Source organism: Pseudomonas sp. LF020 (assembly GCF_053456425.1).
This window is the reverse complement of sequence record NZ_JBRFIX010000014.1, coordinates 57,672-99,123: the sequence shown is the minus strand read 5'-3', so window position 1 is coordinate 99,123 and position 41,452 is coordinate 57,672. Positions and strand designations below refer to the sequence as shown.

The window sequence follows — 41,452 nt, the reverse complement described above, 5'->3', positions numbered from 1 at the left end:
AAAACACAGGCATTGGTAGCTCTTGCTCGCAAGCTCTGCCGAGTGGCATTCACCCTGATGAAGAATCAGGGCGAATACCGATCAGTTTGAGATTCTAGGGTTGCTGAGCAACATAGAATCTCCCACATTTGAAATGCATTCCAAATGTGGGAGCGAGCTTGCTCGCGAAGAGGGCCTGAAGAGCACCCGTTTTCTCAGATCCCTTTGAAGATTCCAGGGCGCCGCTCAACCAGCGACCTCACCCCCTCCTTGGCATCCTCACTCCCCAGCAACTTCTTCACCAGCACCGGCAACCCCTGTGCCGCCGCCGTCTCACCTTCATACCGCGCCTGCCGCGCCGACATCAGCGTCGCCTGCACACCCAGCGGTGCCTGTCGGGCAATTCGCTCGGCCAACTCAATCGCGCGGGGCAACAGATCCTCGCTGGCCATCACTTCCTGTACCAGGCCCAGGTGCAGCGCATCGTGTGCATCGAACTCGTCTCCGGTCAGCAACCAGCGCATCGCGTTGCCCCATCCCGCCACTTGATGAAAACGTAAAGTCGCGCCACCAAAAGGAAAAATCCCACGCTGCACTTCCATTTGCGCGAAGCGGGTGTTGCTCGCACACAGGTTGATATCGGCGGCCAGCATCAACTCGATGCCGATGGTCAGGCAGTAGCCCTGCGCGGCAACAATCACCGGTTTGCTCACTCGCGGTCCGACGAAAACACCCCATGGGTCGCAACCACCGGTCGGAACCTGCCAGCCTTCGGCAAGCGCAGAGCTCGCATTCAGTAAATCCAGACCGGCGGTAAAGTGCTCGCCATGCCCGAACACCACGGCTACTCGTGCCTCGCTGTCGGCCTCGAACTCACCGTAGGCCAGGCTCAGCGCGTTGAGCAGATCGAGGTCGAACGCGTTGCGTTTGGCCGCTCGGTCCAGGCCGATCAGGTGGACATGACCACGACGTTCACGGCTGACGCGGCCGGGGCAGGGCTGATTCATGGGTAAATCCTCGGGCGGGAAGGGCGGGTGCAGCGACGGTATGCCGCACATCGGTGAATCGTTTAAGCGTCATCGCCCGCAAGGCCGGGCCTTTGCAAAATAGACCTTCGCGCGATTATCCGCAAAACCCCGTTACACAGCGGTGACACAGCGATTCAGCTGATAAAAAAAGCTCCCTTTTCGGGCAAATTCCGGTATAGTGCGCGCCGGCCTTTAACCGGGCCGCGTTTAGGTAGCGCAATTCCCCGAAGTCAGCTTCGGCTGCACGTCCGCACTGCGGGCTCTTCCTTGACGATTCTTTTTCATTCATACGTTTTCGCAAATCCCCGCCGACAAAGCTGCCAGGGCGACTCTTGAGTCTCAACACGGCATGTGCAGCTTTGGAGCATGGGTCTTTGCGGATGCACTTAGAGGCAGACCCATGACCCAGGAAATCGGCGGCTTCGCCGCTCTTGAACTTCATCCCAATATTGTCGCTGCAGTAGTCGCTACCGGCTATGAAGAGCCTTCGGCCATTCAGCAGCAGTCGATCCCGATCATCCTCGCCGGTCACGATATGATTGGTCAGGCGCAAACCGGTACCGGTAAAACCGCTGCCTTTGCCCTGCCTATCCTGCACCGCATTGATCCGTCCAAGCGCGAGCCGCAAGCTCTGATCCTGGCCCCAACTCGTGAGTTGGCGCTACAAGTTGCAACCGCTTTCGAAACCTACGCCAAGCAAATGCCGGGCGTAACTGTTGTGGCTGTCTACGGCGGCGCGCCGATGGGCCCACAATTGAAAGCAATCCGTAATGGCGCACAGATCGTTGTCGCCACTCCGGGCCGTCTGTGCGACCACCTGCGTCGCGACGAAAAAGTCCTCGCTACCGTGAACCATCTGGTTCTGGACGAAGCAGACGAAATGCTCAAACTGGGCTTCATGGACGACCTGGAAGTCATCTTCAAGGCCATGCCGGAAACCCGTCAGACCGTATTGTTCTCGGCGACCCTGCCGCAGTCGATCCGTGCCATCGCCGAGCGCCATCTGCGCGATCCGAAGCACGTGAAGATCCAGAGCAAGACCCAGACCGTTACCGCGATCGAGCAGGCTCACCTGCTGGTTCACGCTGACCAGAAGACCTCTGCCGTTCTCAGCTTGCTGGAAGTGGAAGACTTCGACGCTCTGATCATGTTCGTGCGCACCAAGCAAGCGACCCTGGATCTGGCCAGCGCCCTCGACGCCAAAGGCTACAAAGCCGCTGCGCTGAACGGTGACATCGCCCAGAACCAGCGTGAGCGCGTGATCGACTCGCTGAAAGATGGCCGTCTGGACATCGTTGTCGCGACCGACGTGGCTGCCCGTGGTCTGGACGTTCCGCGCATCACCCACGTGTTCAACGTGGACATGCCGTACGATCCGGAATCCTACGTGCACCGTATCGGCCGTACCGGCCGTGCCGGTCGCGAAGGTCGTGCGCTGCTGCTGGTGACTCCACGTGAGCGCCGCATGCTGCAAGTGATCGAGCGTGTCACCGGTCAGAAGGTTGCCGAAGTGCGTCTGCCGGACGCTCAGGCTGTTCTCGATGCACGCATCAAGAAACTGACCAACAGCCTGTCGCCGCTGGTCGCTGATGCCGAGTCGACTCACGGCGAACTGCTGGATCGTCTGACTGCCGACATCGGTTGCACTCCGCGTGCACTGGCCGCTGCTCTGCTGCGCAAGGCCACTAATGGTCAGGCGCTGAACCTGGCAGCGATCGAGAAGGAACGTCCACTGGTGCCGAACAACGCACCGCGTGGCGACCGTCCTGAGCGTTCCGGTGATCGTCCTGATCGTGGTGACCGCGAGCGTCGCGCGCCAATGCCTCTGGGCGAAGGCCGTGCCCGTTGCCGTACCGCGCTGGGTGCGCGTGACGGTATCGCCGCCAAGAACCTGCTGGGCGCGATCCTCAACGAAGGTGGTCTGGCCCGCGAAGCGATCGGTCGCATCCAGGTGCGTGACAGCTTCAGCCTCGTCGAGCTGCCGGAAGATGGTCTGGACAAACTCCTGACCAAGCTGAAGGACACTCGCGTCGCTGGCAAGCAGCTGAAACTGCGTCGCTACCGCGAAGATTGATCCGCCCTTGGGCTGATTGATCGCACATAAAAAATCCCCGACTGGTTCGGGGATTTTTTATGCCTGTCTTTCAAGATCAAAAGATCGCAGCCTGCGGCAGCTCCTACAGGAGAAATGCATTCCAAATGTAGGAGCTGCCGCAGGCTGCGATCTTTTGATCTGCCTTTAACCGAAGCGATAGATGTCCATGCCCAATGCACCCATGGTGAACCCCTGGTGCGCCACGTTGAACTCACCCCCGGCACCCCGTGCGAAATACAGCGGCAACAAATGCTCATCACTCGGGTGGCTGCGCACGGCATTGGGTGCCTGCTGACGGTAGTTGTGCAGAGCCGCTTCGTCGTTGGCTGCAAGCTTGTCGATGACCCAGTCGCGAAAATCCCTGGCCCATGGCTCGACACTGTCCGGGCCGGCGTGCCAGTCCAGTTCGCGCAAGTTGTGGGTGATGCTGCCGGAGCCGATCAGCAGAATGCCTTGCTCGCGCAGCGTCGCCAGCGCTCGTCCGACACGGGTTTGCAACACCGGGCCGCCGCGACTCGGCAGCGACACCTGCACCACCGGAATATCCGCTTGCGGGTACATCAGCGACAGTGGCACCCACACGCCGTGATCGAACGGGCGTTGCGGGTCGAGGCGTGCCGGCAGATGCGCGGTGTCAAGCAATTCAGCCACTTCGGCCGCCAGTTGCGGATCCCCCGGTGCCGGGTACTGCACTTCGAAAAGGGCGCGCGGGAAGCCGCCGAAGTCGTGCCAGGTTTCTGGACGAGGGTTGCTGCTGACCAGCAACTCCTGGCTTTCCCAATGCGCGGAGACAATCACGATGGCTTTCGGCCGCGGCAGTTCGGCAGCCAGGCGCGCAAGAGCCGGGCCACTGGCACCGGGTTCCAGGGCCAGCATCGGTGAGCCGTGGGAGATAAACAGGCTGGGAAACATGGAAAGGTTCCTGAGCGGTAAGATGGCCTCATCTTCAGTCAGATCATTGATCTAAATCTAATATAAGTTTTAACGCCTTTTGATCGAATTTTTTGGGGTGATGCATGCAGCCTGAGTTTTGGCACAAGAAGTGGGAATCCAATCAGATCGGCTTTCATCTGCCTGAGGTGAACCCGTATCTGCAGCGGCACTGGGCGGTACCGGCAACGGCGCGAGTGCTCGTGCCGTTATGTGGGAAAAGTCTGGATTTGGCGTGGCTGGCCGGGCGCGGTCATCAGGTGCTCGGGATCGAACTGTCGGAAAAGGCTATTGAGGACTTTTTCAGGGAGCATCAGGTGCAGCCGCAGATCAGCCAGAAGGGTGCGTTCAAGGTATATAGCGGTGACGCCATCGAGTTGTGGTGCGGTGACTTTTTTGCGCTGACAGCAAGCGATGTAGCCGATTGCACCGCGTTATACGACCGCGCCGCGCTGATCGCCTTGCCAGCGCCGATGCGTGAACGTTATGCGGCGCATCTGCAGCAAATCCTGCCGCGAAGTGTGCAAGGGCTGTTGATTTCCCTGGATTACGATCAGGCGCAGATGCCAGGGCCACCGTTTGCGGTGGGGGATGATGAAGTGCAGCGGTTGCTGGGTGATGTCTGGCAGGTGCGGACGCTGGAAGAGCAGGATGTGCTGGGGGAGAGCTGGAAGTTTCTGCAGGCGGGAGTGACGCGGTTGGAGGAGCGGGTTTATCGGGTTTCTGGCCGATAGGTTTTTATTGGCAGGGCCGGCCTCATCGCTGGCAAGCCAGCTCCCACAGTGATCCCCGTTGTATCAGAAATCCAGAGAACACCACAAAACCCTGTGGGAGCTGGCTTGCCAGCGATGAGGCCAGAACAGGCAGCGCATAACCCCCGAGTACAAAAAAGGCCCGCATCACTGCGGGCCTTTTCGTTACTGTGCCAAACCGATCAACCGCGACGACGCAGCGCGTCGATACGCTCTTCCAGCGGCGGGTGGCTCATGAACATGCGGGCAAAGCCCTGTTTGATGCCACCGTTGATGCCGAAGGCGTTGAGGGTGTCCGGCATGTGCACAGGCAGGCCCTGTTCGGCGCGCAGGCGTTGCAGCGCACCGATCATCGCGTTGGTGCCCGCCAGACGTGCGCCGGCTTCGTCGGCGCGGAATTCGCGTTTGCGCGAGAACCACATGACGATGGCGCTGGCGAGAATGCCCAGTACCAGTTCGGCGAAGATCGTCGCCACGTAGTAGGCGATGCCCTGGCCTTCTTCGTTCTTGAAAATCACCTTGTCGACGAAGTTGCCGATGATCCGGGCGAAGAACATCACGAAGGTGTTCACCACGCCCTGGATCAGCGCGAGGGTGACCATGTCACCGTTGGCCACGTGACCGATTTCGTGGGCCAGAACGGCTTTCACTTCATCCGGCGAAAAGCGTTCGAGCAGGCCCTGGCTGACCGCGACCAGCGCGTCGTTCTTGTTCCAGCCGGTGGCGAAGGCGTTTGCTTCGTAGGCCGGGAAAATACCGACTTCGGGCATCTTGATCCCGGCTTCGCGGGACAGTTGCTCGACGGTTTGCAGCAGCCATTGCTCATGCCGGGTACGTGGCTGGCTGATGATCTGGGTGCTGGTGCTCATTTTCGCCATCCACTTGGAGATGAACAGCGAGAACAGTGAACCGGCGAAACCAAAGACCGCACAGAAAACCAGCAGCTGACTGAGGTTGAGATCAACCCCGTTGGCCGCCATGAACCCGTTGAAGCCGAACAGGCTCAGGGTGATGCTGGCTATCAGCACGACCGCCAGGTTAGTGGCCAAAAACAGCAGGATGCGCATCATGGTTGTAGAAATCTCCTCAAGCTAAAGATGTAGCGTACTGCGGGGTATATAAGGTGCGGCACGGGGTGATTCAACTGAGTGACTATTTCAAACTGTGTCCTACAGCGGATTCCGGGGAGGCAGGCCATTGCCCACGACCGAAACCGAAAGGGCTGACAGCCAGCCGCCACCCGCCACCACTGCGCCATAGGCGTGTGGACTATACGAATCGCAAGTGTAGAAGGCCCTGCGAGGCGGGGAGGGCAGAAGTGTTGCTGAATCAGACAGTGCGCAACGTTCGGGCCGTTGCGCACTGTCGACCGGTTACTGGCGGTAGGACTTGAGGAAGTTGCCGATGCGGCCGATGGCCATCTCGAGATCGTCGACACGGGGCAGGGTCACTACGCGGAAGTGATCCGGCCACGGCCAGTTGAAGGCCGTACCTTGCACCACCAGCAGCTTCTCGGAGAGCAGCAGGTCGAGGACGAACTTCTCGTCGTTGTGGATCGGGCAAACCTTCGGGTCGATTCGCGGGAACGCGTACAGGGCGCCCATTGGCTTGACGCAGCTGACGCCCGGAATGTCATTGAGCAACTCCCAGGTACGGTTGCGCTGCTCTAGCAGGCGACCTTGCGGCAGCACCAGGTCATTGATGCTCTGATAACCGCCAAGGGCAGTCTGGATCGCGTGCTGACTCGGCACGTTGGCACACAGGCGCATGTTGGCCAGCATGTCGATGCCTTCGATGTAGCTCTGGGCATTGTGTTTCGGCCCGGAGATGGCGATCCAGCCGGAGCGGAAACCGGCCACGCGGTAGGATTTCGACAGGCCGTTGAAGGTCAGGCACAGCAGGTCCGGGGCCAGCGAAGCGGTGCAGATGTGCACGGCGTCGTCGTAGAGGATCTTGTCGTAGATCTCGTCGGAGAACACCACCAGGTTGTGCGCGCGGGCGATTTCCAGCATGCCCAGCAACACTTCCTTCGAATACACCGCGCCAGTCGGGTTGTTCGGGTTGATGATCACCATGGCCTTGGTGTTCGGGGTGATCTTGGCCTTGATGTCGGCCAGATCAGGGAACCAGTCGGCACCCTCGTCACACAGGTAGTGCACGGCGTTGCCGCCGGCCAGGCTGACGGCAGCGGTCCACAGCGGATAGTCCGGGGCCGGTACCAGCACTTCGTCGCCGTTGTTGAGCAGTGCCTGCAGCGACATCACGATCAGCTCGGACACGCCGTTGCCCAAGTAGATGTCTTCGATGCCGACACCTTCGACATTTTTTTGCTGGTAGTACTGCATCACCGCTTTACGGGCGCTGAACAGGCCTTTGGAATCGCTGTAGCCCTGGGCCGTCGGCAGGTTGCGGATCACATCCTGGAGAATTTCGTCCGGCGCTTCGAAACCAAACGGCGCCGGGTTGCCGATGTTCAGCTTGAGGATGCGCTGGCCTTCCTCTTCCAGACGTTTGGCGTGCTTGAGCACCGGGCCGCGAATGTCGTAGCAGACGTTGGCGAGCTTGTTCGATTTGCTGAACTGCATGGCGATGTGATCCCGAAAATGAACGATCCAGACGGCGGATGGCCAACCGTACTGGGATTCCTGCGTCTTCGCACAGGCGGAGTCTTGCGCCGTGGCGCCGAGAATCCGTTTGAATGCGCCCGGTCTGGCTGCCAGACTGGCGTGTGACGAGGCGCAATCATACGTGCCACCCGATCCGTGGAAAAGGTACAGATCGGGCTTTTTCAGCCGCTGAGGTGTGACGATGGAAAAGTTGCAAAAAACCCTGGAAGAATGGCGGGCGATGCTCGACCCCGAGCAGTACAACGTATGTCGCCTGAGCGCCACTGAGCGACCGTTCTCTGGCAAATACAACGCCACCAAGACTGACGGCGTCTATCACTGCGTCTGCTGCAATGAGCCGCTGTTCGACTCCGCGACCAAATTCGATTCCGGCTGCGGCTGGCCGAGCTTCTACGCGCCGATCGGCGAAAGCGCCATGACCGAAATCCGCGATACCAGCCACGGCATGATCCGCACCGAGGTCAAATGCGCCCGCTGCGACGCGCATCTGGGCCACGTGTTCCCCGATGGCCCGCCACCGACTGGCTTGCGTTATTGCATCAACTCGGTGTGCCTGAATCTCGAGCCGCGCGAATGAATTGCCCGCTCGACCGGTGCGCTTGATCCACCCTGTAGGAGCTGCCGAAGGCTGCGATCTTTTGATTTTCAAGATCAAAAGATCGTCCGAACGCGGCCCGAACCTTCGGCAGCTCCTACAGGGTTATGTGCAGTTAATTAAATTGCACGCAATTTAATTGCTCGCTATGTTTACGCCTTCTTCCAGAATTCAGAGTGCGGATCATGAGCGACAACCTGCTGAATATTCCTGTCATCACCATCAAGGGTGAGCAAAAGACCCTGGCCGATTTCGCCGGCAAGGCGGTTCTGGTGGTCAACACCGCCAGCAAGTGCGGCTTCACCCCGCAGTACAAAGGCCTGGAAGAGTTGTGGCAGACCTACAAGGATCAGGGCCTGGTGGTGCTGGGGTTTCCATGCAATCAGTTCGGCAAGCAGGAGCCGGGCAACGAAGGCGCGATCAGCGAGTTCTGTGAGCTGAACTACGGCGTGAGTTTCCCGCTGTTCAAGAAGATCGACGTCAACGGTTCTGACGCGCATCCATTGTTCGTGCAGTTGAAAAAACGCGCTCCGGGTCTGCTCGGCTCCGAGGGCATCAAGTGGAACTTCACCAAGTTCCTGATCGGCAAGGATGGGCAACTGGTCAAGCGTTTCGCCCCGACCACCAAGCCGCAGGACATCAGCGGCGAGATCGAAGCCCTGCTCAAATGAACAGCCTGCCCGACGATTCGCTGAGGCTCGACAGTCAGTTGTGCTTCAAGTTGTATGCCGCATCCCGGGCGGTGATTCGTGCTTACAAGCCGATGCTCGATCAGCTCGGCCTGACCTATCCGCAGTACCTGGCGATGCTGGTGCTGTGGGAATGGCAGGACAGTGCGCCGGCGCAACCGACGGTCAAGGCCTTGGGCGAGCGTCTGGCGCTGGATTCCGGCACCCTGACGCCGTTGCTCAAGCGCCTTGAACAATTGCAGTGGGTGCAGCGCCAGCGCTCGGCGCGCGACGAGCGTGAAGTGCACCTGAGCCTGACCGCGCAAGGCCAGGCGTTGCGCGAGCAGGTCGGGCCGCTCAAGGCGCGGTTGTTGTGCGACAGCGGGGTGGACCTTGATCGGCTCAACGATTTGCGTAACGGCCTCGATCAGCTGCTGGGGCAGATCAAAGCGCTGACGTAGCCGGAATCCACTGGTCGAGCAGGGCCGCCAGCTCTTCGCGGCGGAACGGCTTGGCCAGATAATCGCTCATGCCGGCCGCACGGCAGCGCTCGCGTTCTTCGGACATGGCGTTGGCAGTCAGCGCGACGATCGGCAGGTGCGGCCAGCGCCCGCTCTGGCGAATCTGCCGGCTCGCTTCGTAGCCGTCCATCACCGGCATGTTGCAATCCATAAGTACCAGATCGAATTCATCGTGCTCCAGTTGATCCAGCGCTTCGGCGCCGTGGGCAGCGACCACCACATCGCAACCGAGCTTGCCGAGCATGCCTTTGGCCACCAGTTGGTTGACCGGGTTGTCTTCCACCAGCAGCACCTTTGCGCGCCGCCGAACCGGCAGGCTCTCGAGCTGCGTATCGTTGATCATGGTGACGTCCGCCAGCAGGATGCGCCGCAGGATCTGATACAGCGCGTTGCGCGCCAGTGGTCGGGCCTGTTGCTGCAATGGCGCCAGCGCGGCGGCCTCTTCGCTGGGCATGAAACTGCCATAAGCGGTGACAACGAGAATTGGCGCGCTGAGGGTCGGGCGCAGACTGAACAGGCATTCCGGGCAATCGGTGATCAGCAGATCGGGTGACAGGCCCAGCAACGGGTCGTCCATCGTGCGCTGTTCATAAGTCACGCCCCACACCGGCAACAATGTCTTCAGCAGTTCCGCCAAGCCGCTGCTGGCAGCGGTGATCGCCAGTACCTTGCCGTGCAGCGGCGGGGGCATGACCGCCCGGGTGTGACACGGCAATGGCAGATCGGCACAGAACTGGCTGCCGAAACCGGCCTCGGAACTGATGGTCAGCCGGCCTTGCATGGCCTCGCACAGGTTGTAGGTCAGTGCCAGGCCGAGGCCGGTGCCGCCGTACTGCCGCGTGATGCCGGCACCGGCCTGGGTGAACGGCTGGAAGATTTTCACCTGGGCTTCCTGGGCGATGCCGATGCCGGTGTCACAGACCTCGATGCGCACCCCGTCGTTATGCGCTGACAAACGCACATCGACCCGACCGAAGCGGGTGAACTTCAGGGCATTGGACAGCAGGTTGCTGACAATCTGCCGTACCCGGGTCGGATCCCCCAGCACCAGCGCCGGAAAGTGTGGATCGATCAGGCAGGTCAATTCGACGCTGGGCGCGGCGTTTTGCGACAGCAGGTTGGCGGTGTCCTCGATCAGCGAGCCGAGGTCGAACGGGATGTGTTCCAGCTCCAGTTGCCCCGCATCGAACTTGGACAGGTCGAGAATATCGTTGAGCAGCTCGACCAACACCTTGCCCGAGTCATGGGCAATCGACAGTTGTTGCTGTTGCTCGGCATTCAGCGGCCCATCGAGGGACAGGGCGATCATCCCCAGCAGACCATTGAGCGGGGTGCGAATCTCGTGGCTCATGTTGGCGAGGAATGCCGAGCGCGCTTCGGCCATGTCCAGTGCGGTGCTGCGGGCCACCTCCAGTTCCTCGTTGGATTGGCTGAGCCGGGTATTGATGGCCTTGAGCTCGGCGGTGCGGGCCGAGACGATGTGTTCCAGTTGCCCGAGGTAGTCGGTCAGGCGGTTTTCCGCGTTGCGCCGTTGCTGGATTTCCGTGGCGATGTTGTCGAACTGCTGGTTGGCGACTTTGACCAGTACGCCGATCTCGTCATTGGCGTGGCCGGCCGGACATTCCAGGGTCGTCGGTTCCGCACTGCGTGCGTCACGCGCGCTAAGTTCCCGGATCAGGCGCACCAGTGGCTTGGTCAGCATCACGTAGAACAGCGCCAGCAGGATCCCGGTGAGAATCAGGCTGCGGGCAAAGCCGTTGAGCAGGGTGACTTCGGCGCGGCGCAGGAAGCGGCTGCCGAACGCGTAGGTGTCGACTTCAAGACTCAGCGTGCCCAGTGATTCTTCGGGCAGGTGATCGAGGTACAGGCGGTCTTCGAACTGGCGCTTGGCGCCGAACAGGAAGTCGCTGATCACCCGATAACCGCTTTGCAGCTCCGGGCGTTTGACGTTGGCCAGGACATTACCGTTGTTGTCGGTCAATTGCGCCGAGATGATCGCCGGCGAACGTAACAGGCCCAGGGTCAGTTCCTGCGCCAGTTCCGCGTCGATGTTGTAGGCGATACGCGACGCCGGATTGTGGCTGATTTCCAGCAAAGACAGGATTTCACGGTTGATGGAGGCGTCTTCGCTGGCATAATCGATGCCGATCTGCAGCAGGCTGAGCAGCGTGCCCAGAATGAACCCGACCAGCACAGTGAATCTGGCTTGCTTGTAAGACAGCCGGTGGGTGAATTTGATATCCATGGGGTGTTGAACCACTTCCGTTTCCCTTCGCTGCTCAAGCATAGTCGATCATGTATGGATACCGAGGTTCCCGAATCGCCTTGTAACAAGGCCTGAGCGGGGTTTGTTGATCTGATTGTCGTCGCTGAAGCACCATCATCACTTTGAACGTGCCCGAGGAGAAGACGTGGATTCCCGATTGAATGCTTTTCTTGAACGTGCCGAGTCGGTTCTCGCGCGGATCGAACCCTTGCTGCCGGCACCGCGTCCGCTGATCGACTGGGAAACCTGCCTGGCCGCGCGCTGGCAGCGTGACGGGCGCAGTGGCTATTTGTTGCCGCTGGAAGTCAGCCTCGACATGCGCCTGTCCGACTTGATCGGTGTCGACCGTCAGTTGGAACAACTGGGCCGCAACACTCAACAGTTTCTCGACGGCATGCCGGCCAACCATGCGCTGCTCTGGGGCTCGCGCGGCACCGGAAAATCCTCGCTGGTGCGGGCGCTGCTGGCCGAACACGCCAAGGCCGGCCTGCGTTTGATCGAAATCGAGCGCGACCATCTGGCCGACCTGCCGCGCGTGGTCGAGCAGATCGGCAAACTGCCGCAGCGCTTCGTGCTGTTCTGCGATGACCTGTCGTTCGAGTCCGGCGAAGGCGATTACCGCGTGCTGAAAAGCGTGCTCGACGGCTCGCTCGAACAGGCTCCGGAAAACGTTCTGCTGTACGCCACTTCCAACCGCCGCCACTTGGTGCCGGAAAAGGAAAGCGACAACGAAAACTGGAAGCGCGTCGACGGCGAACTGCATCCGAGTGAGGCGGTGGAAGACAAGATCGCCTTGTCGGACCGTTTCGGCCTGTGGCTGTCGTTTTATCCGTTTACCCAGGAACATTTCCTCAACGTCGTCGAACACTGGATCGGCCAGTTGGCGGCCAAGGCCGGCTTGAGCTGGCAGCGCGACGAAGCACTGGACATCCTCGCCGTGCGCTGGGCCACCGGGCGCGGCAATCGCAACGGACGTTGCGCGTACCAATTCGCCCGTTACTGGGTGGGACTGAAATTGCTGGAGCACAAGGCATGATTGATTTGCAACAAAGCGGGCAAGGCCTCGAAGGCTATGGCATGTTGGCCGCACAACTGGAATCGCTGTTGGCGGACGAGCGCGACTTCATCGCCAACGCCGCGCAGTTTTCGGCGTTTCTGTTCAACCAGCTCGATGACTTGAACTGGGCCGGTTTCTACCTCAATCGTAACGAGGAACTGGTGCTTGGCCCGTTTCAGGGGCAGATCGCCTGTGTGCGCATTCCGTTCGGTCGCGGTGTATGTGGCGCGGCAGCGGCCAGTCGGCAGACCCAGCGCGTTGAAGACGTGCATGCCTTTCCCGGTCATATCGCTTGCGACAGCGCCTCCAACAGCGAGCTGGTCGTGCCACTGGTCAAGGACGGTCGGTTGATCGGCGTACTCGATCTCGACAGCCCGAAACTCGCACGTTTCGGCACCGCCGATCAGGCCGGTATCGAGCAACTGGCGGCGATCTTCCTGCGTCTGACCGACTGCTGATCAGGCGCTTAAGCCAGCCTTGCGCAACAGGCTGGCCAGATCCACCGCATCGATCTGGCGCGGATCGAGAAACCGTGCGGCGTACTGCATGTACACTTCGTCGTTGATGAACAGTGCAAACAGCTCGGGGTCGATGTGCGCCTCGCGGGACATGGTGGCCATGATCCCCAGGGCTTCACTCAAGGATTTGGCCTTCTTGTACGGCCGATCCGCCGCTGTCAGTGCCTCGAAAATATCGGCAATCGCCATCATCCTCGCCGGCAGACTCATGTCCTCGCGCTTCAGGCGTTTGGGATAACCGCTGCCGTCCATTTTTTCGTGATGACCGCCGGCGATTTCCGCAACGCTGTCCAGGTGCCCGGGGAAGGGCAGGTGGCTGAGCATCAGGATCGTCTGCACCATGTGGTGATTGATGATGTAGCGCTCCTCGCGAGTCAGCGTGCCTCGGGTAATGCTCAGGTTATACAGCTCGCCGCGATTGTATTTATAACGCGGCACATCCAGTTTGAACCCCCACGGATTGTCTTCCGGAATCAGCTCGCTGTCGGCACGCTGGATCAGATGTTCTGGCTTGTCCGCCAGCAGTGGCTCGCTGACCGGCAGATTCGGCGCCGGCGTTTGCGCCTGACGGCGGTGTTCCTCCCATGACACGCCCAGACGATCATCGAGGGTGCGCGTCCAGCGGCGCTCGGCGATGCGCTCAAGGCGCTGCAGATCAGCGGGTGCCATGGCTTCACCACCCAGATTGCAGCGGGCAACGAAGGCAAAGTCATCGTCCAGTTGCGTCAGCGTGGCGTCACGCAGTTCGCTCAGTTGCACCTCGTTGCCGCCCAGCGCCAGCGCCTGCCAGTAACTGATCCAGGCATCGCGCTTGAGCACTTCGAAACGGGTGCGGATTTCGTGGATGCGATCGTTGAGGGTTTCCAGTTTGGTCGCTTTGTCGACGACATATTCCGGGGTCGTGACTTTGCCGCAATCGTGCAGCCAGGCCGCGATGTGCAGGGCCTCCCATTCGTCTTCGCTCGGTTGGTAGCTCTGGAACGCCGGCGCCTGACTGGCGGCAGCGGCCTGCGCGAGCATCAGGGTCAGCTCCGGCACGCGCTGGCAGTGGCCGCCGGTGTAGGGGCTCTTGGCGTCGATGGCGCCGGCCAGCAACTGAATGAACGCGTCGAGCAACTGCTTCTGCTTCGCCTGCAGGCGCTGACTTTCGATACTCACCGCCGCCGCACCAGACACGGCTTGCAGGAAGGCGATGCGGTCCGGGCGCAGTTTTTCCAGGTCCTGAGCGCTGCCGCTGTCGTTGATCAGCAGAAGCAACAGGCCGATGGTTTCGTTGTGCCGATTACGCAGGCGGATGCCGATCAGGTGGATGCGCGGCGACTGCATGGCCAACAAGACTTTCTGCAAGTCCCCGGCCTGTTCGAAGCCAAGGCTGCTGACCACGTTGTCAGCGTTGATCAGTTGCTGGAACCACGCCGGCCCTTGATCGGCCAAGAGATCCCGGCCCAGCACAGCGAACTCGCCCGGCTCGTGCGAGGCGCCATCAATGATCAGTCCGTAAGGCGCCATCCGGTTGCCATCGCTTTCGCGCAGGTAGATCAACCCAGCCTGCGCCTGGGCAATCTGAACGGTCTCGAACAGCACCCGTTGCAGCAGCGGGGCGAAGCGGGTTTCGGCGCACAGACTGTCGGTGATGCGGAAGAAACTGGCGAGTGTTTCCTTCATGCGGGCCATCGACAGGCTCAGCTGGTCGACCTCCAGCACCGGCGAGCGGCGGGTGACCGGAAAGTTGAAATCGAAGCTGCGGATCGCGTCGGCTTCCTTGACCAGCGCATGCAGCGGCTTGACCAGAATCCGTGAGGTCAGCCAACCCAGTGGCAGGCACAGCAGCAAGGTCGCCAGGGTGATCAGTGCACCCTGCCAGCGCATGCGGTAGGCGTCGGCCAGCAACTCGTCCTCTGGCACCACCAGGGCCATTTGCAGACCTCTCGGCCCACCCTCCTGCAAATGGCTGCGGGCGACGATCCAGTGGCGGCCATCGACGTTCAGCCGTTTGCCCTGATGCGTGGTGGACAGTAACGCGTGCAGAGTCGGGCTCAGGTCGGCGGCCTTGGCCAGGCGTGCGCTGCTGTCGTCGACAATCAGCCGGCGGCTGTCCGGGTAGGCCACGGCGTTGCCATCGGCATCGAACAACACGATTTCGGTGGAGGGGGTGACCACGTGTTTGAGCAAGGTGGCCGAGAGAGCTTCCAGCGTCAGGTCGGCACCGATCACGCTGGTTGCGCTGCTGCGTCGGGCCAAAGTAGTGCCCACGTTGTGCGTGGAGAAGAACACATAGGGCTCGGTAGTGATCTGATCACCCTGCTGCAGGGCGTTGGTGTACCAGTTGCGAGTGCGCGGATCGTAGCGGTCGTCGGGATTGTCCTGGCGCCCGACGGGTGTCAGCGCCTGGTCGAAGAATAGCGACTGCGACGACGCAGCGCCGCTGGCATCGTGCTCGATGCTCCAGACCTGATAGGCCGCCGTCGGCGGCGCCTTGAGCAGGGTTTTCAGAGCGCTGGTGCGCAACGGCCGGACCATGAAGAAGTCGCCGTTGCCGTAGCCCAGATACAGCGAAGCGAGATCGGTGTTGTCCTTGAGTGACTGACTGAACGGCTTGAGCAACGCCAGACGCTGCTGCAGGTTCGAGGCCCCGGCGGCCTGATTGTCGGCCAGCAGGCTCAGCAGATGACGGATCGGTTCGTAGGTTGAATGCAGGTCCAGGCGCACGTCCTGTTCGATGCGATTGAACAGGTTTTCACTGCTCGACAGGATGATCCGGGTGGTCTGGCGATAATTGAACAGCCCCAGCACCACGCCTGTCAGCAACAGCAGAAAGGTGAACATGACGCTGATGTGCACGTGCAACGGGAACCGGCGTTGATCCGGGCGCAGTGGGCTGGGCATTGCTGACTCTCCATTGAAGTAAACACACTGCTCAGCGTTCAAGCATAGTTAAGGCTCGGTCATTGTGCTTTCAGCGAACGGTTCCAATTGTTGCTGCAACGCCTGCTCCAGTTCGACCATCGCCGCGTCGGTGGCCTCGATGCAGCGCACGATGGCCGGCACCGACGTGGTCTGCTGGCAGGCGTGTTCCAGCGCATCGCAGCAGACGATCAGACGCGAAGCCTGGGCGATCCGGGCGGCGCCCTTGATCTTGTGCGCCACCACCGCCAGTGCCTCGCGATCATTGTGCGGCGCCAGGGCCAGCAGCTCCTCGCGATCGAGGCGACTGCTCTTGAGTAATTGCGTGAGCAGGCGCCGGGCTTGAAGCGGATTACCGCCGGTCAGTTGATGCAAGCCCTCGAGATTGAACGCGGGTTGCGGTGTCGCCGGTTGCAGCCCGTTGACCCACTGGCTCAGCGCGCTGAGGCTCAGGGGTTTGAACAGGCAGTCATTCATGCCCGCCTGTTTGCAGCGTTGCACTTCCTCGGGCTGCGCGTTGGCCGTGAAGCCAAGGACCTTGCAAGGAGGACGGCCTGTGCGCTGTTCTTCCTGGCGGATGGCCGCCGCCAATTCGTAGCCGTTCATCAACGGCATGTTGCAGTCGGCGATGACCAGGTCGAATTCACCGGCCTGCCACTTCGCCAATCCACTGCGACCTTCTTCGGCAAGGCTGAAGCGATGCCCGAGGAACTCCAGTTGCTGGCACATCAGCAGGCGATTGGCGGGATGGTCGTCGACCACCAGAATATTCAGCGGCGCACCTGACACGCGGATCGGCGATGCGGTTTTCGCCGTGGCCACCCTGCATGGCAGCGTTTGCAGCGGCAGCGACAGGCAGACCTGGGTGCCGATCCCCGGCTGACTACTCAATTGCAACTGACCGCCCATCATTTCACAGAGGTTGCGGCTGATCACCAGCCCCAGTCCGGCGCCTCTGCGGGCCTGCTGGCGGCCTCCGTCAGCCTGGGCGAACGGCTCGAACAGACGTTGTTGATCTTCAATGCTGATGCCGACGCCGGTGTCGTGGATCGTCAATTGAACGAGCGAACACTTGCCGGCGGCATTAGGCAGCACGTCCAGTGTGACCCGCACCTGCCCGCTCTGGGTGAACTTGATGGCATTGCTGATCAGGTTCGACAGGATCTGCTTGAAGCGCAGCGGATCCAGTTCCACATCGACTTCGAGCCCTGGAGGATTGACGGTCAGGGGCAGGGCGAGGTTTTTCTGCCGCGCAAGGCCGTCGAAGATCCTCACCACCGAAGCGACGGTGTCGACCAGATTGATCCGCTCGGGCGCCAGGCTCAGGCGTCCGGACTCGATCCGGGCGATATCGAGGATGTCGCCGATCAGCCCCAGCAGATCCTTGGCGGAACAGTAGGCGGTTTCGATGGACGAGCGATCCGGCGCCTGATCGGTCATGCGTTCGAGCGTCAATTCGAGCATGCCGATGATGGCATTCATCGGCGTACGGATTTCGTGGCTCATGGTCGCCAGAAAAGTACTTTTCGCCCGGTTGGCGTTGTCCGCCTGTTCCTTGGCTGTGCGCAGTTCATCGAACAACTGGCGGCGATCACTGATATCGATCCAGCCACCGATGATCCCTTGTACATCGCCGCTGGAGTCGCGGTAAGGCAGGATCCAGTGATAGATCGTCAGACGCCGGCCACCGATGTGCAACGGACGGTCGAGCAGCAGCGGCGTCCCCTCGGCCACAACCCGCTGGTAATCCGCCTCGAAGGCCCGGGCTTCGAAGGCATTGCTCAGGGTGCCTTGCATGACACTCTTGCCGATCACGTCTTCGCGTTTCGCGTTGAAGGCTTCGAGGTAGCTGTCGTTGCAGCTTTGCAGCAAGCCTCGGCGATCGCGCACGTAGATCGGATGAGGTGTGCCGTTGACCAGTGAGCGCATGAACTCGAACTGATCGTTGAGTGCCCGCTCGGCGGCCTGGCGTTGCTTGATCTGGCGCCGCATGTAGGCGTTCCAGATCAGGGACAACAACAGCAGCAGACAGGCTGCGCCGATCAGTTGGTAAAACAGATGCTGATAGTGATGCCAGTTGCTTTGCGCGGCATTGGAAAAACCGCGCCAGCGGCTGTTGATGACCCCCAGCTCTTCGGGGCTGATGCTCAGCAGGGCCTTGTCGAGGATCGATCCGAGTTCGCTGTTGTCACGGGCCGTGGCCAGCGAAAAGGCCGCCTGCCGGGTACCAAGGGTGGTGGTGATCTGCAACTGATGCTCGAAGATCCGCGACGAAATCAGATAGTTGGCGATCACCAGCGAGGCGACGGCACCATCGGCCTTGCCTTCGGCGAGCAAGGTCGCGGCGCCGAAGGTGTCGGAGGTTTCGGTCAGATGGATATCGGGGAACTCGCGGCGCAGGTAGGCGGCCATGGGACTGCCTTGGGCAATCGCCAGGTATTTGTCCTTGAGCTGCGCAGGATGGGTCGGGCTCTCAGTGGATTTGCGGGTCAGCAGGACGAAGGAGTTTTCCAGATAGGGACGGCTGAATTGCAGGGTCTTTTCCCGTTGCGGGCTGGGCAGCAACGCCGCGATCAGATCGGCCCGGTGCTGATTGATCTGCTCGACCATGTCAGCGTCGCTGCGGCTGCGCACCAGTTCGAAACGCATGCCGGTACGCAGGCGCAGCAGTTCGAGCAGGTCTGCGGTGATGCCGCGTAGATTGCCGTCGCTGTCAAAGAATGTCAGCGGCGCGAACGCCTCGTTCACCACCACGCGCAGCACCGGATGCTGTTTGAGCCACTGTTCTTCGTGGTGGGTCAATTGCAGTTTCTGGTCGGTCAGCAGGATGTCGCTGCCGGCGCTCCAGCGCTTGGCGATGCTGTCCCGTTCACTGGCCGGTATGGCCAGCAGTGCGGTATTGATGATGGCCAGCAGTTGCGGGTTATCGGCGTGCACGGCAAAGCTGAAACCATGGGCTTCCTGTTTGCCGAAATTGGCCATGCGGATGTTGTTCAGATAGCCCTTGTTGATCATGTAGTGGGTGGAAATGGTATCGCCCAGAAACACGTCGGCCTGATCGAAAGCCACTGCGTTGATTGCGTTTTGATAGGACGGGTAGGACGTCAGGATGGCTTTGGGGTAGAGCGCCTTGACTTCGTCCTGCGGCAGATAGTGATAGACCATGCTCAGGCGCAGTCCGGCCAGGCCCTCGGTGAGCGTGCGGGTTTCGTCTTCGCGGGTGACCAGTACCGGCTGGTCGATGGCGTAGGGGATAGAAAGCAGGATGTCGGCGTTACTGGCCTCGAAACCGTTGGCGGTACCGAGCATGTCGACCTGCCCCGCCACCAGCGCGCGTACCGCAGCTTCCCGTGAGGCAAAGCGCTTGACCCGGACTGGCAAGCCCACGGCCTGTCCGAGCAGGCCGGCGTAGTCGGCGGTAAAACCTTCGTAATCGCGACCGCTGGCGGTCATGTCGAACGGCGGATAATCCGGTGCGGAAGTGCCCAGTACCAGTTCGTGGCGAGTCTGTAACCATTGCCGTTGCGCGGGCTGCAGAGACATGGACAGCGCTTCGTGGCTCGAACGGCTGCGCAGCACATAATCCTGCGCTGTGACGAGGTCGGCCTGTGCCTGAGAAGTCAGGCACAGGCTTGTGCACAATATGGCGAGATAGATCTTTAAACGACTGGGCATTCAGGCTCTCACACTAGCGCGTTGCGTTTGGCCATCTCGATAAGTTCCACCAAGGACCTGGCTTTCAGTTTCTGCATCAAGCGTTTTTTATAAGTGCTGACGGTTTTGTTACTGAGGAACATGCCCTTGGCAATTTCCTTGTTGGTGCGCCCCTGGGCAAATAATTGCAGGACCATGAGTTCGCGGTCATTGACGGCTTTGAATAATTCCAGCTCGGCGTAACGCACATCGTCACTGCGTACCGGATTCAATGCCTGACTGGGGAAATAGTTGTAACCGGAAAGTACCGCTTTTATGGCGCTGACCAGTTCGCTCAAGTCTTCTTCCTTGCACACATAACCGGATGCGCCGGACTGCATGCAGCGAATGCCGAACAGCGTCGGGCATTGCGCCGTCAGTACCAGGGTCTTGAGCGGAGTGCCCATGGCATTGAAGCGGGCGAGGACTTCCAGGCCGTCGAGTTTGGGGATGCTGATATCGAGGATGATCAGGTCGGGCATGCATTCGCGAACCATCTGCATGGCATCGACCCCGTTATCGGTTTCGCCGACGACCTTGTAACCTTCATGCTCGAGGAGCATTCGAACGGCAAGTCGGATGACGGGGTGATCATCGACAATAAAAACGGAGTTCATAATCAAATCCCATACGTGCGCGAATAAAGCGCGCACCTTAGCTCAGATAAAAGAGCGATCGCATGAACTCACAGGGCTCTAGCAGCAATATAGGATAAGTCCTACACACTAAAGGGAAATTGACTACGACAAAACTCTGTGTCGCGTAAGGAAGTGTTTAGATTATTTGTTTATCTGAATGTTTTAAGTTGCTGTTAGATTGTTGAGAAAACAGCGTTTGTTTGCGTTCTGTCGTCGTTAAACGGATTACGTTTGGTCGGCGCGGCTATCGAATACCGCTGAGCCGCTTTCATGGATCGATCCTTCAACCGGGTGTCGCACTGACCCGGTTGAAGAAGGTTCTGTCAGTGGCTGGAGCGCCCGGTCATTTCCAGCGCCATGTCACTGGCATAGCTGTCGGTCATCCCGGCGATGAAGTCGATCATGCGCAGGAACGAGGTGTGCAACGGCCCGTGGGGATCCGGTGCATTGTTGCCCAGCAGGTCGAGGATACGGCGGCTCTTGAACGACGGCGTGCGACCGCCGTGTTGCTCCAGCGCGGCGCCGCAGAACGCGTTGAGGAGAATTTCCAGCGTGGTATAGGCGCCGATTTCATGCAGCGTCTTGCGCTTGTCCTGGAAGATCTTCTTGCGGGCGATGTCCTTGGCGTTGAGCACGCAGCGTTTGGCCGGGCCGTGCATGTGTTCCACCAGGTCGCCGTGCAGGGTGCCGGCCAGCAGCGCATCCTGTTGCTCGACGAATGCCCGGGCGGCGGCATTGGTCAGGTGCTCGATGGCCTTGCCGCGCAGGATCGCCAGTTTGCGTCGACGCGAATCCTGCGGGCCGAGCTGGCGATAGGTTTCCGGCAGATCGTCACCGACCAGACCGAGCAGCAGCGATTCAACCTCAGCGTACTCCAGCAGCTCCATTTCCAGGCCATCTTCGAGGTCGATCAGCGCATAGCAGATGTCGTCGGCCGCCTCCATCAGGTACACCAACGGGTGGCGCGCCCAGCGCTGGTCCTCGAGTTGCGGCAGGCCGAGCTTGTGGGCGATCTGCTCCAGCAGCGGCAATTCGCTCTGGTAGCAGCCGAATTTGTGTTTCTTGTAACCCAGCGAGTCGGCGTGACGTGCGGTCCACGGATATTTCAGATAGGTGCCGAGGGTGGCGTAGGTGAGGCGGGTGCCGCCGTCGAACTGGTGATACTCAAGCTGAGTCAGCACCCGGAAGCCTTGCGCGTTGCCTTCGAAATTGAGGAAGTCACCGCGCTCGGCTTCGCTCATGCCGTCGAGCCAGCCGCGCCCGGCTGCCTGCTGGAACCAGTGACGAATCGCGTCTTCACCGGAGTGGCCGAACGGCGGATTGCCGATGTCATGGGCCAGGCAGGCCGATTGCACGACCATGCCCAGATCGCTCGGGTCGCACCAGTCGGGCAGGGCGCTGCGCAAGGTTTCACCGACGCGCATGCCCAGCGAGCGCCCGACGCAGCTGACTTCCAGCGAATGGGTCAGACGGGTGTGGATGTGGTCATTACTCGATACCGGATGCACCTGGGTCTTGCGGCCCAGACGGCGGAAGGCGCCGGAGAAGATGATGCGGTCGTGGTCTTTGTGGAACGGGCTGCGGCCCAGCTCTTGCGGGCTGTGCAGCGGTTTTCCAAGGCGTTCGCGGTTGAGCAGGGTCTGCCAATCCAAGGCTGGTTCTCTCCGTCGGTGACTGGGATGACTGTTGCCCTAGCTTCCCGGTTCAGCCACGCCCCTGCAAGCGGAACTACAAACCCGCGGCATCAATATCGATCAGCAGCAGGCGTTCGCCGTTATCGAAGAACTGGCCGGCGGTCAGGCAATACTGGTTGCTCGTCGCGTCGCGATAGGTACTGGACAGGGTCAGGCGTCGTTCTTCCCAGCCTTCGGCGAGCAAATGATAGAAGTACGGACGCCATGACCAGTTGTGGCCCAGGTAGCGGTTGTCGGCGACCCAACGGTTATGCCGCCACTCAAGGTTAGGTGTGAGTTGGGTGCCATGGCGGTCGCACTGGTAGAACCGCAGCAACCACGGAAAAGCTTCCAGTTGCGGCAGCGCACTGAGCGGTGCGTGGGCCTGAGCCCAGGTCTGGAGGATCGCCATCAGTTCGCCGAGCTGCTGACGCATCTGCATCAAGCGCCCGCGTTCGGCCAGTTTCTGCCGCACGTAACGCTGGCGCAGTTCAGCGAAGCGCTGCACGAAGGCATCGGTTGGATAGAACGCCTCCTGCGCCCGGGCAAACAGGAAACCCTGAACGTAGCGCGATCCGCATTCCAGGGCGAAATTGAGCTGGGCTTCGGTTTCGACGCCTTCGGCAATGATCCAGCAGCCGGTTTTCTCGGCCATTTGCGCCAGAGCCTTGACCACGTCACTACTTGGGCCGCCCAGCGCGGCAGCCTGAAACAGGCGCATGTCGAGTTTGAGAATGTCCGGCTGCAACGCCAGCACCCGATCGAGCTGCGAATAACCGGCGCCGAAATCATCGATGGCGATCCGCGCACCGGCCTCGCGATAGCGCGCCACCACCTCGGCCAGACGCTGACTGTTGCCACCCAGTTCAGTGATCTCGAACACAATGCGTTGCGGATCGACGCCGTGTCGCAGCATTTGTTTGAGGCTGGGCAATGGCTGATCGGCGCGCAGGCGACTGATCCAGCGCGGCGACATGTTCAGGCTGAGAAACCACTCGGCGGGGGCTTCATGCAGTCGGCTCAGGGCGTTGTCGCGGATCTGTCGGTCGAGGCGGCGCAGGGCGATGGCGGGTGTGCGCGGGTCGGCGAACAACGGCCCGACCGATGCCAGTTGGCCGTCAGGCTGGCGCAGGCGACCCAATGCTTCGACGCCTGCGATACGTCCGGTAGCGGTATCGATGAAAGGCTGAAAGCAGGCGAGCGGTTGCCCGTCGATCACGGGGCCTCCTTAGTCGTTGTCGTTCTGGGTGAACCCGCCGACCGGGTAGGCGCGCGGGATTGAACCTCTTGGTGAAAAGGTTCAATCCCGCGGATATTGCAAGAATGCAGCCAGATGCACCGGCTTAGCGTTTGCCCGAACTCTGCATCACCAGTTTGATCAGCGGGCCGAGGCTGGTGCCTAGCCGAATCAGTCGGGTCAGCCCGCCGACACCGCCGCTTTTTGCGCCCTTGCCGGTGATGAAACCCAGCAGGGTGACGGCAGCCACGCCCCACAGCGGCGCGTGTTTGATGCCGAAGCCGCCTTGCAGGTTTTGCGTCATGCCGCGCATGCGCTGCAAGGGTTGCAGCACTTGCCCGGCTTCGTGGCGGATTTCCTGACGATGCATTTCCATGCGCAGGCGGATCAGCGCCTTGCGCATTTCCCGGCGCGAGCTGTTGTGTGGCAGTTCAGGCAGGCTCATGGCAGCAGGCGCTCCCGATCATTGGCCAATTCTTCCAGCGTGCCGTGGAAGGGCGAGGATTCATCGAAGACTGCTGCCTTGAGGCGCAACCCGCAGAAAGCGGCCGCCAGGGTGTAGAACACGCACAGGCCGATGATCGCGGCCAGACGATAGGTATCCCAGAACACGATCAGCACCAGCGTCGACAGACCGACCAGCAACAGCAGGGCAAACACCAGCGCCAGGCCAGCGAACAACAACAGGCTGACGGTGCGTGCTTTCTGCTCCTGCAATTCGATGCCGAAGAGTTCGACATGGCTGTGCAGCAAGCCGAGAACAGCGGCGCCCAGACGCCGCGTGGAGGAAGTAGTGCCCGACCCCAGGCCGGATTCGCCGATCGACATGATCAGCGCCGCGTGGCCAGCAGGCCAATCAGAAAGCCTACCCCGGCAGCGATGCCCACCGATTGCCAAGGGTTGGCCGACACATAGTCTTCGGTGGCGGTGACGGCAGCCTGACCGCGATCACGCAGGGTGTCTTCGGTCAGCTTGAGGGTTTCCCGGGCGCGCAGCAGGCTGTCGTGGATCTGATCACGCAGCTCATCGGCCTGATCGCCCGCCAGGGACGCAGTGTGTTCGAGCAACCGCTCGGTGTCGGCGACCAGAGTCTGGAAGTCGTTCATCAGGATTTCTTGAGCAGTCTTTGCCTTGATGCTGGCCATGGGTGGATCTCCGTAAGTGACGTCTGAAGCGTTCGAGTATGAGCCTTGCGCGAAGGTTCAGTACAAATGACTGGTACAGCTTTTGCTATGTCGTGGTGCGTCCTGTTGCCGCCGTGCGCTGTTGGCGGGCGTGCATGCAGCAAAACCTTAACTCAAATAATCCTGGTTCGTGTCAGGACATCGACCTTGTGCGCCAAAGCGGTTCATCGCAGCTTCACTGCGCGGACCGAGCGGTCGCAACTTGGTGCATGAATTGTCCGCGCGAACCGCTTTGGTGCCTTTTTAGCCTTCAGGTCTGCCTCTTTATGGAAAATCTGCAAAGCGCTGTGGATACGCTGGTTCACAGCTCCAACACGTTGTTCATTCTGATCGGTGCGGTGATGGTGCTGGCGATGCACGCCGGTTTCGCCTTCCTTGAAGTCGGCACGGTGCGTCAGAAAAACCAGGTCAATGCACTGTCGAAAATTCTCAGCGACTTTGCCGTTTCGACCATGGCCTATTTCTTTATAGGCTATTGGATCTCCTACGGGGTGACCTTCATGCAACCGGCGGCGGTGCTGAGTGCCGACCACGGTTATGGGCTGGTGAAGTTTTTCTTTCTGCTGACCTTTGCTGCGGCGATTCCGGCGATCATCTCCGGCGGGATTGCCGAGCGTGCGCGATTCGTTCCGCAGTTGTGTGCGACGGCGCTGATCGTGGCATTCATCTACCCGTTTTTCGAGGGCATGATCTGGAACGGCAACTACGGTCTGCAAGCCTGGCTGACGGCGCGCTTTGGCGCGGCGTTCCATGATTTCGCCGGATCGGTGGTGGTGCATGCGATGGGCGGCTGGCTGGCGCTGGCGGCGGTATTGCTGCTCGGCCCGCGTAACGGTCGTTATCGCGACGGGCGTCTGGTGGCGTTCGCGCCGTCGAGCATTCCGTTTCTGGCGCTGGGTTCGTGGATTCTGATTGTCGGCTGGTTCGGCTTCAACGTGATGAGCGCGCAGACCTTGCAAGGCGTCAGCGGTCTGGTGGCGGTCAACTCGTTGATGGCCATGGTCGGTGGCACGGTGGCGGCGTTGATCGTCGGGCGCAATGACCCGGGCTTCCTGCACAACGGCCCGCTGGCCGGGCTGGTGGCGATCTGTGCCGGTTCCGACCTGATGCATCCGGTGGGTGCGCTGGTGACCGGGGCGATTGCCGGTGCGCTGTTCGTCTGGTGCTTTACCGCCGCGCAAGTCAAATGGCGTATCGACGATGTTCTTGGCGTGTGGCCGTTGCATGGTTTGTGCGGGGTGTGGGGCGGGATTGCTTGCGGCATCTTCGGCCAGACTGCGCTCGGCGGTCTTGGGGGTGTCAGCGTGATCAGTCAGTTGATCGGCACTACGCTCGGTGTGGTTGTCGCGCTGATCGGCGGATTCGCCGTCTACGGTTTGATCAAGGCCTTGCACGGCCTGCGCCTGAGTCAGGAGCAAGAGTATTACGGCGCCGACCTGTCGCTGCACAAGATCGGCGCGGTCAGTCAGGACTAGGCTTCCTTGTCTTCGGCACCTGGATAGAACCCATGCAACAGGCGATAGCGGTCGATGCGCACTTGATCGATCTTCTCCTGCACCTGATGCGCCGGCAGCCCGAGCATGATCAAGGCGTGGGAGGCGAGCATCAGGCTCGATTCCAATAGCTCCGGCACCACTTCGGTGGCGCCGGTGGCTTTGAGTTCGGCCCATTGGCTGTCGTCGCGGGTGCGCACCAGAATCGGTATCCGCGCATTGAGCCGGCGCGCTTCCTTGAGGATCCGCAGGCTGACATCGCTCTGATCCACGGCGATCACCAGCAGCCGCGCGCGCAACAATCCGACCGCGGTCAGCAGGTCGCCGCGCGACGAGTCGCCGTAATGCACCTCGCTTTCGCCGGACGCGGCTTCCTGCACGCGCACCGGATCGTTGTCCAACGCGATATAAGGCTGACTGGCATTGCGCATGAAGCGGCCGATGGATTGGCCGACACGGCCATAACCACAGATCACCACGTGCTGATCCAGACCGGCGTTGAGGGCGCTTATTTCCTCGATTTGCGCCTCCTGGTTCGGCTTGCGATGCAGGCTTGCGGCAATGCGCGGCGCGGCGCGCAACAGCAATGGCGTCAGCAGCATCGAACAGAAGGTGGCCGCGAGCAGCAGGGCGCCCAACTCGGCAGGCAGCATCTGGTTCTGTTGCATCTGCGCCATCAACGCGAAGCAGAACTCCCCGCCCTGTGCCAGGGCCAGGCCGCTGCGCCAGGCAGTCTCGTGATCGCTGCCGCGCCACTTCACCAAAAGCGCGACGACCGTGCCTTTGATCAGCATCAGGCCGAGGCTCAGGCCGAGAATCAACAGGCTGTGACTGACGAACAGTTGCAGGTCGATCAGCATGCCGATGCTGACGAAAAACACCCCGAGCAGGATGTCGCGAAACGGCCGGATATCGGCCTCAATCTGATGGCGATAGTGGCTTTCGCCGAGCAGCATCCCGGCCAGAAATGCGCCAAGGGCAGGGGACAGGCCCAGCAGGTGCGTCAGCCAGGCGGTCAGCAATACAATCACCAGCGCCAGCAGCACGAACAGTTCCGCCGAACGCGACGCGGCCACCTCATGGAACAGCCGTGGCAGCAACCAGCGGCTGGCCAGCAACAGACCGAAAAACAGCACCACGGTCTTCACCAGCGTCAGCGGCAAGGCCCAGTACCAAGCTTGCGCGCTGCTCCCGGCGAACACCGGCACCAAGGTAAGCAGCAACACCGCGACCACGTCCTGAAACAGCAAGACCCCGACCGCGTTCTGCCCGTGACTGCTGAACACTTCGCCCAGGCTGCTCAACTCCTTGGTGACAATCGCCGTCGACGACAGCGACAGCCCGGCGCCAAGCAACAGCGCCGGGGCCAGCGGCATACCCAGCAGGATCAGCACCAGCCCGAGCAATCCGGTGCTGAGCAACACTTGCTGGCTGCCGAGGCGAAACACCACTTTGCGCAGCGCGATCATTTTCGACAGGGAAAACTCCAGGCCCAGCGAGAACAGCAGAAACACCACGCCCAACTCGGCCACATCCGGCAGGTGTTCGCTCTCGTTGACCCAGTTGAATGCAGTCGGTCCCACCATCAGGCCCACGCACAGATAGCCCAGCACTGGCGGCAAGCGCAGTCGGCGGAACAGGGCAATCATCACCAGGGATGAGGCGAGGATGATCAACAGGTTGGCAAACACAAAGCACTCCGATGTCAGGCTCAGGCTTCTCAAGCGTAGAGGCAAAAAGTCCGGGAGCATCGCCTGATTGGCTTTTTTGCGGGCTGATTTGCGTCAGGGTTTTGCGAGTTTCCGGCCGTGCCTGGGTCTTTGGGCAGCTGCCGCTCGACGGGTTTTCGAGGCAGGCCTAGAATGAACGCTCACTTTTCCGGTTGAGCGATCATGCCTCCTGAATGTCAGTTGTTCGGCACCTTGGGATGCCATTTGTGTGAGGTGGCAGAGGCCGAGTTGATGCCTTTTGTCGAGCACGGTCTGCTGGTCGAACTGGTGGATATTGCCGACGATGAATCCTGGTTCGAGGCTTACAGCCTGCGAATTCCGGTGCTGCGCCGAGTTGATACCGGCGCGGAGCTGAGCTGGCCTTTCAGTGCCGATCAGGTTGTGGCCTTCCTGCGCTGAGCCTGTTTTTTCGGTGACGCGGCGTGGCTTTCCGCCGGTCGCGAGCGCGCATCCTTCCCTTGGCACTTTGCGGATTATTCGGTTACTGTATGTGCATACAGTAATTGGATGCGCCTGCTGCTTTTGATGACTTGAGCAGGTGAATCCGGCAGTCAGAGGGACGAACCGTGGTCAATGTCGAACAGTTGAAGAACAGCGTGAACCGGATGTCGGTTGACGTGGTGCGCGAGGCGGTCCTCGAATTGCGCCTGGACGGGCTGGTCACGGAGGGCAAGACGCCTTTCAACAAACTGCATTTCAACACCTGTTTTGCCGAGATCGAAGCGCTGTTCCAGCGTGCCGGTTATCACAAGCAACTGGATGTGGTCGGTTATCAGGGCTTGTTGTACGCCTTGTATGACCCGGGACGCTGGGAGGCGGTCGATGTGCTGCGCTGGCTCAAGGAGTTCACCGAGGCTGCGGCGCTCAAATCGATTCCGGCCTGAGACGGGCCGGATTCCGCACTAGGTTCGTTGCGCTCAGTGTTGGATAATGCCGTCCTGCATTGAGGGTTCGATTTCCGTATGTCCACACCAACGTTTTCCGCTGCGCAGAATCAGGCCAGCACCCTTTACCTGCCGCCGGGAGCCTGGCTTACCGTACTGGATTGCCTGTGTCAGCATTTCAGTGCGATCAGTCGCGAGCAATGGCTGGACCGGATCGCCCGGGGCCGGGTGCTGGATGGGCAGGGACAGCCGATTGCGCTGGATCTGCCGTACAAGGAAGGGCTGCGTATTCATTACTTCCGTGAAGTGCCGGATGAAAAGCCGATCCCGGTGCATGAGTCGATCTTGTATGCGGACGAGCATCTGGTGGTGGCGGACAAGCCGCATTTCCTGCCGGTGACACCGGCCGGTGAATACGTTGAGCAAACATTGCTGCGTCGTCTGATCCGCCGCCTCGATAATCCGCATCTGGTGCCACTGCACCGCATTGACCGGCACACGGCAGGCTTGGTGATCTTTTCGGCTAACCCACAAACCCGCTCCGCTTATCAGTCACTGTTCCCTACGCGGCAGATCGATAAACGTTATGAGGCGATCGCCCCTGCGCTGCCGGAGCTGGAATTTCCCCTTGTACACAAAAGCCGTCTGATCGATGGCGAACCGTTCTTCCGCATGCAGGAAGGGCCAGGCGTCGCCAATACTGAAACGGCTGTGGAAGTACGGGAAAAGAACGGTGATCTGTGGCGCTACGGCCTGTATCCGGTGACTGGCAAGAAGCATCAGCTACGCGTACACATGACCGCGCTGGGGGCGAGTATCTGCAACGATCCGTTCTACCCGGATGTGTTGAAAGACGTTGAGGATGATTACGCCAATCCGCTCAAGCTGCTGGCGCAGGGGTTGCGCTTTATCGACCCGGTGACCGGCGAGGAGCGCGAATTCGAGAGCCAGATCACCTTGCAATGGTGACGCCACTCACTTTGCAGCGCCCATGAAAAAGCCCGCATCAATGCGGGCTTTTCTGTATCCGGTGTCGACGTAAAGATTACAGCTCTTTAACGGTACGAACCTGATCCTTGTTGATACGGGTCTCTTTGCCGTCCAGTTGCTTGAACTCGTAGAAGCCCGAATCGTCATCGTATTTCGGGGTGTCGACGGCCTGGATTTCGCGACCGTCATTCAAGGTGATCACTGTTGGCGACGAGCAACCAGCGAGGGTAGCCAGGCCCAGTGCGAGCATGAAAGTGGCGAGGGTCCGTTGAGTCATGAGTGTGTCTCCGAATGGGAATACTTTTGGTTACTGAGCTTGAGACGTGTACAAGGCGTGAGAGTTCCTTGAATGCTGTCAGTCTGACACAGTGTTATGTGTATTTAACAGTTCGGGGGTGTTCAGGTTGGCCAGTCGCGGGTCATTGTCCGGGCATTGCAGGGCAGTCGCACCGAGGTTGCGCATGATCCTTCCGGGGCTCCGTTCACCGGCGCTCCAGGCGTTTTCGAACATGGGCAGAAGCGCGACAGGGATCACGCAAAGCAGGGGTTCCCAGTGGTCGTCGTGACGCAACATTAAAGGTTTTTCAGGAAACTGGCTGGCGGTTTCACGCATGTCCCGCAATAGCGCTGCGTCAATTCGCGGAACGTCGCAGGGCAAGACCAGCAAGTGTGACAGACGAGCGGCCCTGAGGCCGGCAAGGATCCCTGCCAGCGGACCGGGGAAATCGCTCTGTTCATCGCTCACCAGTTGATCGGCGTACGCTGCATAACGCTCGCGATTGCGATTGCAGGAGATGATCAGGTCGTCGGTCAGCGGCCGCACCTTGCTGTGCAAGTGCGCAATCAGCGGCTCGCCCTGCCATTCGATCAGCCCCTTGTCCTGGCCGCCCATGCGCTGGCCGCGTCCGCCCGCCAGGAGCAGTATGGAACAAGGGAGCAGTGTACTTTTGGTCATGGCAGTTCTCCGGCAGGGCGGCGAAAAATTCAGGCGCTGTGATATAACACCGAGCTGTTTCTCCTACAACTGGACGAGCCTGATGAAAGCCAAGGCCGATGTACCTTTTGCGCCGCTGAACATTGCGGTGCTGACTGTCAGCGATACCCGAACCCTGGAAACCGACACCTCAGGCCAGGTCTTCGTCGACCGCCTGACGGCTGCCGGTCACCGTCTGGCCGAGCGGGTCTTGCTCAAAGATGATCTCTACAAGATTCGCGCGCAAGTTGCCCACTGGATTGCCGAGGACGTGGTGCAGGTTGTGCTGATTACCGGTGGCACAGGCTTCACCGGACGTGACAGCACGCCGGAGGCAGTCGCTTGCCTGCTCGACAAACAGGTCGACGGTTTTGGTGAGCTGTTCAGGCAGATTTCGGTGGCCGATATCGGCACCTCGACTGTGCAGTCGCGGGCACTGGCCGGTCTGGCCAATGGCACGCTGGTGTGCTGCCTGCCAGGTTCGACCAATGCGGTGCGCACCGGTTGGGACGGGATTCTGGCCGAACAGCTGGATTCACGGCATCGCCCGTGCAACTTCGTTCCTCACTTGAAACAGGCGGCGCCTTGTGAATCCCGTGGGTAAGCCGGGCAAGACCGGCAGCCTGATGCCTGTCGAGGAAGCGCTGGCCCGTCTGTTGCAAATGGCCGAGGCCACGCCGATTGTCGAGCGCGAGTTTCTGCCATTGGCCGAGGTGCAAGGGCGGGTGCTCGCCGAAGACCTGGTTTCGACCCTGGATCTGCCGCCCTGGCCAAACAGCGCCATGGATGGTTATGCCCTGAATCTGGCCGACTGGACCGGCGAACCGCTGCCGGTCAGCCAGAAAGTCTTTGCCGGGCAGGCGCCTGTACCCTTGAAGCCCGGCACTTGCGCTCGAATCTTCACCGGCGCGCCAGTGCCCGCCGGAGCCGATTGCGTGGAAATGCAGGAGAACGCCGAGGTTCAAGCCGACGGCAGTGTGCGTTTCATTGAAACCATGAGCGTTGGCCAGAACATTCGTCCGCAGGGCCAGGAAACCACCGTGGGTGAGTTGATTCTGGCTGCAGGTACCCGGCTGGGACCGATCGAACAAGGTCTGGCGGCGTCGCTGGGATGTGCCGGGCTGAATGTGGTGCGCAAGGTCCGAGTGGCGGTGCTGTCCACCGGCGATGAGCTGGTCGAGCCGGGCCAGCCGTTGGGAGCGGGGCAGATTTACAACAGCAACCGGGTGGTGTTGTGCAGTTGGTTGCAGCGCCTGGGTTGTGAAGTGATTGATGCCGGTATTCTCCCGGACGATCTGGCGACCACACGGGCACGTCTGGGCGACTTGCAGGGTGTCGACCTGATTCTCTCGACCGGAGGCGTGTCGGTCGGTGAAGCGGATTTTCTTGGCATCGCGTTGCGGGAAGAGGGCGAGCTGGCGCTGTGGAAACTGGCCATCAAACCGGGCAAGCCGCTGACATTCGGTCATTTTCGCAATGTGCCCGTCATCGGTTTGCCGGGTAACCCCGCTTCGACACTGGTGACCTTTGCTCTGCTCACGCGGCCTTACTTGTTGCGGCGTCAGGGTGTACAGGATGTCGAACCTCTGAAGTTTACGGTTCCGGCAGATTTTGTCTGGCCCGTTGCCGGCAATCGTCGCGAATATCTGCGCGGTCGTCTTGAGCAGGGGCGGGCAATTATCTACCGCAATCAAAGCTCCGGCGTGCTGCGCAGCGCGGCCTGGGCGGATGGCCTGGTGGAAGTGCTGGAGGGCCGTACGCTGGTAAAGGGTGATGAGGTTGGATTCATTCCACTGAGTGACCTGCTCGGCTGACGCGCGGCTGGTAACTGCAGGCTCGACCGATACTGCGTCGATGCCTGCATTTCTCTGTCAATGGCTCATCAGCGTGACCAGCTGGTCGAACCGGCTATTGGCAACCCACCCCAGCAATCCCAACACCACTGCCGTTGCACCTGCCGAATAGGCGAGACGGTGCTTGATGGTCTTTACATCACCACGCACTTCGTCCATATCGCGACGAATGTATTTGAGGTGGGTTTCCAGTTCGGTCACACGCGGTTCCATATCAACTTCTCCAGCGGTTCTGGCGCTTTTCTTGAAATCGGATTTGTGACTGGCGCGACTTTCATTGAGCGGGGGGACCGAACTGGTGTGAACTCTGGCTTCATGGCTGAGCATCGGAATGTCCATTGGCGGTTGTAAATGTAAGCGCGTCGGCCTTCCCGTCCTTCCAGCTGTTACTAGCTCCGAGGGTGTATCCACTCATTACCTGCACATCCTTGTGTTGTTAAATCGAAAATTGATACCGCCTGCACACGGTGAATCAATGAGCGGGCCCGGTCAATTGAGCCGATTCCTCACATGTTGTAAGAAAAAATACCGCCGTGTAGGACGCGAGAGACCAGTCGCCTGAATTAAATGGAATTATTGCGGCTTTTTTGCGTGCGCCAGTGGTCAAGATGTTTCATACCGATTCAATCGTGGGGAGTAACCGTTATGAGTGAACGCAGGGCGCTGTTGATTCTGCATGGCAAGCAGGCACTCAACGAGGCGGTTCGCGCCGCCGTCGAAGCGAAACGCAAACAAGGCTGGGAGTTGGCGGTACGTCTGACCTGGGAGGCCGGTGACGCTCAGCGCCTGGTGGAAGAGGCACTGGCGGGTGGCTATCGGCAGATCATCGCCGGGGGCGGTGATGGCACCTTGCGCGATATTGCTGAAGCCCTTGCCGCGCATGCGCACAAGGCCAGTCTGGTGCTGTTGCCGCTGGGCACGGCCAACGACTTTTCCCGTGCGGCGGGGATCCCGCTGGAGCCGGCCGAGGCGCTTGAGCTTCTGGATGTACCGCCGCGTGACATTGATCTGGGCGCTGTCGGCGGACAGATTTTCCTCAACATGGCGACCGGCGGTTTCGGTAGCCAGGTCACGGCCAATACGTCGGAGGATCTGAAAAAAGTGCTGGGCGGGGCCGCCTATCTGTTCACCGGTCTGTCGCGCTTCAGTGAGTTGCACGCGGCCTACGGCGAACTGCAGGGGCCGGACTTTAACTGGAGTGGCGAGCTGCTGGCGCTGGGGATCGGCAACGGCCGCCAGGCGGGTGGCGGACATGAGTTGTGTCCGCAGGCACTGGCCGATGATGGCCTGCTGGATATCAGCATTCTGCCGGCTCCGCAGGAGTTGGTGGGGACACTGAAGACCCTGCTAAGCGACGGTTTCGGCCTCGACAATATGTTTGTCCGGACCCGCCTGCCCTGGGTCGAAATCAAGGTCGCCGAAGGCCTGAGCATCAATCTTGACGGCGAGCCGCTGGAGGGCGACAGCCTGCGCTTCGAGGCGCGTCCGGGAGCCTTGCGGGTGCACTTGCCCGAGCATTCGCCGCTGTTGGGCGGTAACCGCTCGATCAATCGTCCAGGCTGATAATCTGCTCGCGCACCGCGAACAGCACCAGGCCCGCCACATCGTAGATCTGCAGGCGCTTCATGATCTGCGAGCGGTGGGTTTCGACGGTCTTGATGCTCAGGCCCAGGCCGTTGGCGATCTCGCGGGTGGATTTGCCGCGTACGATCAACCGCAGGATTTCCAGCTGACGGGCCGTCAGGTTGTGAGAGTCGGCCACTTCCGGCTGGTTTTTCTGGGTGCGGGTCAGCGCCTGATTGATCACGGTGTGGGCGATTGCCGGGCTCAGATAGCGCTCGTTGTTGCGCAGGGCTTCGAGGGCATGTTCCAGCTCGGTGGCCGTGGTGTCCTTGAGCAGATAACCATGTGCGCCGGACTCCAGCGCCTGCATGATCAACGCCGGATCGGTGTGCATCGACAGAATCAGCACCTTGCTTTGCGGGCGCACCCGTTTGAGCCGTTGCAGGGCTTCCAGGCCACCGGTTTCCTTCATCGAGATATCCAGCAGCACGATGTCGGGCGCCAGCTGCTCGACCATTTCGAGCAACTGCGAGCCATCGCTGGCTTCGCCAACGACCGCGTAACCGGGAATGTCGAGCACCAGAGCGCGCACGCCGGCCCTGATCAGCGAGTGGTCATCCACCAGAAGTAAGTTACAAGTCAACGCATAACCTTATTCGTACTGGCCCGTTCGAGTGCACGGGGCGCCCAGGGGAACAGTGCTTCGATTTGAGTGCCTTTGCCCGGCTCGCTGATGACGTTCAGCGTGCCGCCCAACTGTTCGATCCTTTCGGCCATCCCGGCCATCCCGCGCTGTCCTTCGCGCCCCGGATCCGCGGCAGGCGCAAAGCCTTGGCCATCGTCGCTGATCAGCAGCGTCAGACCTTTTGGCAGGCGTTGCACGCGGATCAGCAGGTTGCTGGCCTGTGCGTGGCGCAGAATGTTGGTGACCGCTTCCTGAGCAATGCGAAAGGCGGCGACCGCCATTTCTTCCGGAATACCGTTGAGCCGCTGCTGGCAATCGAGGCTCCAGTGCACCGACGTGTTCGCCAGGGTCTTGAGCAGGTGCGCTCGCAGACTGGCTTCCAGCCCGAGACTGGTCAGTTGGCGCGGATTGAGAATGGCGGAAACGTCGCGCACCTTGTTGAGGGTTTCTTCAAGGGTGTCGCAGAGTGTCGAGCATTGCGCTTGCAAGTCGGGTGGCAGGCGTTTTTTCAGCCATTCGCTTTGCAGCTTGGCCGCTGTCAGTAACTGCCCGATGTCGTCGTGCAGTTCCCGGCTGAGACGGTGGCGTTCGTTTTCCTGGACTTCCAGCAAACGGTCGGCGAGTTCCTGAGGCTGGAACTTGATCGATTTGCGCGACAGTCGATATTGCACCCAGACGCAAGCGGTGGCGGCGATATTCAGCAGCAACAACCCCAGTGAGAGTGGTGCCGAAAAACCATAGGTCAGCAGGCAGCCGACGGTGGCGGTGACACACAATACGAGTGTGAACCGGCGTGCATTTTCCCGGGACGGTGGCCATGTGGTGATTGACTTGAGGCTGGCGTACATAACGGATGGAGCCAATGGATGTTCGCTGCGGGTAGATCGGCCGGTGGCGGGCCGATCTCTGTCTGAAAATGCTGTCAATTATGTTGTTGGTTTTAACCAGGTTCAGTGAACGATGTTTGACCGCCAACTTCGGTGGGTGACTGTCAGTGAATCACTGTGCCATTAATTGAGAGCAACTAATGGCCGGCATAATACCACTTAAGATACCGTTGGTCGCGTTTGCCATATATGTCCAATGAGTCAGGAAAGACGCCATGTTGGACGCGGGTTCCATAATGGAAAAAAGGCGCTTTATTGTGTTCGGCAGATATCGATGTTACTCGAAGTTGATCATTACTCGGACACAGGTAAACCCTGAGCCGCGGGAAAATTTCCGCTGGTGTCAGGTGTGATTATTTAATTCGAATTGTCGCTGGCAGGTATGAACTATTCATTTGCGACATTCTGCGCTTCGGATCAATGACCTTGACGTGTTCAGGGCCAGCCCTGAATCAGGCCTGACGTTCCGAATAAGACATGAGTGGTAGCGTTCGAGTCGCCAGTGGCGGCCGAAATTCGCTCTGACCGACCTGGAATGCGAAGGCTTCGATCAGGGAGGTCTGTTCGCTGGTGTCCAGGCTCAATTGGCCTGTGTTGTGATCGACCAGTTCGATCTGCCAGGCCATCAGGGTGAAGCAGTCTTTGAGCGCATCCAGGGCCTGTGCATGCAGATCGACAGGATCCGGCGCGTGGTCGAGCAGGCTGTGAATATGCAGGGAGAATTCGGAGATCGCCTCCAGTGCCAACGCTTCAGCCCGGCTCGCAAGTTTGAGCAGAGTACTGCGCATGCAGTCGATGGCGTCCTTGTCATTGCTGATCAGTTGCAGGTGGCTCAGGCATTCTTCGGACTTGGCCAGGAGCGTTTCAGCTTCGACGAGAAATTCGGGAAAGCGTTGTGCCCAGTCTTTACGGTCGATTGGCATGCTTATCTCCACAGCGTCATGTCTGATGAGGGAATGCCGTGTGTGTCGACGATCATGCACCGTCGGGAGATCGCGCCCCGCCGTGCAAGTGCACTGGCTGAGGTTTTCCAGAGGGTGGGGTTCCACTGACCTGCGATCGCACACAATAGCCTGACTCCGTTCATGCAATGAGAATGGCGTCACATTAATGGCTATTGGATATTGCGAACATCAGGTTGGGCCTGATTGTTACTAGGGGATTCCCTTACGCGCGGGAACCTGTGGCGCAAACCGTGGTCGCGCCAGAAGAGAATGTAGCAGATGAAAACACCGGGCCAGTAAACCATGATGTTAATGTGACATCAATGCCCGTATGTGGCATTTTGATGGTGAATTTTTTGGGGATCAAGAATCGCCATAAACAGCCGATAACCCCTCAATAGTGAATTCATCAGAACAAGCCCAGGAGTCATTGATGGCCGGCATTCTCGACACGGTAGACCAACGCACGCAACTGGTGGGTGAGAATCGCCTGGAAATTCTCATGTTTCGCCTGGCCGGACGCCAGTTGTTCGCGATCAACGTGTTCAAGGTTCAGGAAGTTCTGCAGTTGCCGAAGCTGACCCTGATGCCGCAGCGTCATCCGTTTGTCTGCGGCGTGGTCAACCTGCGTGGGCAGACGCTGCCGGTGATCGACCTGTCCCAGGCGATCGGCATGCGTCCGCTGGTGCCGGGCCCGAACAGCACCATCATCGTCACCGAGTACAACCGTTCGGTACAGGCTTTCCTCGTCGGTGGCGTGGACCGCATCGTCAATATGAACTGGGAAGCCATCCTGCCGCCGCCGACCAGCGCCGGACGCCAGCATTACCTGACCGCGATCAGCAAGGTCGACGATCAACTGGTGGAAATCATCGACGTCGAGAAAGTCCTCGCCGAAATCGTCCCGTACAACGCCAAGGTTTCGCGCGACAAGCTCGACGATCCGGTACTGGAGCGTGCCCGTGGCCGTGAAGTGTTGCTGGTGGACGACTCCAACGTCGCGCTCTCGCAACTGCGTGACACCCTCGGCCAGCTCGGGGTGAAAATGCACATCGCCAGCGATGGCCTGAAGGCGCTGAACATGCTCAAGGCCTGGGCCGATACCGGCGTGAACATGACCGACAAGCTACTGATGGTATTCACCGACGCGGAGATGCCGGAAATGGACGGCTATCGCCTGACCACCGAGATCCGCAACGACCCGCGCCTGCGTGGCCTGTATGTGGTGCTGCACACCTCGCTGTCCGGCAGCTTCAACGACTCGATGGTGAAGAAGGTCGGCTGCGACAACTTCCTCTCCAAGTTCCAGCCGGACAAACTGGTCGATGTGGTGCGTCAGCGTCTGATGCTCGATGAAGTGCCAGCCTGACCACAAAGCCACGCCGCCCTTGTAGGAGCTGTCGAGTGAAACGAGGCTGCGATCTTTTGATCTTTAAAGCCAAAGTCAAAAGATCGCAGCGTGCCGCAGCTCCTACCTTGTCGTGCAGTGCTCGAACTCAGGCTTTGATTCGCCGATAAAGCTCGTATAGGGTGGCATTTTTGCCCATCAGGAAGCTGGACATGCTGCGGCTGAGCGCGCTTTATCGTTACCCGTTGAAATCCGGCAAGCCCGAGATTCTGCAATCGATTGGCCTGGACAAACTCGGCCTTGAAGGTGACCGACGCTGGATGCTCGTGGACGAGGCCAGCGGCCGCTTCCTGACGCAAAGAGCCGAGGCGAAAATGAGTCAGCTGTCGGCGCTGTGGAATGCGCAGGGCGGGCTGACCCTCAGTGCGCCGCAGCATGCCACGCTGGATATTCCTTTGCCGGAGGACGATGCCGAGTTGCGCGGCGTGACCATCTGGCGTGACACCCTGCGCGTACCGGATGCCGGGGATGACGCGGCCCGCTGGGTCAGCGATTTCATCGGCAAGCCGACCCGTCTGGTGCAGGTGCCGCTTGATCGCGCGCGCATGACGCAGGCCGGTTATGGCCGCGAGGATGATCAGGTGGCATTCGCCGACGGTTTCCCGCTGTTGCTGATCGGCGAGGCATCGCTGCAGGATCTGGTGCAAAAGGTCGGACGACCGTTGGAGATGTTGCGGTTCCGACCGAATCTGGTGATAGAAGGCAGTACGGCGTTTGCCGAAGATGGCTGGAAGCGTATTCGCATCGGCGATGTCGAGTTTCGGGTGGTCAAACCGTGCTCGCGCTGCATCCTGACCACCATTGATCCACAAACCGGCGAGCGCAGTGCTGATCGCGAGCCACTGGCGACCTTGCAGAAATACCGCGCCCAGGCCGATGGTGCGATGTTCGGCCAGAACCTGGTCAACGACAGCAATGGTCGTCTGGAAGTCGGTATGCCGGTGGAAATCCTCGAGTAACCGAAGCCGGAAATGAAAAATGCCCGTGTCCATGGACACGGGCATTTTTTTGCACCGGGAAAAAACGTGGGCTTAGCCGCGGTATTCGCACAGGTAAGCAGTCTCAACGGCGACTTTCAGCTGGAACTTGCTGTTGGCCGGAACGTTGAACTGGCTGCCGGCGGCGAAGGTTTCCCAGTCGCTGCTGTCCGGCAGTTTGACGGTCAGCGCACCGGAGACCACGTGCATGATCTCGCGCTGAGCGGTGCCGAATTCGTATTCGCCCGGGGCCATGACGCCGATGGTCGCCGGACCTTCAGCGGTGCCAAAAGCGATCGACTTGACGGTGCCGTCGAAGTACTCGTTGACTTTGAACATGGGCGATTCCTCTCGAAAAGGGCAAAAAAGGGTTAAAAAAGGCTGGCCAGTATGCACAAGGCTCCCGGCGCCGTCACCTGCCCGGGGCGTGTCCGGCGAGTTCTCGCCCTGACTTCAGAGTGGCAAGACCAACGGTAGCAACCGCGCGGTATTGCGCGCATCTTCCAGGGCTCGGTGCTGTTGACCGCTGAACTGCATGCCGGCCAGTTGCAACGCACCGTTCAGGCCCAGTGGCCGCTCCAGGCGGCGGGCTTTGGCGAAGCGCTGTTTGAGGTTCATGTGCGGTACCCGGCTGAGCAGACTGTCGAGTTGCAGGCGCTGCCATTCCTGGAGCAACTGCTTGCGGTCGTAATCGCCCCAACTGGCCCAGCCTTCGAGGCGCGTCTGATGTTGCCCAAGCCAGCGTTCAAACGCCGGCCAGACTTCGCTCAATGGCTGTGCGGAATCGATGTTGGCCTGGGTGATGTGCGTGAGTTCACGGCAAAACGGCGTCAGCAACGGCCGCCGGGTCGGTTTGACGAACCGCTGAAAGTGATCCTGCTCGCGACCGGCGCGATCGACCAGCGTCGCGCCGATTTCGATGATTTCCATTTCCGTAACCGGCCAGCCACCTTCATCTGTGGTGGCTTCCAGATCAATGACCAGCCAATGGGGCATCGCAGGTTTCCTGATTTACGCGTCCTGATAGATCAGAGCGTAGTCAAACCTTGCGTTTGCGCCTGGCGACTCACTCGACCTGCAACAGAACCTGACGATTTTTTACCTGATCGCCGACCTTGACCTGCACCCGCTTGAGCACGCCGTCGATGCCGGCCTTGAGCGGGTGCTCCATTTTCATTGCCTCCAGCACCACCAGCAACTGACCCTTGCTGACCGGACTGCCTTCGCTGACCAGCACGTCGACGATGGCACCGTCCATCGGCGCCTTCAGTGTCCCTGAGCTGACGCTGCTCTGACTGCTGATCAGCGCATGAGTTCGATCCTCCAGGCGCAGGTTGCCGGGGTGGGTGAACAGCCAGAGTTCTTCGCCATCGATCCGGTAGGCGTGACGTTGGCGCAGGCCGTCGACTTCCAGCGTCACCGCGCGCCCGTCGCAATTGATGACGGTCAGCGCCAGTGCGCGTTGCATCACGTTCACGGTGAAGCGGTTATCGCCGCCCGTGTGCAGTTGCACGCTCCAGTCCTGCTGTTCAAGCCCGAGGCGGTAATCGAGGGGTACGCCGACATTGTTGCGCCAGCCTTTGAGCGGCGCACGATGCGCCTGTGCGCCGGCCTGATAGAACAGCACGGCGGCAATCGCCAGTTCTTCGGCGCCGGGTGCGTAAGTCTGCAGGCAGGGATGGTCAGTGAAATGCTGCGCGATGAACGCGGTGCTGAATTCACCGCTGATGAACTGCGGATGTTGCAGCAGGCTGACCAGCAAACGCTGGTTGCTCTGGACGCCGAGCAGCACGCTGTCCTGCACCGCGCGCAACAGCTTGCGGCGCGCCTCTTCGCGGGTGGCGCCCTGGGCGATCAGTTTGCCGAGCATCGGGTCGTAGAACGGGCTTACCCACTGACCTTCGCCCAAGCCGTGATCGATCCGCGCGCCCGGACTGACTGCCGGTTCCCAGGCCTGTACACGACCGGTCTGCGGCAGGAAATTCTGCGTCGGATCTTCGGCATACAAGCGCACTTCCATGGCGTGGCCGTTCAGCGTGACCTGATCCTGAGTCAGCGGCAGCGGCTGGCCTTCGGCGACGGCCAGTTGCCAGGCGACCAGATCCTGCCCGGTGATCAGTTCGGTCACCGGATGTTCGACCTGCAGACGCGTGTTCATTTCCAGAAAGTAAAACTGCCCGCGGGCATCGAGCAGAAACTCGACCGTGCCGGCACCGACGTAATTCACCGCCCGGCCAGCCTTGAGCGCTGCTTCGCCCATGGCCTGGCGCAATTCGCGGGTCATCACCGGGCAGGGCGCTTCCTCGATGACTTTCTGGTGCCGGCGCTGCACCGAGCAATCACGTTCGCCGAGGTAGATCAGGTTGCCATGGTGGTCGCCGAACAACTGCACCTCGACGTGCCGTGGTTCGATCAGCGCCTGCTCGAGGATCAGCTCGTCACTGCCGAAACCGTTCAGCGCTTCGGAGCGGGCGGTGCGCAATTGCGCTGGTAAATCTTCGCTGCTGTGCACCAGACGCATGCCACGCCCGCCGCCGCCGGCACTGGCCTTGATCATCAACGGGTAGCCGATGCGCTCGGCTTCGCGCAACAACGTTGCGTCGTCCTGCGCGGCACCTTGATAGCCGGCGATGCAGGGAACACCAGCGTCGAGCATGGCGATTTTCGACAGGCGCTTGCTGCCCATCAGTTCGATCGCCT

Annotated in this window: 39 protein-coding genes (1 of these 39 running past the window's edge); 16 read left to right on the top strand and 23 right to left on the bottom strand. The window is 60.3% G+C overall.

Annotated elements, in window-relative coordinates:
* Positions 1 to 194 precede the first annotated feature (194 nt).
* A complete protein-coding gene (locus ACU680_RS25515; protein ID WP_448180861.1) occupies positions 195 to 986 on the bottom strand; it encodes a crotonase/enoyl-CoA hydratase family protein in 792 nt (263 codons plus the stop codon).
* A gap of 421 nt (positions 987 to 1,407) precedes the next feature.
* On the opposite strand from ACU680_RS25515, the gene ACU680_RS25510 reads away from it, so the two are divergent.
* Entirely contained in the window at positions 1,408 to 3,081 is a 1,674-nt protein-coding gene (locus ACU680_RS25510) for a DEAD/DEAH box helicase (RefSeq protein ID WP_007964821.1), read from the top strand.
* Positions 3,082 to 3,246: 165 nt separating this feature from the next.
* On the opposite strand, the gene ACU680_RS25505 is transcribed toward ACU680_RS25510, so the two are convergent.
* Positions 3,247 to 4,014 (bottom strand): DODA-type extradiol aromatic ring-opening family dioxygenase, encoded by a 768-nt coding sequence (locus tag ACU680_RS25505; protein WP_448180860.1) that lies wholly within the window; start codon positions 4,012 to 4,014, stop codon positions 3,247 to 3,249.
* A gap of 104 nt (positions 4,015 to 4,118) precedes the next feature.
* On the opposite strand from ACU680_RS25505, the gene ACU680_RS25500 reads away from it, so the two are divergent.
* On the top strand, positions 4,119 to 4,766 hold the full coding sequence (locus tag ACU680_RS25500; RefSeq protein ID WP_448180859.1) for a thiopurine S-methyltransferase: 648 nt from the start codon (positions 4,119 to 4,121) through the stop codon (positions 4,764 to 4,766).
* Between the two features lie 200 nt (positions 4,767 to 4,966).
* On the opposite strand, the gene htpX is transcribed toward ACU680_RS25500, so the two are convergent.
* Together htpX and ACU680_RS25490 are read right to left on the bottom strand one after the other, a co-directional pair.
* Positions 4,967 to 5,854, bottom strand: coding sequence for a protease HtpX (gene htpX / locus ACU680_RS25495; RefSeq protein WP_007964827.1), 888 nt, complete (start codon positions 5,852 to 5,854; stop codon positions 4,967 to 4,969).
* 303 nt (positions 5,855 to 6,157) lie between these two features.
* Positions 6,158 to 7,369 (bottom strand): pyridoxal phosphate-dependent aminotransferase, encoded by a 1,212-nt coding sequence (locus ACU680_RS25490; protein WP_003226761.1) that lies wholly within the window; start codon positions 7,367 to 7,369, stop codon positions 6,158 to 6,160.
* Between the two features lie 223 nt (positions 7,370 to 7,592).
* On the opposite strand from ACU680_RS25490, the gene msrB reads away from it, so the two are divergent.
* The 3 genes from msrB (at position 7,593) to ACU680_RS25475 (ending at position 9,135) form a co-directional block, all read left to right on the top strand.
* Positions 7,593 to 7,988 carry a peptide-methionine (R)-S-oxide reductase MsrB gene (msrB, locus tag ACU680_RS25485; protein ID WP_448180858.1) on the top strand — a complete coding sequence of 132 codons (396 nt, stop codon included), beginning with the start codon at positions 7,593 to 7,595 and terminating at the stop codon, positions 7,986 to 7,988.
* A 203-nt stretch (positions 7,989 to 8,191) separates the two neighbouring features.
* Positions 8,192 to 8,677 carry a glutathione peroxidase gene (locus tag ACU680_RS25480; RefSeq protein WP_367085268.1) on the top strand — a complete coding sequence of 162 codons (486 nt, stop codon included), beginning with the start codon at positions 8,192 to 8,194 and terminating at the stop codon, positions 8,675 to 8,677.
* Complete coding sequence (locus ACU680_RS25475) at positions 8,674 to 9,135, top strand: MarR family winged helix-turn-helix transcriptional regulator (protein WP_448180857.1); 462 nt, start codon at positions 8,674 to 8,676, stop codon at positions 9,133 to 9,135. Before ACU680_RS25480 ends, ACU680_RS25475 begins: the two co-directional genes overlap by 4 nt.
* Here the strand turns inward: ACU680_RS25475 and ACU680_RS25470 are convergent.
* Complete coding sequence (locus ACU680_RS25470; protein ID WP_367085266.1) at positions 9,119 to 11,440, bottom strand: hybrid sensor histidine kinase/response regulator; 2,322 nt, start codon at positions 11,438 to 11,440, stop codon at positions 9,119 to 9,121. The genes ACU680_RS25475 and ACU680_RS25470 overlap by 17 nt on opposite strands.
* A 166-nt stretch (positions 11,441 to 11,606) precedes the next feature.
* Between ACU680_RS25470 and ACU680_RS25465 the strand changes: the two genes are divergently transcribed.
* Positions 11,607 to 12,497 carry an ATP-binding protein gene (locus ACU680_RS25465; RefSeq protein WP_448180856.1) on the top strand — a complete coding sequence of 297 codons (891 nt, stop codon included), beginning with the start codon at positions 11,607 to 11,609 and terminating at the stop codon, positions 12,495 to 12,497.
* Complete coding sequence (locus ACU680_RS25460; protein WP_123587425.1) at positions 12,494 to 12,976, top strand: GAF domain-containing protein; 483 nt, start codon at positions 12,494 to 12,496, stop codon at positions 12,974 to 12,976. Before ACU680_RS25465 ends, ACU680_RS25460 begins: the two co-directional genes overlap by 4 nt.
* Here the strand turns inward: ACU680_RS25460 and ACU680_RS25455 are convergent, their stop codons facing one another.
* The 8 genes from ACU680_RS25455 to ACU680_RS25420 all read right to left on the bottom strand — a co-directional run bounded on the left by ACU680_RS25455 (position 12,977) and on the right by ACU680_RS25420 (position 24,326).
* Complete coding sequence (locus ACU680_RS25455) at positions 12,977 to 15,922, bottom strand: HD domain-containing phosphohydrolase (RefSeq protein ID WP_448180855.1); 2,946 nt, start codon at positions 15,920 to 15,922, stop codon at positions 12,977 to 12,979. It lies immediately after the preceding gene.
* A 48-nt stretch (positions 15,923 to 15,970) separates the two neighbouring features.
* Complete coding sequence (locus ACU680_RS25450; protein WP_448180854.1) at positions 15,971 to 19,615, bottom strand: transporter substrate-binding domain-containing protein; 3,645 nt, start codon at positions 19,613 to 19,615, stop codon at positions 15,971 to 15,973.
* Between the two features lie 8 nt (positions 19,616 to 19,623).
* Positions 19,624 to 20,250: a response regulator transcription factor gene (locus ACU680_RS25445; RefSeq protein WP_007969092.1), complete on the bottom strand. Its 627-nt coding sequence runs from the start codon at positions 20,248 to 20,250 to the stop codon at positions 19,624 to 19,626.
* 344 nt (positions 20,251 to 20,594) lie between these two features.
* The gene (locus tag ACU680_RS25440) at positions 20,595 to 21,923 is read right to left on the bottom strand and encodes a deoxyguanosinetriphosphate triphosphohydrolase (protein WP_003226741.1); all 1,329 of its coding nucleotides are present in this window, start codon (positions 21,921 to 21,923) and stop codon (positions 20,595 to 20,597) included.
* A 76-nt stretch (positions 21,924 to 21,999) separates the two neighbouring features.
* The gene (locus tag ACU680_RS25435) at positions 22,000 to 23,163 is read right to left on the bottom strand and encodes an EAL domain-containing protein (RefSeq protein ID WP_448180853.1); all 1,164 of its coding nucleotides are present in this window, start codon (positions 23,161 to 23,163) and stop codon (positions 22,000 to 22,002) included.
* A 124-nt stretch (positions 23,164 to 23,287) separates the two neighbouring features.
* Positions 23,288 to 23,626 carry a hypothetical protein gene (locus tag ACU680_RS25430; protein ID WP_027613426.1) on the bottom strand — a complete coding sequence of 113 codons (339 nt, stop codon included), beginning with the start codon at positions 23,624 to 23,626 and terminating at the stop codon, positions 23,288 to 23,290.
* Complete coding sequence (locus tag ACU680_RS25425) at positions 23,623 to 24,009, bottom strand: phage holin family protein (protein ID WP_007969088.1); 387 nt, start codon at positions 24,007 to 24,009, stop codon at positions 23,623 to 23,625. Before ACU680_RS25425 ends, ACU680_RS25430 begins: the two co-directional genes overlap by 4 nt.
* Positions 24,010 to 24,011: 2 nt before the next feature.
* On the bottom strand, positions 24,012 to 24,326 hold the full coding sequence (locus tag ACU680_RS25420; RefSeq protein ID WP_003226733.1) for an ElaB/YgaM/YqjD family protein: 315 nt from the start codon (positions 24,324 to 24,326) through the stop codon (positions 24,012 to 24,014).
* A 305-nt stretch (positions 24,327 to 24,631) separates the two neighbouring features.
* On the opposite strand from ACU680_RS25420, the gene ACU680_RS25415 reads away from it, so the two are divergent.
* Entirely contained in the window at positions 24,632 to 25,840 is a 1,209-nt protein-coding gene (locus ACU680_RS25415; RefSeq protein WP_448180852.1) for an ammonium transporter, read from the top strand.
* On the opposite strand, the gene ACU680_RS25410 is transcribed toward ACU680_RS25415, so the two are convergent.
* Positions 25,837 to 27,549: a cation:proton antiporter gene (locus ACU680_RS25410; RefSeq protein WP_448180851.1), complete on the bottom strand. Its 1,713-nt coding sequence runs from the start codon at positions 27,547 to 27,549 to the stop codon at positions 25,837 to 25,839. The genes ACU680_RS25415 and ACU680_RS25410 overlap by 4 nt on opposite strands.
* A 201-nt stretch (positions 27,550 to 27,750) precedes the next feature.
* Between ACU680_RS25410 and ACU680_RS25405 the strand changes: the two genes are divergently transcribed.
* The 3 genes from ACU680_RS25405 (at position 27,751) to ACU680_RS25395 (ending at position 29,441) form a co-directional block, all read left to right on the top strand.
* Positions 27,751 to 27,987, top strand: coding sequence for a glutaredoxin family protein (locus tag ACU680_RS25405; protein WP_007969085.1), 237 nt, complete (start codon positions 27,751 to 27,753; stop codon positions 27,985 to 27,987).
* A gap of 167 nt (positions 27,988 to 28,154) precedes the next feature.
* A complete protein-coding gene (locus tag ACU680_RS25400; RefSeq protein WP_003226726.1) occupies positions 28,155 to 28,472 on the top strand; it encodes a transcriptional regulator in 318 nt (105 codons plus the stop codon).
* A gap of 78 nt (positions 28,473 to 28,550) precedes the next feature.
* Positions 28,551 to 29,441 (top strand): pseudouridine synthase, encoded by an 891-nt coding sequence (locus ACU680_RS25395; protein ID WP_448180850.1) that lies wholly within the window; start codon positions 28,551 to 28,553, stop codon positions 29,439 to 29,441.
* 76 nt (positions 29,442 to 29,517) lie between these two features.
* On the opposite strand, the gene ACU680_RS25390 is transcribed toward ACU680_RS25395, so the two are convergent.
* Both ACU680_RS25390 and mobA read right to left on the bottom strand, forming a co-directional pair.
* Positions 29,518 to 29,739 (bottom strand): YgdI/YgdR family lipoprotein, encoded by a 222-nt coding sequence (locus tag ACU680_RS25390; RefSeq protein ID WP_007908660.1) that lies wholly within the window; start codon positions 29,737 to 29,739, stop codon positions 29,518 to 29,520.
* A 78-nt stretch (positions 29,740 to 29,817) separates the two neighbouring features.
* Entirely contained in the window at positions 29,818 to 30,417 is a 600-nt protein-coding gene (gene mobA / locus ACU680_RS25385) for a molybdenum cofactor guanylyltransferase MobA (protein ID WP_448180849.1), read from the bottom strand.
* An 82-nt stretch (positions 30,418 to 30,499) separates the two neighbouring features.
* On the opposite strand from mobA, the gene moaB reads away from it, so the two are divergent.
* Both moaB and ACU680_RS25375 read left to right on the top strand, forming a co-directional pair.
* Positions 30,500 to 31,039 (top strand): molybdenum cofactor biosynthesis protein B, encoded by a 540-nt coding sequence (moaB, locus tag ACU680_RS25380; protein ID WP_003226719.1) that lies wholly within the window; start codon positions 30,500 to 30,502, stop codon positions 31,037 to 31,039.
* A complete protein-coding gene (locus ACU680_RS25375; RefSeq protein ID WP_448180848.1) occupies positions 31,023 to 32,249 on the top strand; it encodes a molybdopterin molybdotransferase MoeA in 1,227 nt (408 codons plus the stop codon). Before moaB ends, ACU680_RS25375 begins: the two co-directional genes overlap by 17 nt.
* A gap of 57 nt (positions 32,250 to 32,306) precedes the next feature.
* On the opposite strand, the gene ACU680_RS25370 is transcribed toward ACU680_RS25375, so the two are convergent.
* Positions 32,307 to 32,615 (bottom strand): hypothetical protein, encoded by a 309-nt coding sequence (locus ACU680_RS25370; protein ID WP_177325744.1) that lies wholly within the window; start codon positions 32,613 to 32,615, stop codon positions 32,307 to 32,309.
* Between the two features lie 318 nt (positions 32,616 to 32,933).
* Here ACU680_RS25370 and yegS point away from each other — a divergent pair, with 318 nt between their 5' ends.
* Positions 32,934 to 33,851 (top strand): lipid kinase YegS, encoded by a 918-nt coding sequence (yegS, locus tag ACU680_RS25365; RefSeq protein WP_448180847.1) that lies wholly within the window; start codon positions 32,934 to 32,936, stop codon positions 33,849 to 33,851.
* Here yegS and ACU680_RS25360 read toward each other — a convergent pair.
* The 3 genes from ACU680_RS25360 to ACU680_RS25350 form a co-directional block, all read right to left on the bottom strand.
* The gene (locus ACU680_RS25360; RefSeq protein WP_007969079.1) at positions 33,835 to 34,494 is read right to left on the bottom strand and encodes a response regulator; all 660 of its coding nucleotides are present in this window, start codon (positions 34,492 to 34,494) and stop codon (positions 33,835 to 33,837) included. The two genes, yegS and ACU680_RS25360, sit on opposite strands and share 17 nt — an antisense overlap.
* Positions 34,491 to 35,384, bottom strand: coding sequence for a sensor histidine kinase (locus ACU680_RS25355; RefSeq protein ID WP_367086174.1), 894 nt, complete (start codon positions 35,382 to 35,384; stop codon positions 34,491 to 34,493). The genes ACU680_RS25360 and ACU680_RS25355 overlap by 4 nt, the downstream gene beginning before the upstream one ends.
* Before the next feature lie 491 nt (positions 35,385 to 35,875).
* Positions 35,876 to 36,346: a hypothetical protein gene (locus ACU680_RS25350; RefSeq protein ID WP_367085255.1), complete on the bottom strand. Its 471-nt coding sequence runs from the start codon at positions 36,344 to 36,346 to the stop codon at positions 35,876 to 35,878.
* A 454-nt stretch (positions 36,347 to 36,800) separates the two neighbouring features.
* Here ACU680_RS25350 and ACU680_RS25345 point away from each other — a divergent pair, with 454 nt between their 5' ends.
* Both ACU680_RS25345 and ACU680_RS25340 read left to right on the top strand, forming a co-directional pair.
* A complete protein-coding gene (locus ACU680_RS25345) occupies positions 36,801 to 37,736 on the top strand; it encodes a chemotaxis protein CheV (protein WP_003226705.1) in 936 nt (311 codons plus the stop codon).
* A 191-nt stretch (positions 37,737 to 37,927) separates the two neighbouring features.
* On the top strand, positions 37,928 to 38,734 hold the full coding sequence (locus ACU680_RS25340; protein WP_007969074.1) for an MOSC domain-containing protein: 807 nt from the start codon (positions 37,928 to 37,930) through the stop codon (positions 38,732 to 38,734).
* Between the two features lie 72 nt (positions 38,735 to 38,806).
* On the opposite strand, the gene ppnP is transcribed toward ACU680_RS25340, so the two are convergent.
* The 3 genes from ppnP to ACU680_RS25325 form a co-directional block, all read right to left on the bottom strand.
* On the bottom strand, positions 38,807 to 39,091 hold the full coding sequence (gene ppnP, locus ACU680_RS25335; protein ID WP_097088279.1) for a pyrimidine/purine nucleoside phosphorylase: 285 nt from the start codon (positions 39,089 to 39,091) through the stop codon (positions 38,807 to 38,809).
* Positions 39,092 to 39,205: 114 nt separating this feature from the next.
* Positions 39,206 to 39,748 carry a 3'-5' exonuclease gene (locus ACU680_RS25330; protein WP_448180846.1) on the bottom strand — a complete coding sequence of 181 codons (543 nt, stop codon included), beginning with the start codon at positions 39,746 to 39,748 and terminating at the stop codon, positions 39,206 to 39,208.
* 70 nt (positions 39,749 to 39,818) lie between these two features.
* A protein-coding gene (locus ACU680_RS25325; RefSeq protein ID WP_448180845.1) for an acetyl/propionyl/methylcrotonyl-CoA carboxylase subunit alpha crosses the window boundary here: on the bottom strand, positions 39,819 to 41,452 show its 3' portion. Its footprint extends 328 nt past the window's final position; the window shows 1,634 of its 1,962 coding nt (coding positions 329–1,962); the start codon falls outside the window, past its right edge; it ends in the stop codon at positions 39,819 to 39,821.

What these genes read in the sequence shown, in the direction of transcription:
- ACU680_RS25515 (WP_448180861.1), bottom strand. Translation starts at nt 986, where the DNA reads ATGAATCAGCCCTGCCCCGGCCGCGTCAGCCGTGAACGTCGTGGTCAT.
- ACU680_RS25510 (WP_007964821.1), top strand. Translation starts at nt 1,408, where the DNA reads ATGACCCAGGAAATCGGCGGCTTCGCCGCTCTTGAACTTCATCCCAAT.
- ACU680_RS25505 (WP_448180860.1), bottom strand. Translation starts at nt 4,014, where the DNA reads ATGTTTCCCAGCCTGTTTATCTCCCACGGCTCACCGATGCTGGCCCTG.
- ACU680_RS25500 (WP_448180859.1), top strand. Translation starts at nt 4,119, where the DNA reads ATGCAGCCTGAGTTTTGGCACAAGAAGTGGGAATCCAATCAGATCGGC.
- htpX (WP_007964827.1), bottom strand. Translation starts at nt 5,854, where the DNA reads ATGATGCGCATCCTGCTGTTTTTGGCCACTAACCTGGCGGTCGTGCTG.
- ACU680_RS25490 (WP_003226761.1), bottom strand. Translation starts at nt 7,369, where the DNA reads ATGCAGTTCAGCAAATCGAACAAGCTCGCCAACGTCTGCTACGACATT.
- msrB (WP_448180858.1), top strand. Translation starts at nt 7,593, where the DNA reads ATGGAAAAGTTGCAAAAAACCCTGGAAGAATGGCGGGCGATGCTCGAC.
- ACU680_RS25480 (WP_367085268.1), top strand. Translation starts at nt 8,192, where the DNA reads ATGAGCGACAACCTGCTGAATATTCCTGTCATCACCATCAAGGGTGAG.
- ACU680_RS25475 (WP_448180857.1), top strand. Translation starts at nt 8,674, where the DNA reads ATGAACAGCCTGCCCGACGATTCGCTGAGGCTCGACAGTCAGTTGTGC.
- ACU680_RS25470 (WP_367085266.1), bottom strand. Translation starts at nt 11,440, where the DNA reads ATGGATATCAAATTCACCCACCGGCTGTCTTACAAGCAAGCCAGATTC.
- ACU680_RS25460 (WP_123587425.1), top strand. Translation starts at nt 12,494, where the DNA reads ATGATTGATTTGCAACAAAGCGGGCAAGGCCTCGAAGGCTATGGCATG.
- ACU680_RS25455 (WP_448180855.1), bottom strand. Translation starts at nt 15,922, where the DNA reads ATGCCCAGCCCACTGCGCCCGGATCAACGCCGGTTCCCGTTGCACGTG.
- ACU680_RS25450 (WP_448180854.1), bottom strand. Translation starts at nt 19,615, where the DNA reads ATGCCCAGTCGTTTAAAGATCTATCTCGCCATATTGTGCACAAGCCTG.
- ACU680_RS25445 (WP_007969092.1), bottom strand. Translation starts at nt 20,250, where the DNA reads ATGAACTCCGTTTTTATTGTCGATGATCACCCCGTCATCCGACTTGCC.
- ACU680_RS25430 (WP_027613426.1), bottom strand. Translation starts at nt 23,626, where the DNA reads ATGAGCCTGCCTGAACTGCCACACAACAGCTCGCGCCGGGAAATGCGC.
- ACU680_RS25425 (WP_007969088.1), bottom strand. Translation starts at nt 24,009, where the DNA reads ATGTCGATCGGCGAATCCGGCCTGGGGTCGGGCACTACTTCCTCCACG.
- ACU680_RS25420 (WP_003226733.1), bottom strand. Translation starts at nt 24,326, where the DNA reads ATGGCCAGCATCAAGGCAAAGACTGCTCAAGAAATCCTGATGAACGAC.
- ACU680_RS25415 (WP_448180852.1), top strand. Translation starts at nt 24,632, where the DNA reads ATGGAAAATCTGCAAAGCGCTGTGGATACGCTGGTTCACAGCTCCAAC.
- ACU680_RS25405 (WP_007969085.1), top strand. Translation starts at nt 27,751, where the DNA reads ATGCCTCCTGAATGTCAGTTGTTCGGCACCTTGGGATGCCATTTGTGT.
- ACU680_RS25395 (WP_448180850.1), top strand. Translation starts at nt 28,551, where the DNA reads ATGTCCACACCAACGTTTTCCGCTGCGCAGAATCAGGCCAGCACCCTT.
- ACU680_RS25390 (WP_007908660.1), bottom strand. Translation starts at nt 29,739, where the DNA reads ATGACTCAACGGACCCTCGCCACTTTCATGCTCGCACTGGGCCTGGCT.
- mobA (WP_448180849.1), bottom strand. Translation starts at nt 30,417, where the DNA reads ATGACCAAAAGTACACTGCTCCCTTGTTCCATACTGCTCCTGGCGGGC.
- moaB (WP_003226719.1), top strand. Translation starts at nt 30,500, where the DNA reads ATGAAAGCCAAGGCCGATGTACCTTTTGCGCCGCTGAACATTGCGGTG.
- ACU680_RS25370 (WP_177325744.1), bottom strand. Translation starts at nt 32,615, where the DNA reads ATGCTCAGCCATGAAGCCAGAGTTCACACCAGTTCGGTCCCCCCGCTC.
- yegS (WP_448180847.1), top strand. Translation starts at nt 32,934, where the DNA reads ATGAGTGAACGCAGGGCGCTGTTGATTCTGCATGGCAAGCAGGCACTC.
- ACU680_RS25355 (WP_367086174.1), bottom strand. Translation starts at nt 35,384, where the DNA reads ATGTACGCCAGCCTCAAGTCAATCACCACATGGCCACCGTCCCGGGAA.
- ACU680_RS25350 (WP_367085255.1), bottom strand. Translation starts at nt 36,346, where the DNA reads ATGCCAATCGACCGTAAAGACTGGGCACAACGCTTTCCCGAATTTCTC.
- ACU680_RS25345 (WP_003226705.1), top strand. Translation starts at nt 36,801, where the DNA reads ATGGCCGGCATTCTCGACACGGTAGACCAACGCACGCAACTGGTGGGT.
- ACU680_RS25340 (WP_007969074.1), top strand. Translation starts at nt 37,928, where the DNA reads ATGCTGCGGCTGAGCGCGCTTTATCGTTACCCGTTGAAATCCGGCAAG.
- ppnP (WP_097088279.1), bottom strand. Translation starts at nt 39,091, where the DNA reads ATGTTCAAAGTCAACGAGTACTTCGACGGCACCGTCAAGTCGATCGCT.
- ACU680_RS25330 (WP_448180846.1), bottom strand. Translation starts at nt 39,748, where the DNA reads ATGCCCCATTGGCTGGTCATTGATCTGGAAGCCACCACAGATGAAGGT.